This window comes from Mesorhizobium bavaricum, from assembly GCF_056781655.1.
The window spans coordinates 2,122,657-2,176,633 of the sequence record NZ_CM165566.1 but is presented as its reverse complement, the minus strand read 5'-3'; the positions used below and the strand labels follow the sequence as shown (position 1 = coordinate 2,176,633).

At 63.6% G+C, this 53,977-nt stretch carries 62 protein-coding genes (2 of these 62 running past the window's edge); 36 read left to right on the top strand and 26 right to left on the bottom strand.

The window, feature by feature from the left end:
* The 4 genes from AC1RZR_RS10625 to deoA form a co-directional block, all read left to right on the top strand.
* Positions 1-59 carry the 3' portion of an ABC transporter permease gene (locus tag AC1RZR_RS10625; protein WP_481828472.1) on the top strand. It extends 913 nt beyond the left edge of the window, so the window shows 59 of its 972 coding nt (coding positions 914-972); the start codon falls outside the window, past its left edge; the stop codon is at positions 57-59.
* A gap of 164 nt (positions 60-223) precedes the next feature.
* Positions 224-616, top strand: coding sequence for a cytidine deaminase (cdd, locus tag AC1RZR_RS10620; RefSeq protein ID WP_481828471.1), 393 nt, complete (start codon positions 224-226; stop codon positions 614-616).
* Between the two features lie 48 nt (positions 617-664).
* A complete protein-coding gene (locus tag AC1RZR_RS10615) occupies positions 665-1,474 on the top strand; it encodes a purine-nucleoside phosphorylase (RefSeq protein ID WP_481828470.1) in 810 nt (269 codons plus the stop codon).
* A complete protein-coding gene (gene deoA / locus AC1RZR_RS10610) occupies positions 1,474-2,793 on the top strand; it encodes a thymidine phosphorylase (protein ID WP_481828469.1) in 1,320 nt (439 codons plus the stop codon). Before AC1RZR_RS10615 ends, deoA begins: the two co-directional genes overlap by 1 nt.
* Before the next feature lie 23 nt (positions 2,794-2,816).
* Here deoA and AC1RZR_RS10605 read toward each other — a convergent pair whose 3' ends face one another.
* The 3 genes from AC1RZR_RS10605 to AC1RZR_RS10595 all read right to left on the bottom strand — a co-directional run bounded on the left by AC1RZR_RS10605 (position 2,817) and on the right by AC1RZR_RS10595 (position 5,226).
* The gene (locus AC1RZR_RS10605; RefSeq protein ID WP_481828468.1) at positions 2,817-3,380 is read right to left on the bottom strand and encodes a TIGR02281 family clan AA aspartic protease; all 564 of its coding nucleotides are present in this window, start codon (positions 3,378-3,380) and stop codon (positions 2,817-2,819) included.
* Between the two features lie 95 nt (positions 3,381-3,475).
* Positions 3,476-4,105 carry a uracil phosphoribosyltransferase gene (gene upp / locus AC1RZR_RS10600; RefSeq protein WP_023671129.1) on the bottom strand — a complete coding sequence of 210 codons (630 nt, stop codon included), beginning with the start codon at positions 4,103-4,105 and terminating at the stop codon, positions 3,476-3,478.
* A 146-nt stretch (positions 4,106-4,251) separates the two neighbouring features.
* Complete coding sequence (locus tag AC1RZR_RS10595; protein ID WP_379102898.1) at positions 4,252-5,226, bottom strand: adenosine deaminase; 975 nt, start codon at positions 5,224-5,226, stop codon at positions 4,252-4,254.
* A gap of 131 nt (positions 5,227-5,357) precedes the next feature.
* On the opposite strand from AC1RZR_RS10595, the gene ubiE reads away from it, so the two are divergent.
* The 3 genes from ubiE (at position 5,358) to coaBC (ending at position 9,347) form a co-directional block, all read left to right on the top strand.
* The gene (ubiE, locus tag AC1RZR_RS10590; protein ID WP_477277852.1) at positions 5,358-6,134 is read left to right on the top strand and encodes a bifunctional demethylmenaquinone methyltransferase/2-methoxy-6-polyprenyl-1,4-benzoquinol methylase UbiE; all 777 of its coding nucleotides are present in this window, start codon (positions 5,358-5,360) and stop codon (positions 6,132-6,134) included.
* 70 nt (positions 6,135-6,204) lie between these two features.
* On the top strand, positions 6,205-7,779 hold the full coding sequence (ubiB, locus tag AC1RZR_RS10585) for a 2-polyprenylphenol 6-hydroxylase (RefSeq protein WP_481828467.1): 1,575 nt from the start codon (positions 6,205-6,207) through the stop codon (positions 7,777-7,779).
* A gap of 95 nt (positions 7,780-7,874) precedes the next feature.
* On the top strand, positions 7,875-9,347 hold the full coding sequence (gene coaBC, locus AC1RZR_RS10580) for a bifunctional phosphopantothenoylcysteine decarboxylase/phosphopantothenate--cysteine ligase CoaBC (RefSeq protein ID WP_481828466.1): 1,473 nt from the start codon (positions 7,875-7,877) through the stop codon (positions 9,345-9,347).
* 108 nt (positions 9,348-9,455) lie between these two features.
* On the opposite strand, the gene AC1RZR_RS10575 is transcribed toward coaBC, so the two are convergent.
* Positions 9,456-10,031, bottom strand: a complete 576-nt coding sequence (locus tag AC1RZR_RS10575; protein WP_477277858.1) for an invasion associated locus B family protein — start codon at positions 10,029-10,031, stop codon at positions 9,456-9,458.
* Positions 10,032-10,056: 25 nt separating this feature from the next.
* Positions 10,057-10,221 carry a hypothetical protein gene (locus tag AC1RZR_RS10570; protein ID WP_477277860.1) on the bottom strand — a complete coding sequence of 55 codons (165 nt, stop codon included), beginning with the start codon at positions 10,219-10,221 and terminating at the stop codon, positions 10,057-10,059.
* A 156-nt stretch (positions 10,222-10,377) separates the two neighbouring features.
* Here AC1RZR_RS10570 and AC1RZR_RS10565 point away from each other — a divergent pair, with 156 nt between their 5' ends.
* Together AC1RZR_RS10565 and AC1RZR_RS10560 are read left to right on the top strand one after the other, a co-directional pair.
* Positions 10,378-10,686: a hypothetical protein gene (locus AC1RZR_RS10565; RefSeq protein WP_481828465.1), complete on the top strand. Its 309-nt coding sequence runs from the start codon at positions 10,378-10,380 to the stop codon at positions 10,684-10,686.
* Positions 10,687-10,812: 126 nt separating this feature from the next.
* A complete protein-coding gene (locus AC1RZR_RS10560; RefSeq protein ID WP_481828464.1) occupies positions 10,813-11,289 on the top strand; it encodes an NUDIX hydrolase in 477 nt (158 codons plus the stop codon).
* Positions 11,290-11,298: 9 nt separating this feature from the next.
* On the opposite strand, the gene AC1RZR_RS10555 is transcribed toward AC1RZR_RS10560, so the two are convergent.
* The 5 genes from AC1RZR_RS10555 to AC1RZR_RS10535 all read right to left on the bottom strand — a co-directional run bounded on the left by AC1RZR_RS10555 (position 11,299) and on the right by AC1RZR_RS10535 (position 16,514).
* A complete protein-coding gene (locus AC1RZR_RS10555) occupies positions 11,299-12,150 on the bottom strand; it encodes a citryl-CoA lyase (protein WP_481828463.1) in 852 nt (283 codons plus the stop codon).
* Entirely contained in the window at positions 12,147-13,331 is a 1,185-nt protein-coding gene (locus tag AC1RZR_RS10550) for a CaiB/BaiF CoA transferase family protein (RefSeq protein ID WP_481828462.1), read from the bottom strand. The genes AC1RZR_RS10555 and AC1RZR_RS10550 overlap by 4 nt, the downstream gene beginning before the upstream one ends.
* A gap of 15 nt (positions 13,332-13,346) precedes the next feature.
* Positions 13,347-14,870 (bottom strand): tripartite tricarboxylate transporter permease, encoded by a 1,524-nt coding sequence (locus AC1RZR_RS10545; protein WP_481828461.1) that lies wholly within the window; start codon positions 14,868-14,870, stop codon positions 13,347-13,349.
* A gap of 4 nt (positions 14,871-14,874) precedes the next feature.
* Positions 14,875-15,411 (bottom strand): tripartite tricarboxylate transporter TctB family protein, encoded by a 537-nt coding sequence (locus AC1RZR_RS10540; RefSeq protein ID WP_481828460.1) that lies wholly within the window; start codon positions 15,409-15,411, stop codon positions 14,875-14,877.
* Positions 15,412-15,536: 125 nt separating this feature from the next.
* Entirely contained in the window at positions 15,537-16,514 is a 978-nt protein-coding gene (locus tag AC1RZR_RS10535) for a Bug family tripartite tricarboxylate transporter substrate binding protein (RefSeq protein WP_481828459.1), read from the bottom strand.
* 287 nt (positions 16,515-16,801) lie between these two features.
* Between AC1RZR_RS10535 and AC1RZR_RS10530 the strand changes: the two genes are divergently transcribed.
* Together AC1RZR_RS10530 and AC1RZR_RS10525 are read left to right on the top strand one after the other, a co-directional pair.
* Positions 16,802-17,569 (top strand): IclR family transcriptional regulator, encoded by a 768-nt coding sequence (locus AC1RZR_RS10530; protein ID WP_481828458.1) that lies wholly within the window; start codon positions 16,802-16,804, stop codon positions 17,567-17,569.
* Between the two features lie 328 nt (positions 17,570-17,897).
* On the top strand, positions 17,898-20,390 hold the full coding sequence (locus AC1RZR_RS10525) for an EAL domain-containing protein (RefSeq protein WP_481828457.1): 2,493 nt from the start codon (positions 17,898-17,900) through the stop codon (positions 20,388-20,390).
* A 7-nt stretch (positions 20,391-20,397) separates the two neighbouring features.
* Here AC1RZR_RS10525 and AC1RZR_RS10520 read toward each other — a convergent pair whose 3' ends face one another.
* Entirely contained in the window at positions 20,398-20,937 is a 540-nt protein-coding gene (locus tag AC1RZR_RS10520) for a GNAT family N-acetyltransferase (RefSeq protein WP_477277881.1), read from the bottom strand.
* 158 nt (positions 20,938-21,095) lie between these two features.
* Entirely contained in the window at positions 21,096-21,254 is a 159-nt protein-coding gene (locus AC1RZR_RS10515; RefSeq protein WP_481828456.1) for a hypothetical protein, read from the bottom strand.
* Between the two features lie 157 nt (positions 21,255-21,411).
* Here AC1RZR_RS10515 and AC1RZR_RS10510 point away from each other — a divergent pair, with 157 nt between their 5' ends.
* From AC1RZR_RS10510 to AC1RZR_RS10495, 4 genes are all read left to right on the top strand, one after another.
* Entirely contained in the window at positions 21,412-21,873 is a 462-nt protein-coding gene (locus AC1RZR_RS10510; protein WP_481828455.1) for a DUF2214 family protein, read from the top strand.
* A 143-nt stretch (positions 21,874-22,016) separates the two neighbouring features.
* Positions 22,017-22,994 carry a tripartite tricarboxylate transporter substrate-binding protein gene (locus tag AC1RZR_RS10505; protein ID WP_477277885.1) on the top strand — a complete coding sequence of 326 codons (978 nt, stop codon included), beginning with the start codon at positions 22,017-22,019 and terminating at the stop codon, positions 22,992-22,994.
* Positions 22,995-23,090: 96 nt separating this feature from the next.
* Positions 23,091-23,555, top strand: a complete 465-nt coding sequence (locus tag AC1RZR_RS10500; protein WP_477277887.1) for a tripartite tricarboxylate transporter TctB family protein — start codon at positions 23,091-23,093, stop codon at positions 23,553-23,555.
* 10 nt (positions 23,556-23,565) lie between these two features.
* A complete protein-coding gene (locus tag AC1RZR_RS10495; RefSeq protein WP_481828454.1) occupies positions 23,566-25,074 on the top strand; it encodes a tripartite tricarboxylate transporter permease in 1,509 nt (502 codons plus the stop codon).
* Here AC1RZR_RS10495 and nth read toward each other — a convergent pair.
* Complete coding sequence (gene nth / locus AC1RZR_RS10490; protein ID WP_481828453.1) at positions 25,071-25,865, bottom strand: endonuclease III; 795 nt, start codon at positions 25,863-25,865, stop codon at positions 25,071-25,073. The genes AC1RZR_RS10495 and nth overlap by 4 nt on opposite strands.
* Positions 25,866-25,887: 22 nt before the next feature.
* Between nth and AC1RZR_RS10485 the strand changes: the two genes are divergently transcribed.
* Complete coding sequence (locus tag AC1RZR_RS10485; RefSeq protein WP_481828452.1) at positions 25,888-26,382, top strand: DUF2244 domain-containing protein; 495 nt, start codon at positions 25,888-25,890, stop codon at positions 26,380-26,382.
* 9 nt (positions 26,383-26,391) lie between these two features.
* Here the strand turns inward: AC1RZR_RS10485 and AC1RZR_RS10480 are convergent, their stop codons facing one another.
* On the bottom strand, positions 26,392-27,207 hold the full coding sequence (locus tag AC1RZR_RS10480) for a class I SAM-dependent methyltransferase (RefSeq protein ID WP_481828451.1): 816 nt from the start codon (positions 27,205-27,207) through the stop codon (positions 26,392-26,394).
* A gap of 167 nt (positions 27,208-27,374) precedes the next feature.
* Between AC1RZR_RS10480 and AC1RZR_RS10475 the strand changes: the two genes are divergently transcribed.
* From AC1RZR_RS10475 to AC1RZR_RS10440, 8 genes are all read left to right on the top strand, one after another.
* Positions 27,375-28,253 carry a methylated-DNA--[protein]-cysteine S-methyltransferase gene (locus AC1RZR_RS10475; RefSeq protein WP_481828450.1) on the top strand — a complete coding sequence of 293 codons (879 nt, stop codon included), beginning with the start codon at positions 27,375-27,377 and terminating at the stop codon, positions 28,251-28,253.
* A gap of 220 nt (positions 28,254-28,473) precedes the next feature.
* Complete coding sequence (locus AC1RZR_RS10470) at positions 28,474-28,944, top strand: hypothetical protein (RefSeq protein ID WP_477277899.1); 471 nt, start codon at positions 28,474-28,476, stop codon at positions 28,942-28,944.
* A 19-nt stretch (positions 28,945-28,963) separates the two neighbouring features.
* Positions 28,964-29,356, top strand: a complete 393-nt coding sequence (locus tag AC1RZR_RS10465; protein ID WP_481828449.1) for a hypothetical protein — start codon at positions 28,964-28,966, stop codon at positions 29,354-29,356.
* Positions 29,323-29,838, top strand: a complete 516-nt coding sequence (locus AC1RZR_RS10460; RefSeq protein ID WP_481828448.1) for a hypothetical protein — start codon at positions 29,323-29,325, stop codon at positions 29,836-29,838. Before AC1RZR_RS10465 ends, AC1RZR_RS10460 begins: the two co-directional genes overlap by 34 nt.
* Positions 29,810-30,295, top strand: a complete 486-nt coding sequence (locus tag AC1RZR_RS10455; protein ID WP_477277905.1) for a hypothetical protein — start codon at positions 29,810-29,812, stop codon at positions 30,293-30,295. The genes AC1RZR_RS10460 and AC1RZR_RS10455 overlap by 29 nt, the downstream gene beginning before the upstream one ends.
* Before the next feature lie 144 nt (positions 30,296-30,439).
* Positions 30,440-31,345: a ribokinase gene (locus AC1RZR_RS10450; protein ID WP_481828447.1), complete on the top strand. Its 906-nt coding sequence runs from the start codon at positions 30,440-30,442 to the stop codon at positions 31,343-31,345.
* Between the two features lies 1 nt (position 31,346).
* The gene (locus tag AC1RZR_RS10445; RefSeq protein ID WP_481828446.1) at positions 31,347-32,798 is read left to right on the top strand and encodes an amidase; all 1,452 of its coding nucleotides are present in this window, start codon (positions 31,347-31,349) and stop codon (positions 32,796-32,798) included.
* 113 nt (positions 32,799-32,911) lie between these two features.
* The gene (locus AC1RZR_RS10440; RefSeq protein WP_095084705.1) at positions 32,912-33,526 is read left to right on the top strand and encodes a LysE family translocator; all 615 of its coding nucleotides are present in this window, start codon (positions 32,912-32,914) and stop codon (positions 33,524-33,526) included.
* Between the two features lie 152 nt (positions 33,527-33,678).
* On the opposite strand, the gene AC1RZR_RS10435 is transcribed toward AC1RZR_RS10440, so the two are convergent.
* On the bottom strand, positions 33,679-34,620 hold the full coding sequence (locus AC1RZR_RS10435; protein WP_481828445.1) for a nucleoside hydrolase: 942 nt from the start codon (positions 34,618-34,620) through the stop codon (positions 33,679-33,681).
* A 304-nt stretch (positions 34,621-34,924) separates the two neighbouring features.
* Between AC1RZR_RS10435 and AC1RZR_RS10430 the strand changes: the two genes are divergently transcribed.
* Together AC1RZR_RS10430 and AC1RZR_RS10425 are read left to right on the top strand one after the other, a co-directional pair.
* Complete coding sequence (locus AC1RZR_RS10430) at positions 34,925-35,350, top strand: Hsp20 family protein (RefSeq protein ID WP_023760739.1); 426 nt, start codon at positions 34,925-34,927, stop codon at positions 35,348-35,350.
* Positions 35,351-35,415: 65 nt separating this feature from the next.
* Positions 35,416-35,673 carry a BQ00720 family protein gene (locus tag AC1RZR_RS10425; protein WP_095084707.1) on the top strand — a complete coding sequence of 86 codons (258 nt, stop codon included), beginning with the start codon at positions 35,416-35,418 and terminating at the stop codon, positions 35,671-35,673.
* Positions 35,674-35,758: 85 nt separating this feature from the next.
* Here the strand turns inward: AC1RZR_RS10425 and ptsN are convergent, their stop codons facing one another.
* The 6 genes from ptsN to lptC all read right to left on the bottom strand — a co-directional run bounded on the left by ptsN (position 35,759) and on the right by lptC (position 40,958).
* The gene (gene ptsN, locus AC1RZR_RS10420; protein ID WP_013529589.1) at positions 35,759-36,223 is read right to left on the bottom strand and encodes a PTS IIA-like nitrogen regulatory protein PtsN; all 465 of its coding nucleotides are present in this window, start codon (positions 36,221-36,223) and stop codon (positions 35,759-35,761) included.
* 59 nt (positions 36,224-36,282) lie between these two features.
* Positions 36,283-36,867 carry a ribosome hibernation-promoting factor, HPF/YfiA family gene (gene hpf / locus AC1RZR_RS10415; protein ID WP_379102963.1) on the bottom strand — a complete coding sequence of 195 codons (585 nt, stop codon included), beginning with the start codon at positions 36,865-36,867 and terminating at the stop codon, positions 36,283-36,285.
* 265 nt (positions 36,868-37,132) lie between these two features.
* Positions 37,133-38,659 (bottom strand): RNA polymerase factor sigma-54, encoded by a 1,527-nt coding sequence (rpoN, locus tag AC1RZR_RS10410; RefSeq protein WP_481828444.1) that lies wholly within the window; start codon positions 38,657-38,659, stop codon positions 37,133-37,135.
* A gap of 199 nt (positions 38,660-38,858) precedes the next feature.
* Complete coding sequence (gene lptB, locus AC1RZR_RS10405) at positions 38,859-39,677, bottom strand: LPS export ABC transporter ATP-binding protein (protein WP_477277920.1); 819 nt, start codon at positions 39,675-39,677, stop codon at positions 38,859-38,861.
* Positions 39,677-40,258: an LptA/OstA family protein gene (locus tag AC1RZR_RS10400; protein WP_379102969.1), complete on the bottom strand. Its 582-nt coding sequence runs from the start codon at positions 40,256-40,258 to the stop codon at positions 39,677-39,679. The genes lptB and AC1RZR_RS10400 overlap by 1 nt, the downstream gene beginning before the upstream one ends.
* Positions 40,245-40,958: an LPS export ABC transporter periplasmic protein LptC gene (lptC, locus tag AC1RZR_RS10395; RefSeq protein ID WP_477277922.1), complete on the bottom strand. Its 714-nt coding sequence runs from the start codon at positions 40,956-40,958 to the stop codon at positions 40,245-40,247. The genes AC1RZR_RS10400 and lptC overlap by 14 nt, the downstream gene beginning before the upstream one ends.
* A 416-nt stretch (positions 40,959-41,374) precedes the next feature.
* Between lptC and sppA the strand changes: the two genes are divergently transcribed.
* The 4 genes from sppA to lhpI all read left to right on the top strand — a co-directional run bounded on the left by sppA (position 41,375) and on the right by lhpI (position 44,110).
* Positions 41,375-42,331 (top strand): signal peptide peptidase SppA, encoded by a 957-nt coding sequence (sppA, locus tag AC1RZR_RS10390; RefSeq protein ID WP_477277924.1) that lies wholly within the window; start codon positions 41,375-41,377, stop codon positions 42,329-42,331.
* Between the two features lie 82 nt (positions 42,332-42,413).
* Positions 42,414-42,698 carry an integration host factor subunit beta gene (locus tag AC1RZR_RS10385; RefSeq protein WP_006200394.1) on the top strand — a complete coding sequence of 95 codons (285 nt, stop codon included), beginning with the start codon at positions 42,414-42,416 and terminating at the stop codon, positions 42,696-42,698.
* A 52-nt stretch (positions 42,699-42,750) separates the two neighbouring features.
* Positions 42,751-43,107, top strand: coding sequence for a DUF1049 domain-containing protein (locus AC1RZR_RS10380; protein WP_481828443.1), 357 nt, complete (start codon positions 42,751-42,753; stop codon positions 43,105-43,107).
* Positions 43,108-43,144: 37 nt separating this feature from the next.
* Positions 43,145-44,110 (top strand): bifunctional Delta(1)-pyrroline-2-carboxylate/Delta(1)-piperideine-2-carboxylate reductase, encoded by a 966-nt coding sequence (lhpI, locus tag AC1RZR_RS10375; protein ID WP_477277928.1) that lies wholly within the window; start codon positions 43,145-43,147, stop codon positions 44,108-44,110.
* Here the strand turns inward: lhpI and AC1RZR_RS10370 are convergent.
* The 4 genes from AC1RZR_RS10370 to AC1RZR_RS10355 form a co-directional block, all read right to left on the bottom strand.
* Positions 44,107-44,544, bottom strand: a complete 438-nt coding sequence (locus AC1RZR_RS10370) for an EVE domain-containing protein (RefSeq protein ID WP_477277930.1) — start codon at positions 44,542-44,544, stop codon at positions 44,107-44,109. The genes lhpI and AC1RZR_RS10370 overlap by 4 nt on opposite strands.
* The gene (locus AC1RZR_RS10365) at positions 44,541-44,936 is read right to left on the bottom strand and encodes a VOC family protein (protein WP_481828442.1); all 396 of its coding nucleotides are present in this window, start codon (positions 44,934-44,936) and stop codon (positions 44,541-44,543) included. The genes AC1RZR_RS10370 and AC1RZR_RS10365 overlap by 4 nt, the downstream gene beginning before the upstream one ends.
* Before the next feature lie 438 nt (positions 44,937-45,374).
* The gene (locus tag AC1RZR_RS10360) at positions 45,375-45,587 is read right to left on the bottom strand and encodes a hypothetical protein (RefSeq protein WP_481828441.1); all 213 of its coding nucleotides are present in this window, start codon (positions 45,585-45,587) and stop codon (positions 45,375-45,377) included.
* A gap of 41 nt (positions 45,588-45,628) precedes the next feature.
* Positions 45,629-45,871, bottom strand: a complete 243-nt coding sequence (locus AC1RZR_RS10355) for a hypothetical protein (RefSeq protein WP_477277936.1) — start codon at positions 45,869-45,871, stop codon at positions 45,629-45,631.
* A 227-nt stretch (positions 45,872-46,098) separates the two neighbouring features.
* Here AC1RZR_RS10355 and AC1RZR_RS10350 point away from each other — a divergent pair, with 227 nt between their 5' ends.
* The gene (locus tag AC1RZR_RS10350; RefSeq protein WP_481828440.1) at positions 46,099-47,055 is read left to right on the top strand and encodes a LysR family transcriptional regulator; all 957 of its coding nucleotides are present in this window, start codon (positions 46,099-46,101) and stop codon (positions 47,053-47,055) included.
* A gap of 417 nt (positions 47,056-47,472) precedes the next feature.
* Here AC1RZR_RS10350 and AC1RZR_RS10345 read toward each other — a convergent pair whose 3' ends face one another.
* A complete protein-coding gene (locus AC1RZR_RS10345) occupies positions 47,473-48,162 on the bottom strand; it encodes a helix-turn-helix transcriptional regulator (RefSeq protein ID WP_481828439.1) in 690 nt (229 codons plus the stop codon).
* A 136-nt stretch (positions 48,163-48,298) separates the two neighbouring features.
* On the opposite strand from AC1RZR_RS10345, the gene AC1RZR_RS10340 reads away from it, so the two are divergent.
* The 5 genes from AC1RZR_RS10340 to AC1RZR_RS10320 all read left to right on the top strand — a co-directional run.
* Positions 48,299-49,384, top strand: a complete 1,086-nt coding sequence (locus tag AC1RZR_RS10340) for an RsmD family RNA methyltransferase (protein ID WP_481828438.1) — start codon at positions 48,299-48,301, stop codon at positions 49,382-49,384.
* Positions 49,385-50,242: a TrmH family RNA methyltransferase gene (locus AC1RZR_RS10335; RefSeq protein ID WP_477277944.1), complete on the top strand. Its 858-nt coding sequence runs from the start codon at positions 49,385-49,387 to the stop codon at positions 50,240-50,242.
* 13 nt (positions 50,243-50,255) lie between these two features.
* Positions 50,256-50,738 (top strand): signal peptidase II, encoded by a 483-nt coding sequence (lspA, locus tag AC1RZR_RS10330; RefSeq protein WP_477277946.1) that lies wholly within the window; start codon positions 50,256-50,258, stop codon positions 50,736-50,738.
* A gap of 57 nt (positions 50,739-50,795) precedes the next feature.
* On the top strand, positions 50,796-51,785 hold the full coding sequence (acuI, locus tag AC1RZR_RS10325; RefSeq protein ID WP_481828437.1) for an acrylyl-CoA reductase (NADPH): 990 nt from the start codon (positions 50,796-50,798) through the stop codon (positions 51,783-51,785).
* A gap of 142 nt (positions 51,786-51,927) precedes the next feature.
* A protein-coding gene (locus AC1RZR_RS10320; protein WP_481828436.1) for a PAS domain-containing hybrid sensor histidine kinase/response regulator crosses the window boundary here: on the top strand, positions 51,928-53,977 show its 5' portion. 239 nt of this gene lie beyond the right edge of the window; only the first 2,050 of its 2,289 coding nucleotides appear in the window; it begins with the start codon at positions 51,928-51,930; its stop codon lies off the right edge, out of view.

Sequence of the window (53,977 nt, the reverse complement as noted above, 5' to 3'; positions counted from 1 at the left end):
TCATCGGCAAGGCGATCCCGCCGCGCGCCGGCGGCGTGCCTTACGTCAAGGAACGCTGAACTCGGCTCAGGCCAAGGCATGTCGCTCAAAAGTGGTCCCGGTTTTGAGACAACGGAATGCATAGAAAATAGACTTAAAGCGCGTCGCATCACTCCATTTCGACGCGACGCGCTTTAAGCGGGAGTGCCGGGTTTTGGACACGATCATCGGAGAGAACAACTGAATGTCGCATGATCTGTTCGAGGCCGCCAAGGCTGCCATGGCCAAGGCCTATGCGCCCTATTCGAAGTTTCCCGTGGGCGCCGCCTTGCGCACAGAGGACGGGCGCGTCTTTGCCGGCGCCAACATAGAGATCGCCTCCTATCCGGAAGGCTGGTGCGCCGAGACCACAGCGCTTGGCCACTACATCATGGGCGGCGGCGGCAAGATCGTGGAGATTGCCGTCCTTGCCGAACGCATGGCGAAATGCTCGCCCTGTGGCGGCTGCCGGCAGCGGCTGGCCGAATTCTGCCGGCCGGAAGCAAAACTCTATCTCTGCGACAATACCGGTGTTGCGGAGACCGTGACCATGGGCGAGATGCTGCCCTACGGCTTCCGCGGCGACATTTTGAAATGAAGACCTGGTTGAAATGAAAGAACTGGCTGCAATGAAGAGTTGGCTGCGATGACGGAAAAGGCGCTCGACCATCTCGTCGAAAGGCTGGACGGCCTGGCGCCGTCGACCGCACTGGTGCTGGGTTCGGGCCTGGGCGGGCTGGTCGACCAGATCGAGGATCCGATCCGCATTTCCTATGCCGCCCTGCCTGGTTTTCCCAGAAGCGGCGTCACCGGCCATGCCGGCGAAGTGGTGGCGGGGTTGTTTGCCGGCGTGCCGGTGCTGATGCTGTCCGGCCGCGCCCACTACTACGAGCACGGCAACGCGGCTGCGATGCGGCCGGTGCTGGAAGTGCTTGCCGGCATCGGCATCACGAAACTGATCCTCACCAATGCTGCCGGCTCGGTCGATCCGGACATGCCGCCGGGCTCGGTGATGCTGATATCGGACCACATCAATTTTTCGGGCACCAATCCGCTGATCGGCGAGCCCAGCGACCGCCGCTTCGTCGGCCTGACCGAAGCCTATGATGCAGGCATCCGCAAGGCGCTCGAGCGGGCGGCGGAGGCGACCGGCACCGCGCTTCACAAGGGCGTCTACATGTGGTTCTCCGGCCCCTGCTTCGAAACGCCCGCCGAAATCCGCATGGCGCGCATCATGGGCGCCAACGCGGTCGGCATGTCGACCGTGCCGGAGGTCATTCTTGCCCGCTTCCTCGGACTTCGGGTCGCCGCCTGCTCGGTCATCACCAATTTGGCCGCCGGCATGACCGGGGCCGAGCTTTCGCACCAGGAGACCAAGGACATGGCGCCGGTCGGGGGCGCGCGGCTGGCAACGATCCTGCAGCGTGTGTTCCGCGACGGGCTGCTGGAGAGCTGATGCTTCCCCAGGAACTCATCCGACGCAAGCGCGATGGCCTGAAACTGTCGGCGCAGGAGATCGCCGGCTTCGTCGAGGGCGTGACTGACGGGGCCGTTTCTGACGGCCAGGTCGGCGCCTTCGCGATGGCGGTGTTCTTCAACGGCATGAGCCGCGACGAGGCGGTTGCGCTGACGCTGGCGATGCGCGATTCGGGTGACGTGCTCGACTGGTCGGACCTGCCCGGCCCGGTCACCGACAAGCATTCGACAGGTGGCGTCGGCGACAATGTCTCGCTGATGCTGGCGCCGATCGTTGCCGCTTGCGGCGCCTATGTGCCGATGATTTCCGGCCGCGGCCTTGGCCATACCGGCGGCACGCTGGACAAGATGGATGCGATCCCGGGCTATGCCAGCCAGCCCGATATCGCGCTGTTTCGCAAGGCGGTGCTCGAAACCGGTTGCGCCATCATCGGCCAGACCGCCAATCTCGCGCCCGCCGATCGCCGGCTCTACGCGATCCGCGATGTCACCGGCACGGTCGAATCGGTGCCGCTGATCACCGCTTCGATCCTGTCGAAGAAGCTGGCGGCCGGGCTGCAGTCGCTGGTGCTCGACGTCAAGGTCGGCAATGGCGCCTTCATGGAAAAGTCGCGTGACGCGACCGCGCTCGCCAACAGCCTGGTCGAGATCGCCAATGGTGCCGGGTTGAAGGCCTCGGCGTTGATCACCGGCATGAACGAGCCGCTGGCGTCGGCCGCCGGCAATGCGGTCGAGGTGCGCAATGCCGTCGATTTCCTGACCGGGCGTCTTCGTGATCATCGGCTGGAGGACGTGACGCTGGCGCTCGCCGCCGAGATGCTGCAATCGGCGGGGCTGGTGTCGTCCAACCAGGATGGCATGCGGCGCGCCACTGAGACGCTTGCCAGCGGCCGCGCCGCCGCCACTTTCGCGCGCATGGTCGCCGCACTCGGCGGCCCCGTCGATTTCATCGAGAAGCCGGAAAAATACCTGCCGAAAGCGGCGATCGAATTTGCCGTCAAGGCAGCCGCAAACGGCTTCGTCACCGGCATGGCGACCCGCGACATCGGGCTCGCCGTGGTTGGCCTGGGAGGCGGACGCACGCGGCCGGATGACAAGGTCGATCCCGCGGTCGGCATCACCAGGCTGTTGCCGGTCGGTGCGGAAGTGAGGATCGGCGAGCCGCTGGCGCTGGTCCATGCCCGTTCATTGGCCGATGCCGAGGTGGCCGCCGACGCCGTGCTTTCGGCCTATGCGACCGGAGCTTCGAAGCCGGCCGCCGACAAGTCGGTCATCCGGCGGATTCTTCCGCGCGGCTGATTGCGGATTTTCCGCGCGGCTGATTATTGAACGAGCAGCAGCGTGCCATTCTCGGCCTGGAATTTGCCAAGCCGATTGAGGAAGCTCATGCCGATCAGATTGGTGTGCAGCGCCCTGTCGTCGAGCACGATGGTCTGGACGTCATTGACCGTGATGCTGCCGATCTGCAGGCGGTCGATCATTGCCACGGCAGCCTTGATCGAGCCATTGGCGGTGCTGACCTCGTGACTGAAGTCGGAAGGGTTCAGCGACAGGCCAATCCTGCGTGCTGTCGAGGTGTTGATGGCGACCAGCGTGGCACCGGTGTCGATCATGCCGTCGACCTGACGTCCGTTGAGCTTGAAGGCCGACGAGAAGTGTCCGCGCTCGTCTGCCGTAACGACGACCTTTCGGCCAAGCGGCAGCGGCGCCGCCGGCCTGTCGGGCACCGAGGCCAGATTGACATCCGGCTGGGCTTCGACAGCGGCCTTGCCCGTCATCGGCGATCTCAGCAGGTTTTCGATGATTTGCGGATTCGACTGATACACAATCGGTATCGATGCCGATGTACCGGCAAAAACGCCAAGGATAAGAAGTTTGCGCAGCATGGATCGGCCTTCGTGAAAGGCGATCCTTAAGCCCGGATGGTGTTTGCCGCTTTAACGCACGCCAAAACCACGCCTTTGCGTAAACATTTGGTAAATTATTTGGTCCCGTACATGCGGTCGCCGGCGTCGCCGAGGCCGGGCATGATGTAGCCCTTCTCGTTGAGCTGGCGGTCGATCGAAGCGGTGAAGACGGGAACGTCCGGGTGCGCCTTGGTGAAGCGCTCGATACCTTCGGGCGCCGCCAGCAGGCAGAGGAAGCGGATGTTGGTGGCGCCGCGCTCTTTTAGCTTGTCGATCGCCGCGATCGCCGAATTGGCGGTTGCCAGCATCGGATCGACGACGATCACCAACCGGTCGGCGAGGTCGCTCGGCGCCTTGAAGAAATACTCGACCGCCTCCAGAGTTTCATGATCGCGGTAGAGACCGACATGGGCGACGCGGGCCGCCGGCACCAGGTCGAGCAGGCCTTCGAGCAGGCCGTTGCCGGCGCGCAGCACCGAGGCGAAGACCAGCTTCTTGCCCTCCAGCGTCGGCGCTTCCATGGTCTCCATCGGAGTCTCGATCGTTGTCGTCGTCAGTTCAAGGTTGCGGGTGACCTCGTAGCCGAGCAGCAGCGAGATCTCGCGCAGCAGCCGCCGGAAGCCGGCTGTCGAGGTCTCCTTCTTGCGCATGATGGTCAGCTTGTGCTGGACAAGCGGATGGTCGACGACGGTGACGCCCTGCATGATGTTCTCCTGATGTCTGCGCCCGAAAGTGCGCGCATGGTCCTTTCGGACGCGCCGCGCTTCAAGCTGCTTGAGCGAACCCTAGCGACAATGCGCCGGCCAAGGAACCGCTTGGCCAGCACCGACCACAGTTTTGTCGGAAGAAATCAGCGAGAGGCGCCGTTGAGGCGGGCAAGAAGCGCGGTCTTGGTCTTTCTGTCGACGAAAGCGGCCTCGATGGCCGTTCTGGTGACGGCGGTCAGCGCCTTTTCGTTCATCGAGAAATGCTCGGCGGCAATGTCGTATTCGCGCTTCAGCGAGGTCCAGAAATAGGGCGGATCGTCGGAATTGAGCGTTACCTTGCAGCCGGCCGCCTGCAGGGCCGGAAAGGGGTGGCCGGCAAAACTGTCGAACACCTTGAGCGCGATGTTGGAGCCCGGGCAGCATTCCAGCACGACGCCCTCATCGGCGATGCGCCGGACAAGGTCCGGATTCTCGATGGCACGCACGCCGTGGCCGATGCGGGAGGGACGGATGTGATCGAGTGCCGCCTTGACGGTCTCCCAGCCTGTCAGTTCGCCGGCATGGATGGTGATGCCGAGCCCGGCCTCGCGGGCGATCTCGAAGGCCCTGACATAGTCCTCCATGTCACCTATGCGTTCGTCGCCGGCGACGCCGAAGCCGGTGACCAGCGGATGACCGCAGCGCGCCGCGAAGCGCGCCGCCTTTTCGATCGACTCGACGCCGACATGGCGCACGCCGGTGACGATCATGCGGCCCTCGATGCCGGTCTTGGCCTTGGCCCGGGCCATGCCTTCGCCAAGTGCGTCGGTATAGGCCTTGGGCGACAGCCCGGCCTTCGTGGCATGGTCGGGCGACGTGAACACCTCGGAATAGATGGCGCCGTCGCGAGCGAGGCTGGTCAAATAATGGTCGGCCAGCCGCGCATAATCCTCTTCGGTCCGGAACAGATCGGAGGAGAAATCGTAGGCCGCGAGGAAAGAGGTGAAATCGTGCCAGACGAAGGAACCGTTCTGGATATAGGGCGAGGTATCCTTGCCGTATTTCTGCGCCTGGCGAATGACGAGTTCGGGCGCCGCTGCCCCTTCAATGTGGCAGTGCAGTTCCGCTTTCAAAAGCATTCACACATCCCGTCGGTCGTCCAGGTCTTGAAACCACCACCTGGAAGCGCGGCTGAACACCGCGCCTTAAACAATAGCGCCCGCACCATCGATCGGCTATGGTCCCGCCGGTTTTATGACGGATCAAAAAAATGTCAGTTGAGAGAACCACGGCCGCGGGCGGCATGGAAACCTCCTATGGTTTCAAGCGTGTAGGGGCTGGCGACAAGCAGTCCCTGGTCAACGATGTTTTCCACAAGGTCGCCAACCGCTACGACCTGATGAATGATCTGATGTCGGCCGGCCTGCACCGGCTGTGGAAGGATGCCATGGTCACCTGGCTCAATCCTCCAAAAAGGATGGGCTGGCGGGTGCTCGACGTTGCCGGCGGCACCGGCGACATCGCCTTCCGCATCGTCGCTGCCAGCCAAGGCAATGCCCATGCCACCGTGCTCGATATCAATGGCTCGATGCTCGCCGTCGGCCGCGATAGGGCACAGAAGAAAGGCCTCTCCGGCAACACCGACTTCGTCGAGGCCAATGCCGAGGAACTGCCCTTTGCCGACGCCACGTTCGACGCCTACACCATCGCTTTCGGCATTCGCAACGTGCCGCGCATTGATGTCGCGCTCAGCGAAGCGTTCCGCGTGCTGAAGCCGGGCGGGCGCTTCCTGTGCCTCGAATTTTCCGAAGTCGAGATGCCGCTGCTCGACACTGTCTACGAAGCCTGGTCGTTCAACGCCATTCCAAAGATCGGCAAGATGGTCACCGGCGACGGTGAACCCTATTCCTACCTGGTCGAATCGATCGCCAGGTTCCCCAACCAGCAGAATTTCGCGACGATGATTTCCCGCGCCGGCTTCGATCGCGTCTCCTTCCGCAACTATTCCGGCGGCATCGCGGCACTTCATTCGGGCTGGAAGCTTTGAGGCTGGACCGCATTTCTCACAGTCGATATGCGCTGAGCCGGTTCGAAGAGCCGGCAGGACGGCCGCTCCCATGAGCACGGCCAGCGCAGGATTTCGGCTCGTACGGGCCGGCTGGGTGCTGGTGCGCGAGGGCGTCGTCGCCGCCTTGCCGGGCGAGGAACTGTCCGGCCTGCCGAAGTTCGGCTGGCGGCTGGCGCGACTGTTCACCCGCCGCCGCGCGCTGGCCTATGAGCGCAGCGACCGGCTTGCCAAGGCGGTGGTCCGGCTCGGGCCTTCCTATGTCAAGCTCGGCCAGTTCCTGGCGACACGGCCCGACGTCGTCGGCAACGACATGGCGCTCGATCTCGCCATGTTGCAGGACAAGATGCACACCTTTCCGAAGGCCGAGGCGATCGCGGCTATCGAGGCTTCGCTCGGGCGCAAGGTCGACGATCTCTACGCGCAATTTGGCGATCCGGTCGCCGCTGCCTCGATAGCCCAGGTCCATGCCGCCGACGCCGTCCATGACGGCATAGCCACCAAGGTGGCGGTGAAGGTGATCCGGCCGGGCGTACGCCGCCGCTTCTTCCATGATCTCGAAAGCTATTTCCTCGCCGCCCGCCTGCAGGAGAAATACATCCCGTCGTCGCGCCGGCTGCGGCCGGTCGAGGTGACCGAGACGCTGGCGCAAACCACCAAGATCGAGATGGACCTCCGCCTCGAGGCGGCCGCGCTCTCGGAACTCGGTGAGAACACCAAGGACGATCCGGGCTTTCGCGTGCCTTCCGTGGACTGGGAACGCACCGGCCGTGACGTGCTGACCATGGAATGGGTCGACGGCGTCAAGATGAACGACATTGCCGGCCTTGCCGCTGCCGGCCATGACCTGAAAATCATCGCCGCCAACCTGATCCAGTCGTTTCTGCGCCACACGCTGCGCGACGGCTTCTTCCACGCCGACATGCATCCGGGCAACCTGTTCGTCGAGGCGGATGGCACCATCGTTGCCGTCGATCTCGGCATTGCCGGCAGGCTCGGCAAGAAGGAGCGCCGCTTCCTCGCCGAAATCCTCTACGGCTTCATCACCCGCGACTATCTGCGTGTCGCCGAAGTGCATTTCGAGGCCGGCTACGTGCCGCGCCAGCACAATGTCGCGGCCTTCGCGCAAGCGATCCGGGCGATCGGCGAGCCGATCCACGGCCAGCCGGCCGAGACCATTTCGATGGCCAAGCTTTTGACGCTGCTGTTCGAAGTGACCGAACTCTTCGACATGGCAACGCGGCCCGAACTGATCCTGCTGCAGAAGACCATGGTGGTGGTCGAGGGCGTGGCGCGCACGCTCGACCCGGCCTTCAACATGTGGAAGACGGCCGAACCGGTTGTCGGCGGCTGGATCGCCGGCAATCTTGGACCGCGTGGCATGCTGATCGATGCGCGCGATGGCGCCAAGGCGCTGCTGACGCTGGCCCGCCAGGCGCCCGAGCTTGCGGCGCGCACCGATCGGCTGTCGCGCGAGATCGACCTGATGGCAGAGCACGGCCTGCGCTTCGACGAGACCACCGCCCGCGCTATCGGCAAGGCCGAGGCGCGCTACAGCCGCTCCGGCCGCCTGGCGCTGTGGGTAATCGCGTTGACGCTGGTCTATATCGCCTGGAAGCTCATGTAGCGTCGGATCCACACCAGGGTTCGTTTCCGCAACTTGCACCCGATTGATTGCATTGCTATCATTGCCATCGGCAAACTGCGGCAGAGTGCAATCAAATGGCCAGCATCACCATCCGCAACCTTGACGATGAGGTCAAGGAACTGCTGCGCCGCCTGGCGGCGGAAAACGACCGCTCCATGGAAGAGCAGGCGCGGGTGATGATCCGGGCCGCTGTTGACGGGCAGATCGGTCCTGTGGGCCGCATCGACCAGATCGAGAGAACCCTCCGCGACCTGACCAGCTCGCACACCGCAGCCGCCACAGTCGCAGCTCCGGCACGCAAGGTCTTGCCGCGCGGCAGCCTTTCCAGCAAGCGCATCCTGCTCATCATCGGCGGCGGCATTGCCGCCTACAAGGCGCTGGATCTGATCCGCCGGCTGCGCGAGCGCGGTGCCTCGGTGCGGGTGGTCATGACATCAGCCGCGCAGGAATTCGTCACCACGCTGTCGGTGGGCGCGCTCTCCGCCGACCATGTCTTCACCGAGCTGTTCGACCGCCAGGACGAGCACGATGTCGGCCACATCAGGTTGTCGCGCGAGGCCGACCTTCTGGTGGTGGCGCCCGCCACCGCCGACCTGATGGCCAAGCTTGCCAACGGCCACGCCAACGATCTTGCCTCCACCGTGCTCCTCGCCACCGACAAGCCGGTTCTGATGGCGCCGGCCATGAACCCCAGAATGTGGGCGCATCCGGCCACCCGCCGCAACCGCGCGATGCTGCAAAAAGATGGCATTGCCTTCATCGGTCCGGCCAAGGGCGAGATGGCCGAAAGCAATGAGGCGGGCGAAGGCCGCATGGCGGAGCCGCTGGAGATCGCCGCGGCCATCGAAGCGTTGCTCGATGTCAGCCCAAGGCCGCTGTCGGGGCGCAAGATCATCGTCACCTCCGGCCCGACGCATGAGCCGATCGACCCGGTGCGCTACATCGCCAACCGTTCGTCCGGCAAGCAGGGACACGCCATTGCGGCAGCACTGGCCAGGCTTGGCGCCGATGTGCGCCTCGTCTCCGGCCCCGTCGGCATCGCCGATCCCACCGGCGTGAAGACCATCCATGTCGAACGGGCTGAAGAGATGCGCGATGCGGTGGAACAGCTTCTGCCTGCCGACGCGGCGGTGTTCGTCGCCGCCGTTGCCGACTGGCGCAGCGAGAATTCAGCCGGCGAGAAGATCAAGAAGGTCGCAGGCGAAGGACCGCCGGTGCTGCGCATGGTCGAGAATCCCGACATTCTCGCCGGGGTTGGCCATCACAGCCAGCGACCCGGCCTTGTGATTGGCTTCGCCGCCGAGACACAGGATCTCCTGCGCAACGCCGAGGCCAAGCTCAGGAAGAAGGGCGCCGATCTCATCGTTGCCAACGACGTGTCGCACGAAAGCGGCATCGGTCCTGCGGGCGTGATGGGCGGCGATCGCAATCGGGTGCGCATCGTGTCGAAGGCCGGCGTCGACGAATGGCCCGAGATGAGCAAGGACGAGGTGGCGGCGCGGCTCGCCGCCCTGATCGCCGAACGGCTGAAATCGATCGTCGTTTGAACGGTGGCGCCGGAACGAAATCCGGCCGCCAACATCCTGCTGTTTGCTACATGCCTGCCGCTAAAACGACATTGAGGCGGCGCGCGCCTCCGGTCCTACACTGCGCGGTCAATTGGCCAAAAGCGCCGCGGTTCGGGCAAGCGCGCCGGCGAAGCCGTTGAGCGGAATGGAAAAGCTCACCGCTTGTCCGGTGTCGGCGGCGAAGGCGTCGATCTTCAGGGTGGTGCCTGATTTCAGCAGCGGCGTGACGGTCGCATCGAACGCCACAGGCACCAGGCAGCCGACGACCTGGCAGGTGTTGAATGGCAGGCTGCCATCCAGCTTCTGATCGTCGATGGTCAGGCTGACGCCCTTGGCCAGCGCCAGGCCGAACGGCAGAGCCAGCGTACCCGTGGCATCCTCGCCGGTCTTGCCCGACAACTCGATAGCCAGCAGGCGCTGGTTGCTTTGCTTGTTGAATTGCTGATGCGACAGGCTGCAGGCTTTGGTCGCGCCTGATATCTGGCAATTGACCGTCCAGTCGCCATGGGTTTCGGACAGCGCCGAGGCGCCGCCAGGCAGTTGCGGCGCATCGGCGGCGGGCGGCGCTGCCGCCTTGTCGGTCTTGGTTTGCGCAGCCACGGCCGGCATACCGACGACGCAGGCAACACCCAGCAGGGCCACGAAATACGCGTGCTTCCTCATCAAGACCCTCCCGCCCGGCTCCGCCTTAGGCCAGCTGGTAGCTGACCTTGAAAGACGCGCCGATGGCGTTCTGTTTAACCGTTTCGCCGAAGGCACCGTCATCCCTGACAGACATGCCGGCACCGTTGACGCCATTCCGCTCAAGGCCGGCACCGACCCGATAGAGCGGCGAATCGACGGCTTCCGTCAAGTGCAATGCGGGGTTGCGAGGCAGGTTCTCCGCCACCGCAAAGCAACCTTCGGTGATCGATGACCCCGATTTCGCTTCGATCTGCTCCGAGATATGGCACGGCCGGTCAGACGCCCTATATTAAGGTCAGGATTTCTTTCATGCGGGAATGAGCGGATGTCGGCGCTTCGGCCATCTACGGTTTTCACATCGGCAATACTGGTCGCAGCAATGCTGGTCGGCGCTTGCCTGCCCGCTTCGGCGCAAGCGCTCAATTCCGCCGCCGGCAACAACGCACTGATCCGGCAGAACGACCTGCAAATCCTGCAGAACAGGGTGCAGCGGCAGCAATACCAGCAGCAACAGCAGCAGTATCGCGCCCAGGACCGCCAGAGTGTCCAGCAGCCGCGGCCGGTGGTGCCGCAACTCAAGCCAAGCTGCTCGACGCAGATAATCGGCGCCACCGCCGTGAGCAATTGCCGCTGACAAGCCGGCGTTTTTCGTTTATTTAGCCGACTTATGTATTCGGGTGCCTTTCAGCACACGCGGAAGTTTTGGTTTTGCAACGATGCCTTGTCGCGCTATGCGGCATTGCATCGACTGGATTCACGAATGGCAGCCACCAAGAAAAAGGCCGTACGCAAGGCAAAGAAGGGCGAGAGCATCCGTCAGGTGGCGGCGATTCCATTTCGGCTGAACGCGGGCGGTGATATCGAGGTGATGCTGGTCACGTCGCGAACCACAAGACGCTTCATCGTCCCCAAGGGTTGGCCGATGAAGGGCAAGAGCGGACGCAAGGCGGCCACCATCGAGGCGCAGGAGGAAGCCGGCGTGCTCGGCAAGACGCTGAAGGAACCGGCGGGCACCTATTCCTACTGGAAGCGTCTGGCCAACCGCTTCGTTCGCGTCGACGTCATCGTCTATCTGATGGAGGTGACCGAGGAACTCGCCGACTGGCAGGAAGCGAAACGACGACAGCGGGCCTGGCTGCCACCGGCCGATGCGGCCTTGCTCATCGATGAGCCCGACCTCTCGACGCTGGTGAAAACCTTGACGATTGCCCGGCCTGCGCCGGTCGACCTCACCTGAGATCAGGCCTCACTCACTCGTGTCGTCCCCTTGGGGAAAGCGGCGCATAGGTGTGCCGGTATAGGCCCACAACCATTCGCGCGGCAGCGGCCCCTTGTTTCGCTCGGCTTGCTGCGACTGTTCCCAGGCATGCGCCAGGATGCCGACCGAGCGCGACAACACGAAAAGCCCGCGCGTCAGCGGAGGCGGAAAGCCGAGTTCGCCATAGATGACGGCGGTGGCGCCATCGATGTTGAGCGGTATCTTTTTCCCCTTGCGCCGCGCGACTTCCGCCTCGATCGCCTCGGCGATATCGGCGAAGCGTCCATTGACGACACCCCGCGCGGCAAACTCACGCGTCAGTCCCAGCAGGCGTGGCGCGCGCGGATCGACGGGATGGAAGCGATGTCCGAGCCCCGGCACATAACCCTTCTCCTCGGCGAAGAACCGGTCGAGCCGTGCCGAGACGGCTGTATCCAGAGTCATGCCACCATCGAGCGCCACGGCGATGTCCCCGTAGAAGGACAGCGCCTGTTCGCCGGCGCCGCCATGGACGTCGCCGAGCACATTGATGGCCGAGGCCATGGCGCTGTTGATGCCGACGCCGCAGGTTGCAGCCATCCGCGCGATGGCGATCGACGGCGCCTGCGGCCCATGGTCGACGGCGGCACCCAGCGCAATGCCGAGCAGCGCTGCCTGGTCCTTGCTGGGCAATTCGCCACGCAGCATCAGCCAGATCATCGCCGGAAAGCTGACGCGGCCGATCAGATCCTGGATCTCATAGCCGCGCAGCCGGATGATACCGGGCCGCATCTCGATGATATCGGTCTGCCACCATTCCTCGCCGCGCTCACGGCCGGTGTTTTTCTCCGTGCCGCTCATGCCCGTGCCTTCGTCTTGGCGCGCGGCGGCAGGCTGGCGAAGACCTCGTCCATATGCTCGCCAAGCATCGGCGGCGGCTTCGTCGGCAGCGGCGCCGTGCCATCGACCATGAACCCGCCGCGCAGAACCGTCAGTGGCCTGTCCATACCCGGCACGTCCTCAAAACTTGCTGTCACCTGGCGCTCGAGCACTTGCGGCTCGTCCAGCACTTGCGGGATCGTCAGCACCCTGCCCGCCGGCACGCCGGCACGATTGAGCGTCTCTTCCCAGACCGCCGCCGGCGCCCCCGCCAGGGTGTCCTCGATCTCAATTTTAAGCGCTGCCCGGTTGCGCTTGCGCGTCTCGCGCTCGGCAAAGCGAGGATCCAACGCCAGCTCCGGCCGCCCGATCAGCCGGCACAGCGTCACGAACTGCTCCTGCTTGTTGGCGGCGATGTTGAGCAGTCCGTCGCCGGTGCGAAAGGCGCCGGACGGCGCAGCGGTCATGTTCTCATTGCCCATTGGCTGCGGATCGACGGCGGCGGTCAGGTAGTTGGAGACCGGCCAGCCGAGCGCCGACAGCGTGCATTCGAGCATCGAAACGTCGAGAAAGGCGCCCTCGCCGCTTGTCTTCTGCCGCACCAGCGCGGCGGCAATGGCGAACGCCCCGACCAGTCCGCCAAGCGTGTCGGCAACGGGGTAGCCGACCCGCAGCGGCGCCGTTTCCGGCGTGCCGGTGATGCTCATGATCCCCGACAGGCCCTGGATGATCTGGTCATAAGCCGGGTTGTCGCGCATCGGCCCGGTCTGGCCGAAGCCGGATATCGCACAATAGACAAGGCCGGGACGGACCGCCTTCAGCGCCTCGTAGCCAAGGCCGAGCCGATCCATCACGCCGGGACGGAAATTCTCCACCAGTGCATCGGCGCTGGCGGCCAGATCGAGGAAGCGCTCGCGATCGGCCGGCTTTTTGAGGTCGAGCACCACCGATCGTTTGCCAGCGTTCTGCGCCAGGAACGAGGCGCCCATGCCGGCGCTGTTGAGCTGTGGCGAGCCACCGAGCTGGCGTGCCAGGTCACCGCCTTGCGGGACCTCGACCTTGATCACGTCGGCCCCGAGCAGCGCCAGCTGATAGGCACAATAGGGGCCGGCCAGGACGTTGGTCAGGTCGAGGACGCGGATACCGGAAAGCAGTTCTGTCATGACATCAGGGATCGATCAGGCATCGCCGGGCACATGCTCCGGTCCGCGCCGCCGGCGGTGCTCGACATAGGCCCAGATATGCGGCCCGACCAGGCCGATGAAGGCGAGCGTCAGCAGCGTCAGCGACAGCGGATGCTTGTAGAACACCGACCAGTCGCCATTCGAGATGGTCATCGCCCGGCGGAACTGGGTTTCGGCGAGTGGCCCCAGGATCATGCCGATGATGACCGGCGCGGTCGGGAAATCGAAACGCCGCATCAGGAAGCCGGCCCCTCCCAGGAGATAGAGGATGACGAGGTCAATAGGCGATTGCGAGATGCCATAGGTGCCGACGGTGGCGAACACCAGGATGCCGGCATAGAGCTGCGGCGCCGGGATTTTCAGCAGCCGCACCCAAAGACCGATCAGCGGCAGGTTGAGGATGACGAGGATGACATTGGCGATGAACAGGCTGGCGATCAGCCCCCAGACGAGGTCGCCCTGCGTTGTCAAAAGCAGCGGACCGGGGTTGATGCCATAGCTCTGGAACGCCGACAGCATGATCGCCGCCGTTGCCGAGGTCGGCAGGCCGAGCGTCAGCATCGGCACCAGCACGCCGGCGGCGGACGCATTGTTGGCGGCTTCGGGGCCGGCAACGCCCTCGATCGCGCCGACCGTGCCGAACTCCTCCTTGTGCTTCGACAGCTTCTTTTCGATGGCGTAGGACAGGAAGGTCGGGATTTCGGCGCCGCCGGCCGGCATGGCGCCGATCGGAAAGCCGATCGCCGCACCGCGCAGCCAGGGTTTCCACGAGCGCCCCCACTCGGCAGCGGTCATGTAGAGCGAGCCCTTGAGCGGCACGATCTCATCCTTGCCGGCATAGCGGCGCGAAGCCATGTAGAGCGTCTCGCCGACGGCGAACAGGCCAACAGCGGCGATGATGACGTCGACGCCATCGAGCAGTTCGGTCATGCCGAAGGTGAAGCGCGGCTGGCCGGTCTGCAGGTCGACGCCGATCATGCCTATGACGAAGCCGGCGAACAGGCTGGTCAGGCCGCGCACCGAGGACGAGCCGAGCACCGCCGAAACCGTGATGAAGGCCAGCACCATCAGCGAGAAATATTCGGCCGGACCGAAGGCGAGTGCGAATTTGACCACCACCGGCGCCAGGAAGGCGACGCCCAGCGTGCCTATGGTGCCGGCGACGAAGGAGCCGATCGCCGAGGTGGCAAGCGCCGCACCGCCACGGCCGGATCGCGCCATCTTGTTGCCTTCGAGCGCGGTGACGATGGTGGCGCTTTCGCCGGGCGTGTTGAGCAGGATCGACGTCGTCGAGCCACCATACATGGCGCCGTAGTAGATGCCGGCGAACAGGATGAAGGAGGCTTCCGGCGCCACCTGATAGGTGATCGGCAAAAGCAGCGCGATGGTCAGCGCCGGCCCGAGACCGGGCAGCACGCCGATAGCGGTGCCGAGCGTGGTGCCGAGCAGGCACCACAGAAGGTTGACCGGGGTGAAGGCAACCGAGAAGCCGTGAGCGAGATGGCCGAGCGTTTCCATGGCGTCAGGCTCCAAACGTGCCGATGATCGCATCGATCACCGTGTTCAGCTGGTTCTCGATGAAGCCGGCGCCGATGTTGACGCCGAGCGCCCTGGCGAAGCCGAAATAGGCGGCCAGCGCCAGGATCAGGCCGAGCCCTGTGTCGCGCAGCGTACGCTTGCTGCCGAAGCCGTAGCAGACGAGAACGAACATGATGACGGATGCCGCCGTGAAGCCCAGCGGCTGGATGAGCAGCAGATTGGCGAGCAGGCCGATAACGACGAAACCCATCGCCTTCCAGTCGGTCGGCGTTTCCCTTTCCTCTTCAGGCTGCCAGCCGCCGCGCAGCGCCGCGAGGATGAGCAACAGGGAAAGCACCACCAGACCAACCATGGTGAGGTAGGGAAAGACGGTCGGGCCGACCTTGGAGTAGAGCGGCGACACCGGGATCGCCAGCGTCTGCCAGGCCACGGCGCCGGCGCAGGCCAGAAGCCCGACGCCGATCAACAATTCCGGCACGGCAAGGCGCGACGGCGCCGCCTGCTGGTCGCTGCTGCTCATGATTGTCCTCCCCAGGATAGCTGGCCAAGATGCCGGCGCCGCACGGCCGGATCCTCACCGCAGTTTCACGCCGGCTTTGCATTCCATGCGAGAAGGGGCGGCATGCGCCGCCCCTTTAGGGAAGATCAGGCAAGCCCGAGATCCTTGAGGATCGCCTCGATGCGGGCCGTATCCTCGGTGACGAATTTTGCATAATCGTCGCCGGTGAGCAGGATCGGCGTCCAGTTGCGGTTCTTGCATTCGGTCGCCCAGGCCTCGCTCTTGGCCATGCTCTCGACCATCGTGATCATCGCCGCCTTGTCGGCATCGGAAACGCCGGGAGGTGCGAAGACCCCACGCCAGTTGAACAGCTCGACATCGATCCCGGCTTCCTTCAGCGTCGGCGCGTCGATGCCGTCCTGGCGCTTGTCGGCCGAGATGGCAAGCAGCCGCAGCGCGCCCGCCTTGACCTGTTCGGAGAACTCGCCAAAGCCGGAGATACCGGCCGCGACCTGGTTGCCGAGCAGCGCCGACAGGGCCTCGCCACCACCGGCGAACGGGACGTAGGACAGGTTTGTCGCCGGCACGCCGACGGTCTTGGCGATCAGTCCGAACAGGATGTGGTCCGAACCGCCGGCCGAGCCGCCAGCCACAGGAACCTTTGTCGGATCGGCCTTGAGTGCGGCGACGAAATCGGCGGCCGTCTTGAACGGCGATTCCGCCGGGACCACCAAGGCCTCGAACTCGCCGGTGAGGCGGGCGATCGGGGTGACCTGCGTCAAATTGTTGGCAGCCTTGTTGGCGATGATGGCGCCAACCATGACCATGCCGGCAACCATCAGCGAGTTGCCCTTGCCGTTCCATTGGTTGATGAACTGCGGCAGTCCGACCGTGCCGCCGGCGCCGCCGACATTGGTGATCTGCGAGCCGGAGATGAGCTTCTCACTGCGCAGCACCTGGTCCATCGTGCGCCCTGTCTGATCCCAGCCGCCGCCAGGTGCTGCCGGCACGAAAATCTGGATCTGCGGTGCGCCTTCGGCGAAAGCGGGTGAAAGATGAAGTCCTGCAAGGCCAGCAGCGCCAGCCGCCGCCGCGCTCATCAAAAATCTGCGTCTGTTCAGCATGGGGATTCCTCCAGATCACGACACCTCCTCCGGTGCCTGCCAAAACGCGCCTGAATCCAGACCCGTAATCGAGTTCAAGCAGATGTTACCAAGTTCTGTCAACGGGAACGATATTCTACTAGACAGAACGCGTCGGCGGCGCGACACATTGGCTCCGCTGAGCAGGTTCCGCAAAAGTGTCCGCGGTTTTGCGACAAGAACCTGCGGCAAACAAAAAACCTAAGCAGACGACGCGTTGGCGAAGCCAGCGGAGTCTGCTTAGGGCCTTCTCCGAGTTGGGAACCGCAATGGACTCACCAGGCAAATCGGCTGATCCAGACATCCGGCCCGCGACCGAGGGGGTTGCCGCGCTTGATCGGGCGATCACCATCCTCGATGCCTTCACCACGGCGGACAGGTCGCTCAGCCTGGCCGAAATCGCGGCGCGGACCGGCCTCTACAAGAGCACCATCCTGCGGCTTGCGAATTCCCTTCTACGCGGGCAGTTGCTCGAGCGTCTGGACGATGGCCGTTATCGCGTCGGACCCGCGACCTTCCGGCTCGGCGCACTCTATCAGCGTTCGGTGGTGGCGGTCGACATCCTGCTGCCGATCATGCGCGACCTTTCCGAGCGAAGCTGGGAGAGCGTTGCCTTCTATGTTCGTTCGGGCGACGTCCGCACCTGTCTCTACCGCGTCGAATCCAAGCACCCGATCCGCTACACGATACGCGAAGGCGACGTGCTGCCGCTGCTGGTCGGCTCGGGCGGCCGCGTGCTTGCGGCGTTTTCCGGCCAGCAGGGCGAGCCGTACGAGACCATCCGCAAGACCTGCAACTGTCTCGCCGTCGGCGACCGCGACCCCGAGACGGCGGGCGTGTCGGCGCCGGTGTTCGGGCCGGGCCGCGCCCTGCTCGGCGCCTTGACGCTGGCCGGCCCCAGCACGCGCGTCGACGCGGCATTTCTCCAGCGCATGAAACGCCCACTACTCGAGGCGGCTGCACGCGCCACCCGCGCCTTCGGCGAGGACGCCTCCATGCTCGAGCAGGCGAGCCTCGCGGCGGACGTTGCGTCGTAGCGTCGATCGGCCAGTCGGCCGAAGCAAAGCGCGATGCGTGTCCACGCAACACTGCCCGCGCATGCAATTCCGGGAAGAAGCTCCAGAGAGACGAATACAATCTGATTCAACTTTAAGTAGTTGCATGGCGCAGCGTAATATTCGGTCACCCGAAACAAGAATCGCTCATATAAATAGTTGAAGTCTTTATTCGCTGTTAAGCCCCCTCGTGATACCCGGACTGTTGTCGCCAGATGAGCGACACTAGGGAAGAACGTCGTCTCCACCGACGGATGAAACAGTCGGACAGACGGCCTGACAAGGATCATGGCAAGTCCATGGATATTCGATGAAGCTGTCATCGATGGACCCGAAACCCCGTCTTCTCGGGCTCGTCTGGCCTTTCATCGCCGTCGTTCTTGTTCAGGCGCTGGTTGCCAGCCTCAGCCTCCACACGCTGTCGGCGGTCCGCGCCTATGTCGGCGGCGAGAGCCAGTGGTCCAAGGGTCAGAAGCACGCCATCTATTTTCTCAGCCTCTATGCCGACACAGGCAAAGTGGAATTCTTCCGCGAATACAGCGGGGCAATCGCCGTTCCGCTGGCTGATCGTTCGGCCCGCCTCGCACTTGAGCAGCCCGAGCCCGACACCAATGCCGCACGTACCGGCTTCCTGCAGGGCAGGAATCACGCCGACGACGTAGCCGGGATGGTCTGGCTGTTCCAGAATTTCCGCGGCTTCAGCTATCTCGATGCCGCCATCCGGCACTGGATGGCCGCCGACACGATGATCCTCGCCATCCAGCGGCTCGGTGACGCCATGCACGAGAGGCTGGGCAAGGGGCCGGCATCGGCGGCTGAGATCAGCGCCTGGAAAGCGGAGATCCATCGGCTCGATCATCAGGTCAGCCCACTTTCCAAAGCCTTCTCGGACAGCCTCGGCGAGGGATCGCGCTTCATCAAGATATTGCTCACATCAGCCAATCTGGTCACCGCCGCCTTGCTGATCCTGCTTGCCGTATGGCGCACGCGCAAACTCCTGGCGCAGCGTCAGGCATTCCAGATGGCGCTCAATGCCGAGCGTGAGCGCGCCCAGATCACCCTGGCTTCGATCGGACAGGCCGTGATCAGCACCGGCGCAGACGGGCGGCTGGATTACATGAATGCCGTCGCCGAAAGATTGCTGGCATGTCCGCTCAGTGCCGCCAGGGGCAAGCCGATCGCGTCGCTGTTTCGCCTTGTGGACAAGGACACCAGCGCCGAAGACATCGGCCTGGTCGAGCGCCTGCTGGCCGGTGAGCCGCACCTTTCGAGCGCGCGTCCGCAATTGCTGCAGCGGCCGGATGGCTCCGTTGTGCCCGTCGCGCTGACCGGCGCCCCGCTGCTCGTTTCCGGTCACGTCGCCGGCGCGGTGCTGGCGTTCCACGACATGACGCGCGAAGAGGACTATATCGAGCGGCTGTCGTGGCAAGCATCGCATGATGCGTTGACCGGACTGGCCAACCGACGCGACTTCGAGAGCCGGCTGGAAAGAACGATCGCGGACCTCCAGGACCGGCCTCGCCAGCTCGCACTCATGTATCTCGACCTCGATCAGTTTAAGCTGGTCAACGATACCTGTGGTCATGCCGCGGGCGACCAGCTGCTGCGCCGGATTTCGGCGCTGCTGACCCACGAATTGCGACCGGGCGATGTGCTGGCCCGGCTGGGCGGCGACGAGTTCGGCGTGCTGCTCGTCGATTGCGATGGCGACAGCGCGGCCGACATCGCCGAACGGCTGCGCGCGGCGGTGCAGGATCTGCATTTCGCCTGGGATGACAGGCCTTTCAACTCCAGTGTCAGCATCGGCATGGTGCAGATCGCCAATGCCGAAGTGACGATCGAGGAAACGCTCAGGGCCGCCGACGTCGCCTGTTACTTGGCCAAGGAAAAAGGCCGCAACCGCGTCCAGATCCACAGCGATGGCGATGTGTTCATGCGGGAGCGCTTCGGCGAGATGGCCTGGGTGCAGCGCCTGCACGTCGCCCTCGAAGAAAACCGCTTCAGGCTTCATGCCCAGGAAATCTGGCCGCTCAACGACGACATCGCCGAGGCGGGCGCGCATATCGAGATCCTGTTGCGGCTGACCGACGAAGACGGCAGCTTCGTCACCCCGCAGAGCTTCATTCCCGCGGCCGAACGCTACGGCCTGATGCCGTCGATCGATCGCTGGGTGGTCCGCAACACCTTCGCCATTCTGGCGGCGCGGCAAGCCGATCCGCGCTCGGCTCCGATTGCCACATGCGCCATCAATCTTTCCGGAGCGAGTTTCGGCGACGAGACATTCCTCGACTTCCTGCGCGAGCAATTCCTCGTCCATGGCATTTCGCCCGCCATGATCTGCCTGGAGATCACCGAAACCAGCGCCATCGCCAATCTGACCAGTGCCATGCGCTTCATTGCCGACCTGCGCGGGCTGGGCTGCCGCTTCGCGCTCGACGATTTCGGCTCCGGCATGTCGTCCTTCGCCTATCTGAAGCACCTGCCGGTCGACTACCTCAAGATCGACGGCAGCTTCGTCAAGGACATGCTGGAAGATCGCATCGACCACGCCATGGTCGAGATGATCCATCACATCGGCAAGGTCATGGGCAAGCGCACCATCGCCGAGTTCGTCGAAAGCGACGGCATCATCGCCGCCTTGAAAAAAATCGGCGTCGACTATGCCCAGGGCTATGCGATCGCCAAGCCGCAGCCTTTCGATGTTTCGACGGTGCTGCTCAGCCGGAAATTCGCACCGGCTGCCAAAAACGCTGCCGATCCATGGGTCGATCTGGCGCGGAAGCTCAGCCGCAAGGCCGGCTAGAACCGTTTCAGGCGAGCCGTTCCAGCAGGATGGTCGGAGCGTCGTGGTAGGTGGTCCGCACCACTTCCCGGTAACCGCATTTCGTCGCAACGTTCAGCGAGGCGGCGTTTTCAGGGTCGATGATGCAGACGGTCTTCGCCGGCCCGAACGTCTCTTCGCCCCATGCCAGGATGCGGCCAACCACCTCGGTGGCAAAGCCTGCGCCATGAACGGCCGGAGCGAGCGCCCACCCGGCCTCGGGAATGCCTTCAATCGACGGCTCCATATCGCGCTTCAGATCGTGAAAACCGGCCTCGCCGATGAAACGGCCCGTCGCCTTCTCCTCGATCGCCCAAAAACCGTAGCCGAGCAGCGACCACAGGCCGGCATGACGCAGGAAGCGCATCCAGCTTTCTTCGCGCGTGCGCGGCTTGCCACCGATAAAGCGGGTGACGACGGGATCGGTCCACATCGTCGCATAGGCGTCGAAATCTCCCAGCCGGTGTGCCCGCAGGATGGTTCGCTGCGTCTCGATGACAGGGGCGCTGGTTGCTTGCGGATTGTTCATGGGATCTGCCTTGCTTGTCTCCCGGCGCGTAGCAAATTGCCCGGGCCTGGCAAGGGCCAAGGCAGGGCATGTCATCTTCCAGACGAGAAATTGTTCTCAGCCGCGCCAGGCCATGTTCATGGAGACGCCGCCTGCAGCTCGTCCAGCATCTGGTCGAGTCACTTCCTGCCTGGTACCCGGCCTTTGGCGCGGCCGATCCAGCCGAGATTCTTCTGGTAATCCGGCCGTGCCTGATAAGCCGTCATCAAACCGCGCTTTGTCAGGACAGCGCGGCCATCATCGGGCATCGGGTTTAGGGCGCGTTTCAATGCGGTCATCCGCGGAACTTTCAGGTTGTCAGGAACTGTCGTCAATGACGCTCACGGCCAGGTCGAAAGCGAGCTCGCGAGTGGGAATTTTGCGGAACGATGCTACCCTTCGCAAGGTGACTGGTTCAGCTTGGCCGGTCTCAGTGCCTGCCAACAAGGAAAATGCATGGACACCACCGATCTCGTGCTTGCCATCATCCACCATCTGCTGGTGTTTTCCCTGGCAGGGATCATCGGCGCCGAATTCGTGCTGATCCGCGGCGATCTGGCCGCCGCCACGCTCAAGCGGCTCGCCGGCATCGACCGTCACTATGGCATCATCGCAACGCTGATCATCATCGTCGGCATCGGCCGTGTCTTCTATGGCCTCAAGGGTTGGGAATTCTACGTCTACAACTGGGTGTTCTGGGCCAAGATGGCGGCGTTTGGCATCGTTGGCCTGCTGTCGATCATCCCGACCATACGTTTCATTTCCTGGAACCGGCAGGCAGGCGCCGACCCCTCGTTCCTGGTGCCGGCGGCTGAGCTTGCTTCGGTGAAGACCTATATCCGTGCCGAGGCGTTCATCTTCCTGCTGATCCCGGTCTTCGCGGCGGCGATGGCAAGGGGCTACGGCTACCTAGAATAGAGCGGAGGAACGGCAGAGAATCGCAGTTTGCCATTCGAGGCCGATTGCAATCTGCTAGCTTGCGCTAGTTGTTGCTCTATCCGCAGCCGGTGTTGGGAGAACGCCGCGCGCGGTTGGAGATTATGCCCTGGGAGGAGATCACGATGAGAAAACTAGTCGCCGCTCTGGCTGCCGCTGCGGCCATCACGCTTTATCCGTTCGCAGCGGGCGCACAGACCTATCCTGAACGAACCATCACCGTTGTGGTACCGTTTGCCGCCGGCGGCCCGACCGACACCGTCACGCGCCTTGTCGCGGAAGCCATGTCGAAGGATCTCGGTCAGCAGGTCATCGTCGAGAATGTCGGCGGCGCCGGCGGCACGCTTGGCGCGGGCCGCGTCGCCAACGCCGAGCCGGACGGCTACACGCTGCTCCTCCACCACATCGGCATGGCGACAAGCGCAACGCTATACAGAAAGCTCGCCTACGACACGCTGAACGCCTTCGACTATGTCGGCCTCGTCACCGAGGTGCCGATGACCATCGTCGGCCGCAAGGACCTCGAGCCGACCGATTTGAAGGGGCTGGTCGACTATGCCAAGGCCAACAAGGATAGCCTCACCGTCGCCAATGCCGGGATAGGTGCGGCCTCGCATCTGTGCGGCATGCTGTTCATGAGCGCCATCGGCACACCGCTGGTCACCGTGCCCTACAAGGGCACCGGCCCGGCCATGACCGATCTTCTTGGCGGTCAGGTCGACATCATGTGCGACCAGACGACCAACACCACCAAGCAGATCCAGGGCGGCACGATCAAGGCCTATGCCGTCACCTCGCCGGAACGCCTCGATGTCCTGAAGGACGTCCCGACGGCGACGGAAGCGGGCCTTCCTCAGGTGCAGGTCGGCATCTGGCACGGCGTCTATGCACCCAAGGGCACACCGACCGAGATCACCGAACGCCTGTCGAAATCGCTTCAGGTCGCGCTGAAGGACCAGAACGTCGTGGCCCGCTTCGCCGAACTTGGCACCAAGCCGTCACCCGAAGCCGACGCGACGCCAGCGGCGCTGAAGGCCAAGCTGGAAGGTGAGATCACGCGTTGGAAGCCGATCATCGAAGCCGCCGGTCAGTACGCCGATTGAGGGCTTCAAACGGGGCGCTGCCAGCGCTCCGTTGTTGCTTCGGCGCCCGTTTTCGCATGCAACGGCGCGCCCGCGGCGCGGGCCTGGGAGGATGTCATGAAACCGTTCGCAATCGACAGGACCAACGCCACATGCGCCGCACTGTTCATCGGCTTCGGCGCGTGTTTCGCGCTGCAGTCGCTCGGCCTCGAAATCGGCACCGCCTTTCGCATGGGACCAGGATATTTTCCCCTGGTCCTGGCGATCGTGCTGATCCTGCTGGGCGCCATCATCCTCATCCAGGCAGTTCGCTTCGATAGCAGCGAGCCAATCGGGCACATTGCGTGGCGCGGCATGCTGCTCATCCTCCCTGCTCCGATCTTCTTCGGCCTGACGGTGCGCGGCCTCGGCTTTATTCCGTCGATCTTCCTGACGGCGCTGATCGCGTCGTTTGCCAGCAGTCGCATGAAGCCGCTGACCGCGCTCGCGCTGTCGGCCGGCCTGACGTTGTTTGCATTCCTCGTCTTCAGCTACGCGCTCGGCCTGCCGTTCCGGCGCTTCGGGCCATGGTTGCCATTATGAGGAGATGAACATGGAACTCCTCGGCAACCTCGCGCTCGGCTTTTCGACGGCCACATCGTTGGCAAACCTCGGTTTCTGCCTGATCGGCGTCCTTCTCGGCACGCTGATCGGCGTCTTGCCCGGCATCGGCGCCACCGCAACCATCGCCATGCTGTTGCCGATAACCTTCCAGATTGGCGACCCGGTTTCCTCCCTCATAATGCTCGCCGGCATCTATTACGGCGCGCAATATGGCGGCTCGACCACCGCCATTCTCATCAACATGCCCGGCGAATCCTCGTCGGCCGTCACCGCAATCGACGGCTACCAGATGGCTAAGAACGGCCGCGCCGGGGCGGCACTCGCGATCGCGGCCATCGGCTCGTTCTTTGCCGGCACGGTGTCTACCTTCCTCGTCGCCATCTTTGCCCCGCCACTGACGGCGATGGCGCTGAAATTCGGTGCGGCCGAATATTTTTCGCTGATGATCGTCGGCCTCGTCTCGTCCGTCGCGCTCGCCCACGGCTCGATTGTCAAGGCGCTGGCGATGGTCGTGCTCGGCCTGCTGCTCGGCATTGTCGGCACCGACATCTACACCGGCACGCCGCGCTTCACGCTCGGCATCCGCGAGTATGCCGACGGGCTGAATTTCGTTGCGGTGGCGGTCGGCGTCTTTGGCGTGGCCGAGATACTGCGCAACCTCGAAAACGAGGACGAGCGCTCGGTGCTGATCCGAAAGGTCACCGGCCTTATGCCGACCCGCGAGGACTTTCGGCGCATGGCAGCGCCCATCGTGCGCGGAACGATCATCGGTTCGGCGCTCGGCATCCTGCCGGGAGGCGGTGCGATCCTTGCAGCCTTTGCCTCCTACACAGTCGAAAAGCGCATCTCGAAAAATCCGGGGGAGTTCGGCAAGGGCGCCATCGAAGGCGTCGCCGGACCGGAATCGGCCAACAATGCCGGCGCGCAGACCTCTTTCATCCCGATGCTGACGCTCGGCATTCCGGCCAACCCGGTGATGGCGCTGATGATCGGCGCGATGATCATCCAGGGCATCGTGCCCGGCCCCAATGTCGCGACCGAACAGCGGGCGCTGTTTTGGGGCATTATCGCCTCAATGTGGATCGGCAATCTGATGCTGATCATCCTGAACCTGCCGCTGATCGGGCTTTGGGTGAAGCTGCTGACGATCCCCTATTACGTGCTCTTCCCGATCATCATGGCGTTCTGCTCGATCGGCGTCTACAGCGTCAACAGCAACGTCTACGACCTCTACGCCGTCGCCTTCTTCGGTTTCCTCGGCTACCTCCTGACCAAGTTGCGCTGCGAACCGGCCCCGCTGCTGCTCGGCTTCGTGCTCGGCCCGCTGCTCGAGGAAAACCTCCGCCGCGCCATGATCCTCGCGCGCGGCGACCCGAGCACCTTCGTGACGAGACCGATCAGCGCCAGCCTGCTGCTCATCGCGCTCGCCGTGCTCGTCATCGTCTTCCTGCCCGCGGTCAAGAAGAAGCGCGAGGAGGTGTTTGTGGAGGAGAATTAAGGTGTTGAATCGAGCGGCGCGAGCGCAACCAGCGGTGCCGGCACATCGATCGTCTTCTCCTCGGCCTTGCAGATATCGGCGATGACGCAGGCCGGGCAATCCGGCTTGCGCGCCTTGCAGACATAGCGGCCATGCAGGATCAGCCAGTGATGCGCGTGGCGCATGTATTCGTCCGGGATGATCTTCAACAACCCTTGCTCGACCTGCTCCGGCGTCTTGCCGGGCGCCAGCCCGAGCCGGTTGCCGATGCGGAAAATGTGGGTGTCGACCGCCATCGTGTGCTGGCCGAAGGCCATGTTGAGCACGACATTGGCGGTCTTGCGCCCGACACCCGGCAGCTTGACCAACTGATCGCGGTCGTCGGGCACGTCGCCGCCGTGGTCGCGGATCAGCGCCTCCGACAGCGCAATGACGTTCTTGGCCTTGTTGCGCCAGAGCCCGATGGTTCTGATATGGTCGCCGACCTTGGCTTCACCCAGCGCCAGCATCTTTTGCGGCGTGTCGGCCACCTTGAACAGCGCTCGCGTCGCCTTGTTGACGCCGGCATCGGTCGCTTGCGCCGACAGCACCACCGCCACCAGCAGCGTGAAGGCGTTGACATGTTCGAGCTCGCCCTTCGGTTCGGGCCGCTGGACGGAAAAGCGCCGGAATATCTCGTGCACTTCGGCAGCACTGTAGCGCGAACCGGACCTCACCGGCCGCGGGCGCGGCTTGGCGTTCGAGCCGTCGCGCCGGCCAGGCAAAAGTTCATTTTTGGGTGCGCTGGATTTTTTTGACTTGGGGCTCGCCATTCCCTTCCTATAATATCCCGCCATGAGCGACACAAACGCCTCATTTCAGGCCGACGAGCCATTTTTTCACGCATTGCTGACCCCGCACCGGTCGCTGGGCAGGACAGGCTTCTTCATCCTGATGGGCGCGCTGCTGTTCGGCTGGCTGGTGACGGGCGCATTTTTCCTGTCGCGCGGCGCCTGGCCGGTGTTCGGCTTCTTCGGCCTTGACGTGATCGCCGTCTACATAGCCTTCCGCGCCAACTACCGTGCCGCCCGCGCCCGCGAGGAAGTGTCGGTTTCGCGCACCTGCCTCGACATTCGCAAGACTGCCCCCTCGGGAAAATCGGAAGCGCATCGCTTCAACCCGTTCTGGGCACGGTTTTCGGTCGCCCGTCATGCCGAGATCGGCATCACCAAGATGACGGTGGAAGGACAGGGCCAGAACGTGCCGATCGGCGGCTTCCTCAATCCCGACGACCGCGAGAGTTTTGCGACAGCCTTTTCGCACGCTTTGGCGACCGCCAAGGCGCGCTGAACCAGCGCTTCAGAAGCGGTAGCGCAACAGCCTGCCAACCTTGCGCAGCGCCGGAATGTGTATCCACAGGCGGATGAACAGTTTTGCGAACCAGCCCATGCGGGCGGCATGCTCGGGCTTGTAGGCCGAGATGTCCTCGATGAACCGCAACTTCGGAACAGCCAACTCCAAATCGTGCGGATCCTCGATGTTCCAGTAGACCTTCGCGCCCGTCGCCTTGAAGGACGGGTTGAGGCGCAGCAGCTTCAGGCCGAAACGGCTGTAGGCGTCGAACATCAACTCGCCGCTGGCAAGATGCGAGACAAGCCGCGCAAACAGGCGCGGCCCCTCGTTGGCGGGGAGATAGGGCGTCAGTCCCTCCGCCACCACTATGGCCGGGCGATTGCGGGGCACTTCAGCCAGCCAATCCGGCTGGATCACCGACGAAGCGACCAGATGGTAACTGTCGCGGGACGGGTAAAGCTTGCGCCTGAGTTCGATGACTTCCGGGTAGTCGACATCGAACCAGTCAACGCCTTGTGGCGGGTCGACACGGAAGATGCGCGTATCGAGCCCGCAACCCAGATGCAGCACGATGGCGTCGGGATTTCTGGCGAGAAAGTCCTGAACGCGGACGTCCAGCGTCTTTGCCCTGATCGCCAGGCCGACGCCGAGATTGTCGTCGACCTTGAGCCTGGAGAAATCATAGTCGATGTTGCGAACCGCCTCGGCGGCGAAGTGATCCCTGAGCAGCGAGTCCGGCAACTTGCTCTCCAACGCCTTGCCGTAGAGCGCCAACAGCAAGGTCTCCTTTTCGCCGGTCAGATGCACTTTCTCGCCAGCCATGCGCGACACCTTGCTCAAACACCGAGGTAGAGCCCCATCCCGATCGCATCGGGATGGGACAGGCTCTCGAAATCCCGAGTCTATCTGGGTATGCGCCGCAAGAAGGCAAGTTTCGGGTGGCGATCGACGCCCCATGGGGCGATATTCCAGCTCAAGGAGACAATTCCATGAGCACACAGACAGCGGTCCTCAAGAAGGACATCACGCCCGAAGGCAGTGACTACGAAATCGTGCGCCGCGCCATCGAGAAGATCAGCCTCGACTATCGCGACCAGCCATCGCTGGAAGAACTGGCCGAGGAGGTCGGCGAGACGCCGACGGGCCTGCAGAAGCTTTTCACCCGCTGGGCTGGCCTGTCGCCAAAGGCCTTCCTGCAGGCGGTGACACTGGACCATGCCCGCAGACTGCTCGATTCCGGCATGCCGCTGCTCGAAACCTCGTTCGAGCTGGGCATGTCCGGCCCGGGCCGGCTGCATGATCTCTTCGTCACCCATGAGGCGATGTCGCCGGGCGACTACAAGACCCGCGGCGCCGGGCTGACCATCCGTTACGGCTACCATCCCTCGCCGTTCGGCACCGCCCTAATCATGGTCACCGACCGCGGGCTTGCCGGCCTCGCCTTCAATGATCCGGGCGAGGAACCTGCCGCCTTCGCCGACATGTCCAGCCGCTGGCCGAACGCCATCTATGTCGAGGACATGGCCGCGACGGGGCCCTATGCCGCGCGCATCTTCGACCCGACGCTGTGGCGCCCGGACCAGCCGCTGCATGTCGTCATGATCGGCACCGACTTCCAGGTTCGCGTCTGGGAGGCGCTGCTCAAGATTCCGATGGGCAAGGCCAGCACCTATTCATCGATCGCCGCCAGCATCGGCGCACCGAGCGCCAGCCGCGCCGTTGGTGCCGCCAACGGCGCCAACCCGCTCTCTTTCGTGGTTCCCTGCCACCGCGCCATCGGCAAGTCGGGCGACCTCACAGGCTATCACTGGGGCCTGACCCGCAAGCGGGCCATCCTGGGCTGGGAGGCAGGGCAAGTGTCGTCGTGAATGTCGATTTTCCAGTTGTCCCTGGAAGAATCTATGAATATCAGACTTACTAAGTATAAGTGCGATTATTGTATCGTATTTTCTTAATTGCAACCAAAGGCAACCTCTGGTTTGTCCAATTGTTATTTTCATCAATTATTTAAGTTAACCCTAAATTAACTACGATAAAGTGATGATGACCCATATTAATTCGGGCGATCCGACTTGATAGGAGGTCTCGATGATGTTGTTTCGCGCCACCTTTGGCGCAGCTCTGCTGGTCACCTGTCTTGACCAGACCGCATTGGCCACAACGCAAAATGTCATTTTCAATGGCACGATCACCGCAACCTGCACGCTTTTGATCGCCACCAACGGCACGATGACGGTGAGCCCCGATCTCCAGTCGCTAAGCTCACACAACAGTGGTGGCTTGGCCGGAACGGTCACGCTGACGACGACCGGAGGTGTGTCGCTCAGCGTAGATCCGGTCACCACCACCACGGCGCCGGCTGCCGATGTGACGGCCACCACCTGGACGCCGACCTATTCCGCCAGCGGCGCCCACACGGTCGCCGAGACGGGCTCAGCCACAAGCCTGACCGCTCCCGGCGCGTCGCTTATCTCGGTCAACCTCGCCGGCACCAAGGGGGGCAGCAACCGCTTCGCCTCCGGAAACTATCAGGCAACGGTGACGGTGCGCTGCGAATAGCTCTCGGAAGGAGGGGTCCTTGACACATGCTCGAACCTTGGCGACGGCGCTGGCCGTCGGCCTGATGCCTATAGCCGCCGTGGCCCAGTCGATGTCGCCGATGCGAGGCGAGGTCAACAGCTTCACCGACGTCTTCGCGGTCCGTGTTTTTCCGGCCAATCCCTACGACCAGAAGATCAGGGTCGAAATCCACGTCTACGATCAGGATTTTCAGCCCGTGGAAGCCAGGATTTCTCCGAGTGTCTTCCAACTGGCTTCCCAGGCCTCCCGTCCTGTCCTTGTGGTCGTGCCGTTTGCCGGCGCCGCCGAGCGTAAAGTGCGTATCTGTACCGAAAGCATCCCCTTTCCCAATCAGCAGACCCAGATAAAGGCACAGATATGCGGAAAGTTTTTTGGGCACCGCAAGTCCTGACAGTCGCGCTCGCGGCGATGTCGACGGGGATCTCGCCGGTTCTGGCCGAGGATGTCTACAATCTCAATCAAAATGAGAGCGGCTTCAACCTGCCCGGCGTGACCTTGCCGCAGGGGCAGGATGAGGTCCACGCTTCCGACGGCACCACCTGCCGTTCCGCCGTATCGGGCACCGGCGCCTATGTCGACCTCGGCGTCATCAGAGGCAACAACCAGTCGAACAATGACGTCGCCACCTACGGCCGCGTGGTGATTCCGATCGGGCGTTCGCCGAAACGCGTCGACTGCAGCCGCCTCTACGAGCTTGAGGTCGAGCGCCTGCAGCTGGAGCTGAAACTCCTCAAAATGGGGCTCGGTGCCGACGGCCAGACGGCGAGCGTGGCCGCCAGCACTCCCGCTCCTGCGGCCGCATCACCCGGATGGGCCAACGAAGGCTGGAGCATCAGGACCGGAAATGGCAATGGCAAGAAAAAGAAGAAATAACCGCGCGCTGCTTGCGACGGCAGCACTTGCCGGGTTCTGCCTTCCGGTGCAAGCGGCGATCATCGGCACCTGCACCATCATGGTGGGAGCGTCGGGAACGATGAAGGCAAATCCCGCCATCAGCATACTGGGCTCCAAACAGGCAGGCGGATCGAGCGCCAGCGCCACCATCGTGGCAAGCTCCCTGCTGTGCTCCGTGCTCAACTTGCTGGACTGCTATTCCGTTTCGGCGCCAGCGCCTGCCGCGTTCTCGTCCGCGCCGAGCGGCGGCGGCACCAACGTGACCTTCGCCTCGGTCTTCCGTCTCGATGGCTCGGGAGTCGACATCAACGGAAGTGTGCCGCAGAGGGTTATCAATGGTACCCATCCCATGCAAGTCGACCTGACCGCCACCAAGTCGAGCGGTCTCTTTCCCGCCGGCAACTATCAAGGCACGGTCACCGTGCGCTGTGAATAAGCACAAATCGATCTGGACCATTCGCGTGGTCTGGCAAGCCGCGGCCTTACGGGTTAGCTTCCCGCGCGATTGGAACGACCCGCGTTCGCCCGGACGCTTAGAGGACGCTCCAACATTTGGATCTGTCCTAGCAGGAGGCCTTGCTTGATTATTGTTGTCGGCTCGATCAACCTCGATCTGATCGCCAATGTCGATCGCTTGCCGAGCCCCGGCGAAACGGTAGGCGGCTCGAGCTTTGTCACGGCGCCCGGCGGCAAAGGCGCCAACCAAGCGCTGGCGGCGGCACGCGCCGGCGCCCCGGTGCGCATGGTCGGCGCCGTTGGCAAGGACAGCTTCGCGGCCGAAGCGCTGGCATTGTTGCGCGACGGCATGGTCGACCTGTCCGGGGTCGCCGAAACTTTTGCGTCGACGGGGACGGCGCTGATCATGGTTGGCGACGACGGCGAGAACATCATCGCGGTGGTGCCGGGCGCCAACGCTTCCGTGTTGCCCGGCGATCTCTCGAAAGCCTTCCTGAAAAAGGGCGATGTCGTACTCCTGCAGCATGAGATTCCGCTGGCGACCGTCGAAGCCGCACTCGACCAGGCAAGAGGGGCCGGCGCCATCACGGTGCTCAACACCGCTCCTTTCCAGGGCGAAGCAGCGGCCTTTCTCGGCAAGGCCGACTATGCCGTCGCCAACGAAACCGAGTTCGACCTCTATGGCGAGGCGCTGTCGCTGAAAGGCCGCGACCGGGCGGCGCGCATGCGCGACTATGCCGGGAAAACCGGCCGAACCATCGTCGTCACGCTCGGCGGCGACGGCGTTATGGCGGCGACCCCAAGCGATTTCCTGACCGTTCCGGCAATGAAGATCACCCCTGTCGACACAGTCGGCGCCGGCGACACGTTCTGCGGTTATTTCGCCGCCGGCTTGTCGTCAGGCCTCGCGCTCGACAAGGCGCTGGCACGCGCCGGCGCGGCCGGCTCGCTCGCCTGCCTGAAGCCGGGCGCCCAGCCGGCGATTCCGCTGGCCAAGGATGTCGACCAGGCGTTGCAGGAAATCCGTTGAGATGCAGCGCCCCCGGACGAAACATGCCGTGGCGCCGGCCGGCGACATCTGCCGCCTGTCCGCGGTCGCACTGGCCGACGCGATTCGCCAAAAGAAACTTTCCGTCCGCGAGGTGGTGACGGCATTCCTCGACCGCATCGAGGCGGTCAACCCGCTGGTCAATGCCATCGTCTCCTTGCGCGACCGCGGCGACATCCTGCGTGAGGCCGACGCTGCCGATGCCCGGCGGCAGGCAGGTGTCGAAACCGGTCCGCTCTTCGGCCTGCCGATCGCCATCAAGGACCTCGCCTCGACGAAGGGTCTCAGGACCTCGCTAGGCTCGCCGATCTTCGCCGATTTCGTGCCGCAGGACGACGATTTCTTCGTCGAGCGTATCCGCGACGCCGGCGCCATCATCATCGGCAAGACCAATGTCCCCGAATTCGGTCTTGGTTCCAACACCTACAACACCGTGTTCGGACCGACGCTGAACGCCTTCGACCCGGCCCTCACCGCAGGCGGCTCGAGCGGCGGCGCGGCGGTGGCGCTGGCGCTCGACATGCTGCCTGTCGCCGATGGCAGCGACTTCGGCGGCTCGCTGCGCAATCCGGCAGCCTGGAACAATGTTTTTGGCTTCCGCCCGTCGCAAGGGCTTGTCCCCGGCGGACCGGACGTTGAAGTCTTTCATGCACAGATGGGCGTCGACGGGCCGATGGGCCGCAACGTCCGCGACATGGCATTGCTGCTCGATGTGCAGGCGGGCTATCACCCGCACGCGCCATTGTCCTATGAGAAACCGGGCTCGTTCCTCGAAGGGCTTGCAACAGCAGCGGCTGGCGGCCGCATCGCCTGGTTCGGCGATCTCGGCGGTCATCTGCCGGTCGAAGCCGGTATCCTCGACCTCTGCGAGGCCGCGCTCGGCCGGTTCGCGGATGCATCCTTCCCCAGCGAACCGCTGTTGCCAGATTTCGATTTCGAAGCGCTGTGGCAAGCTTTCGTGACGCTGCGCCAGGCCAGCAGCGGCTGTGCGCTAAAGATCCACTACGACGATCCCTCGAGGCGCGGCCTGCTGAAGCCGGAAGCCATCTGGGAAGTGGAGAACGCGATGCTGCTGACGGCACCGCAGATCCGTGCGGCTTCGGTCATCCGCACGTCCTGGCATCGCGCGCTGCTGTCAATCTTCGACCGCTTCGACCTCATCGCGCTGCCGACCGCGCAGGTCTTCCCTTTCGATGTCGGCACCCACTGGCCGCGCGAGGTCGCGGGACGCGCGATGGACAGCTATCACCGCTGGATGCAGGTTTCCGCATTTGCCACTCTGGGCGGCTGTCCGGCGGTCAACGTCCCGGTTGGCTTCGACGACAAGGGCCGACCAATGGGCATGCAGCTGATCGGGAGGCCGCGCGACGACCTCGCCGTGGTGAAGGCGGCGGCAGCCTATGAGGCGACGCTACCCTGGCAGGCCGGCGCCTAGACCGGATGCATTGGCGTATCGAGACGCTTCGCGTACCGGCTTGCACCGGCGGCGCTGCCATGCATTGATTATCGCCAGTTGCGCCGCATCGACGGCATTCCAAGGGAAAAATCATGTCGCTGGAACTCTACGCCGCCTATGTCCTCGCTTGCATCGTCATCATCCTGGTGCCGGGCCCAACGGTCACGCTGATCATCGCCAACAGCATCCGCCATGGCTCCCGCGCCGGTCTTGCCAATGTCGCCGGTACGCAGGCCGGACTCGCCGTCATGATCGCCATCGTCGGCATCGGCCTCAACACGCTGATCTCGGGCATGGGCCACTGGTTCGAGTGGGTGCGGCTGATCGGCGCCGCCTATCTGATCTGGATGGGCGTGCAGATGTTCCGTTCCAAGGGAACGCTGAACGCCGACGGAACGGCCAGGAAACCGCGCGGCGGCTTCTTCCTCCAGGGCCTGCTGGTGGCGCTCAGCAATCCCAAGACGCTGGTGTTCTTCGGCGCCTTCTTCCCGCAGTTCATCGCGCCTCAAGGCAACTACTCGCTGCAGATCGTGGTCATGGGCCTCACCGCCATGATCTTCGCGGCCATCTCGGATTCGACCTATGCACTCGCCGCCGGCCGGGCCGGGCGTCTGTTGTCGGCCAGCCGTATCAAGCTCATGTCCAGGATCAGCGGCAGCTTCCTGGTTGGCGGCGGCCTGTGGCTGGCATTTTCGCGGTCGAAGTAGGACCCCTTCCCTCGCCCCGTTTACGGGGAGAGGGTGGTCGCGAAGCGATCGGGTGAGGGGCGGCGCCGGAGCTGCAAGCAGAATGTCAACGCCTGCGCCGCCCCTCATCCGCCTGCCGGCACCTTCTCCCCGTAAACGGGGAGAAGGAAGCTTTAAAGCCGCCCCAACCTCTCCACCAGCAGCGCGAAGAAGCCATCATGGTCGATGTCGCGCATCACCATGGCGTTCTTCGGCCGCTTGGTCACGCCCCACCAGTCGATCACGGTCATTCCCATGGTCAGTTCCGAGGTGGTTTCCACGCTGACATTGCAGTTGCGGCCCTGGAACAGGTCCGGCTTCAACAGATAGGCGATGACACAGGGGTCATGCAGCGGTCCGCCATCGGTGCCGTACTTCTCCTCGTCGAAGCGCTCGAAGAATTCCAGCATGTCGGCGGTCGCGGTGCCGACCTTGGTGCCGAGCTCGCGGAAGGCCTGCGTGCGCTTGGCGGTGGTCAGCGCCTTGTGGGTGACGTCGAGCGGCATCATCACGATCGGAATGCCGGATTTGAGCACGACATCGGCCGCTTGCGGATCGACATAGATGTTGAACTCGGCTGACGGCGTGACATTGCCGCCTTCGAAGAAGCCGCCGCCCATCAGCACGATTTCCTTGATGCGCGGGGCGATGCGCGGTTCGCGGATCAGCGCCAGCGCAATGTTGGTGAGGGGCCCGAGCGGGCAAAGCGTGATGGTGCCGCTGTCTTCCGTCATCAGCGTCTCGACGATGAAATCGACCGCGTACTGGTCCTGCAACTTCATCGTCGGCTCCGGCAGTTGCGGTCCGTTGAGACCGGTCTTGCCATGCACTTCCTCGGCGGTGACCAGTTCGCGCATCAACGGCCGGATGGCGCCGGCATAGACCTTGATGTCCGGCCGGCCGGCCAGCTCGCAGATCTTGCGGGCGTTCTTTTCGGTAAGCTTCAGCGGCACGTTGCCGGCAACGGCGGTAATGCCGACGATCTCCAGTTCGGAGCTGCCGAGCGCCAGCAAAATGGCGACGGCGTCATCCTGGCCGGGATCCGTGTCGATGATGATCTTGCGTGATTGAGGCATTTCAATTCCTTGTTTGGCGAGGCCATGGACTTGGATGAATCATCCGAGGGCGCCGAAACGGCGGCGAGCTGCCATGTCGAACCGCTCCGCCAGGGAAGACAATCCCGACCTGCGCGCTTCTCCTTGCATCCGCTCGCCGTTTCAAGCGCCATGTCGATCATTCCTGTGAGTCCACGACCTGGTCTTTTTGGGCGGGTCTTTTGACGGCTTGAACTTGGTCGCGGGGCGGACCATATCAAGACCACCGGGAAAAATGCCATCTGGGTTTTTCCACTTTATGTCGCTCTTGAGAGGACAGTGTAACATGAGCCGAATGACGCCCTTTTCCAGCCCGCTTCTCCTTGGTTTCGACGCCATGGAAAAGACCCTGGAACGCCTGGCGAAGTCCGGTGACAGCTACCCTCCCTACAACATCGAACGCCTCAGCGGCGCCGACGGCAAGACCGAAAGGTTGCGCATAACATTGGCGGTCGCCGGTTTCGCCGAAAGCGATCTCGATGTCACCACGGAGGAAAACCAGCTGGTCGTGCGCGGCCGTCAGACCGACGATACCGAGCGCGAATTTCTTCATCGCGGCATCGCCGCGCGCCAGTTCCAGCGCTGTTTCGTGCTGGCCGACGGCATGCGGGTGATCGCCGCGGAACTGAAGAATGGCCTTTTGTCGATCGATCTCGATCGGCCGGAGTCCGAACGGCTGGTACGGAAAATAAACATATCGGTGAAAGACTGATCTTTACTGATGGCTCTCATGCGGGATGGCCTTGAGCGGCGTCCTCGCGCCAAGGAGGCTTTGAAATGACCAGAACTGACGAAAATCTCACCATGACCAGCGGCGAATTCGCCCATCTCGGCGAGGGCTCGGTCGCCTATCTGCGCAAGGTCTCGAGCGACGAATTGCTCGGCCGTTTCCCGAACCTCGGTGAAATCGCTCCCGGTATGGAACTGTGGGCGCTGTTTGCTGCCAATGGCCAGCCGATCCTGCTTTCGGATGCGCGCGACCGCGCGCTGGCCGGCGCCATGGAAAACGACCTGACCACGGTCGCCATTCACTGAGCCCGGCACCGCCCGGCGAACGGCTGGGCTCAAACGCACAGGGCCGCCCACGGCGGCCCTTGAGTGTCGTCCAATCCAGAAAATGTCAGGCCGCGTGCGAGGCTTGCGTATCCGACAAAAGCGCGTGGATTGCCGCGGCGTCGCGCGTACCCCTGATCTTGGCCACCGTGTCGGCGTCGCGCAGCACCCGCGCGATGCGCGACAAGGCCTTGAGATGGTCGGCGCCCGCCCCTTCCGGCGCCAGCAGCAGAAACACCAGATCGACCGGCTGATCGTCCAGCGACTCGAAATCGACCGGCGTCTCCAGCCGCGCGAAAACCCCGGCGATGCGTTTCACGCCGGCCAGCTTGCCATGCGGAATGGCGATGCCGTTGCCGACGCCGGTCGAGCCCAGCCGTTCACGCTGCAGGATGGTGTCGAACACTTCCCGTTCCGGAATGCCGGAAATCGCCGCTGCCCGTTCGGACAGCAATTGCAACAGCTGCTTCTTGGAGTTCGCCTTCAACGCCGGCAGTATCGCCGGAACGTTGATAAGATCGCTCAGATCCATGCTTGAAAATCCCTTGTTCGCCTGCCGTCACCAGCCCTCACCCCTCGTGCGGCCGGCTTTTATCCCTGTGCGACCTTGGTCGTGGACGGGTCGATCCAGCCGATGTTTCCATCGGGCCGGCGATAGACGATGTTGAGATGGTCGTTTCCGGCGTTGCGGAAGACGAAGACCGGGCTGTCCTTGGTGTCGAGCTCGATGACCGCCGACGCCACCGACATGGTCTTCAGCGTCATGGTTGATTCGGCGACGATGGCCGGAGCGAAATTCTCCGGAATGTCCTCGTCGTCATCGGCCAGCGGCGCCATCACCGTGTAGGCGATGTCGGTCAGATCGCCGTTGGCGCTGCCCGAATTGTGCGATTTCAGCCGGCGCTTGTAGCGCCTCAGCCGGGTTTCCAGACGATCCGCCGCGGCCTCGAAGGCCAATGTCGGATCCTGGGCATCGCCGGTGGCCTGCAGCGAAGCGCCGGAATCGAGCCGGATCATGCAATCCGCCGAATAGCGCGAACCTGATTTGATGACCGTGACGTGTCCGGCAAAGCCGCGATCGAAATATTTGCCGATCGCTTCGCCGACGCGATCGTTGATGCGTGTGCGGAACGCATCGCCGATATCCATGTGTTTTCCCGATATGCGCAGATTCATCTGAAAACTGACCTTCCTTGCTCAGGCTTCAAACTGGCCCGAGTTTATACTCGTGGTCCGTGCGCACAAGCTTTGCGGCGTCACTCGCGCCGATTTTAAATCCGAACTTTCCGGTTGATCACAAGCCGCCCTTTGACCGTCCCGAGGCCAACGTCGTGACGGACCATCCGCATGCAGGCATCTAGCCCGTCTCATGCGGGCGGGCTTCTAGCCACTTCACCGCGGCTTGTCAATGAAGTGCTGGCCTGTGGAAAATCGAACCGTGTCAGCGCCCGGCGCTGGCCAGTGCCCGTTTCTCGCGCCGGCGCTGCACCGAGGAGGGAATATTCATGCCTTCCCGGTACTTGGCGACGGTGCGCCTGGCAATGTCGACGCCACTCTCCCGCAGCATGTCGACGATCGCATCGTCGGAAAGCACGTCGGCTGGCTTTTCCTCGTCGATCAGCTGCTTGATGCGGTCACGCACGGATTCCGAGGAATGCGCATCGCCGCCACCCGACGCGGCGATCGAGGCGGTAAAAAAGTAACGCAGCTCGAACACGCCGCGCGGCGTAAGCATGTATTTGTTCGCTGTGACCCGGCTGACCGTCGATTCGTGCATGCCGATGGCGTCGGCGACCGTGCGCAGGTTGAGCGGCTTCAGCTGGCGCACGCCATGGACGAGGAAGGCATCCTGCTGGCGAACGATTTCCGAGGCGACCTTGAGGATGGTCTTTGCCCGCTGGTCGAGGCTGCGCGTCAGCCAGTTGGCGTTTTGCAGGCATTCGGCCAGGAAATCCTTTTCCGCCTGGTTCTTCGCCTGCGGCGAGACCTGGGCGAAATAGATATGGTCGACCAGCACGCGCGGCAGCGTTTCGGCGTTGAGCTCGACTGTCCAGCTGCCGTCATTGGCGGCACGCACCTCGACATCGGCAACGATCGCGTCGCTGGCGCCGCCTGAAAACGCCATGCCGGGCCGAGGATCGAGTGCCCGGATCTCGGCCAGCATGTCGAGCAGATCCTCCTCGTCGACACCGCAGATCCGTTTCAGCGCATGGAAATCACGCCGTGCCAGCAGTTCGAGATTGGCGACCAGCGCCTTCATCGCCGGATCGAGCCGATCCCGCACGGCGAGCTGCAGCGACAGGCATTCGGCAAGGTCGCGCGCAAACAGGCCGGCCGGCTCGAAAGTCTGGCACACCGCCAGCGCCTTTCGTACCGCGGCAACCTCCGTGCCGAGACGGGCGGCGATCTCGGCCAGGTCGGCGCGCAAATAGCCGGCCTCGTCGAGGCCGTCGGCCAGGTCGGCGGCGATCAGCCGTGCCGCCGGATCGGCGAAGGCGAGCGCAACCTGTTCACCGACATGGTCGCGCAGCGTGATCGCCGCGGCCGCCATGTCGCCGGCGTCAAAACCCTCGGATGAGGAACTCGCGCCATTGCCGGACGCCGACTTCCATTGCGCCGTCAGGTCGGGACCGAGACGCTCGCTGGTCCCCGGATCGTCGGGAAACAGGTTTTCCAGCGACGTATCGAGCTTGTCCGAGATCGCCTCGGCGCTCCACTGCGTCTCGTTTTCGAACCAGTCGCCGTCGGCGGCGGCTTGCGGCTCCGCCTCGATCTTCTGCGCCTGGTCGCTGGCGGCATCCTCCTGCGGTTCGGCACGCTCCAGCAGCGGGTTGCGCTCGATCTCCTCGTCGATGAAATGCTCGAGCTCGCCATGGGTGAACTGCAGCAGCCGAATCGACTGCATCAGCTGCGGCGTCATCACCAGCGACTGCGATTGTCGTAGCTGTAGTTTCGCCGCCAACGCCATTGTCTGGTTTCAAACGCCTCGTCTACGCATCCGGGCTTCCGGACAGGAATTTTTGCAGCCGGTCATAGAAACTGGCCCAGCTTTTGCTTGTCAAGGCAAAAGCTAGCAAAACTCGCTTACCGGAGCGTTATCGGGCAACAAAATCGGAGAAATGGGTGGGCCGAGCCCCAAAAATCGTGTCAGGAAACAAATTTCACGCTCAGAGCGTAAAACCCTCGCCGAGGTAGAGCCGCCGGACATCCGGATTTGCCACCACTTCGTCGGCCCGGCCATGGGTCAGCACCTGACCGGCATGGATGATGTAGGCGCGGTCGATCAGGCCGAGCGTTTCGCGCACATTGTGATCGGTGATGAGGACGCCGATGCCGCGCGCCGTCAGATGGCGCACCAATTGCTGGATATCGGCGACCGCGATCGGATCGATGCCGGCAAAAGGCTCGTCGAGCAGCATGTAGGCCGGACGCGTCGCCAGCGCACGCGCGATTTCCAGGCGCCGCCGCTCGCCGCCGGAAAGCGACATGGACGGCGCCTTGCGCAGATGGCTGATGTGGAATTCCTCGAGCAGTTCGTCGAGATTGCGCTCGCGCTCCTTGCGGCTCTTTTCGACCACTTCGAGCACGGCGCGGATGTTCTGCTCGACGCTCAGGCCGCGAAAGATCGAGGCCTCCTGCGGCAGGTAGCCGATGCCGAGACGCGCACGGCGGTACATCGGCATCGAGGTGACGTCGAAGCCGTCGATCTCGATCGTGCCCTCATCCACCGGCACCAGGCCGGTGACCATGTAGAAGCAGGTCGTCTTGCCGGCGCCGTTGGGGCCGAGCAGCCCGACGGCCTCGCCGGCGCGCACGCCGATGGTGACGCCGCTGACGACCTTGCGGCCCTTGTAGCTCTTGGTCAGACCCTTGGCGATCAGGGTCCCCTTGAACTTTCCCTTATCGGCGGTCACCGTGGCCGGCGCCGAAAGCTTGCCGGCGGCCCGTCCCGGAAGACGCGCCGTCAGCGACGACAGGCTGACCATCAGGGGTTCGCCGCTCCCGATTTCGGCGGCGGGGTGATCGACATCTGGACACGTTGCCCAGCGCATGGATCAACCTGGGCCAACCCGGTTTTCATCTGCACGACGAGCTTGCAGCCGACCAGGACGTTGTCGTTTTGCGACAGAACGACCTTTTTGCCTGACAGCACCAGAACCTGGCTCTTCATGTCGAAGCTGCCTTGATCGCCGGTCGCGACCTGCGCATCCGACTTGATGTAAACCTTGTCGGAGATTTCCAAATGATCGATGTTGGCCGAGCCGGTCATTGCCGCACCCGCGGCTTCCGTGCCTTTGGCGGCGGCGTTTGGATCCTTGACATAATAGACCGTCATCTTGCCGGCCTTCATCAACGTCGGCCCCTGGACGACGCTGACATTGCCGGTGAAGATGGCGACATTGTCGGCCTGGCGGACCTCCAACTTGTCGCTTTCGATCTGGATCGGCTTGTCGCCCGACAGTTTGAGACCTGACTGGCTGGTCGACTGCGCCAATGACGGCACCAGTCCGAGCAGCAGCAACGCCGAAGTTGCAGCCGCGAGCCGCGTCGAACTACTGAGCCGCATTGGTTTCTCCGCTGTTTCCCTCTGCCGTTTTCAAGGCGGCGGAATCGATGTTGACGCGCACTTTGTTCTCGAAAACCAGAACCCTGCCATTGTCCTGGACCGACATCGAATCCGCCGTGATCCGCGACCCTTCACGGCTGACATCGACGGGATCTCCCGTCTTCATAGTGCCTTTGCCCATGTCGAGGAAGACCGATTTGAACTTGGCCTGCATGCCGTCGGTTGTGGTGATGGTAACGTCGCTGGTCAGGTTCATCGTGTTGCCGTTGCGATCGTAGGTGCCGCGCGAGGCCTTGATCGCCGCCACATTGTCGGGCCCGACCGGAACCTTGGCGTCGATGCCTTCCAGTTCGATGATCCCTTGCGTGCTGACATCCTGGATGGCGCGCAGCGCCGTCATCGAATAGGGCTGCTTCTGCTTGGTGAACCCGTTGAGCTTGGGATTGGCCATCACCAGCTTGCCGTTGGAAAAGGCAGTGCCTTCCGCCTGAACCGTCACGGAGACGGGCGCGGCGAGATAGGAATAGACCGGGAAAGCAATGGCGATCAGTGCCGCAGCCAGCGGCACGGCAAACTTGAGAACGCGCACGCGGCGCGAGTGACGTTGCGCGCGGTCGAAAGCATCGCCACGCATACGGCCGTCCGCCGGTGGGACCAACTCCGTCTCGTCGTTGGTCGATTCAATCGGTCGCGCTAACATTCACTGCTTTCTTCTAAACCCCTACCCACCCTGGAAACACCGCCTATAGGTGGGACGCCCGCGCCTTCAAGCAAGCACAAGCCCATGAAAACTGCAAAAATGTGACGGCCGCTTTTGTACAGATGAAAACGAGATCTGCACAACTGCACGTTCTTCATTAGCAGAAACAGCCATGCGGCGTAAGATTTGTCATCTGTCGATCCCGCCGCCGAACCTCGTGGCGATTGCACAAATGCGTGAAGAGACCTGTGCCTGGAGAGGGGCGGATGTCCGCCGGGGCCCCCATCAACCGTGGATCCGGCACGGCCATTTCGATCCGCCGCGCGGATTGTCTCGTCGCGCCGGAAAGAGAATTGCTTCCAGATGGGCGGATCATGGTCTAGAAGCGTGTCTTCCCGCCGACTGAAAGGCTGACCATGGCACTGAGAGCCGACGACCTGATCGACCGCCGCCGACTGCGGCGCAAGCTGACGTTCTGGCGCGTTGCCGCCATCGGCATCGTGGCACTCGGGGTGATTGCGCTTTCAGCCTGGTTCTACGGCGACGACTTCACCGGCTCGGCCGTCGACCACATCGCCAAGGTCAGGATCGAAGGCACCATCACCGAGGACGAGGAACTGATCAAGCGGCTGGAAACCATTCGCCAGTCGTCGAAGGTGAAAGGCGTGATCCTGTCGATCGATTCGCCAGGCGGCACCACGGTCGGCGGTGAATCGATCTATGAAGAGGTGCGCAAGCTGGCCGCCGACAAGCCGGTGGTCGCCGAAGTCGGCACGCTCGCCGCGTCGGCGGGCTACATGATCGCCAGTGCCGCCGATCACATCGTTGCCCGCAAGACCTCGATCGTCGGTTCGATCGGCGTGCTGATCCAGTATCCGGATGTCAGCGGCCTCATGGACAAGCTCGGAGTCAAGCTGGAGGAAGTGAAATCCTCGCCGCTGAAAGCCTCGCCGTCTCCTTTCAAGCCGACCAATGACGACGAACGCGCCATGGTCCGCAAGCTCATCCTCGACAGCTACGACTGGTTCGTCGGCATCGTTGCCGAACGCCGCAAGATGACCCGCGAGCAAGCGCTGGCGCTCGCCGACGGCTCGATCTTCACCGGCCGCCAGGGCGTCGCCAACGGGCTGATCGACGCTGTCGGCGGCGAGACCGAAGCGGTCGGCTGGCTGGCGACCAAGGGGGTCGATGCCAAGCTCAAGGTGATCGAATGGAAAGACACGGAACGGCGCGGCGGCTTCTTGTTCTCGAAAGCGATGGCGCAAACGATCGGCAGCGCCCTCGGCCTGCCGGCCTACAGTGGCGATGTAATTCATGAACTGGGCGCCGACCGCTTGTTTCTTGACGGTCTCGTTTCCGTCTGGCACCCTTGAGATGCCGTTTGGGGCAAGTGAAAAAAGCAAATAAAATCATCCTCATAATTTTGACCACACTGCTTTCACGGGGACCCGTCTCATGATCAAGTCCGAACTTGTGCAGATTATTGCCACGCGTAATCCGCATCTTTTCCTGCGCGACGTCGAAAACATCGTCGGCGCGATCTTCGATGAGATCACCGACGCACTTGCCGAAGGCAATCGGGTCGAGCTGCGTGGCTTCGGCGCTTTTTCGGTGAAAAACCGTCCCGCCCGCACCGGCCGCAATCCGCGCACCGGTGAATCCGTCGAGGTCGAGGAAAAATGGGTGCCGTTCTTCAAGACCGGCAAGGAGCTGCGTGAAAGGCTGAACGGCGGCAAGTAGGCGCGGCGTCAGCGCCAGACGGCCTTTCGGCCAGCTTCCGACGGAAAACATCATGTTCAATCGCTTCATGCTCATCGTGGTCTTCGTGCCCCTGGCGGTCATCCTGATCGCGCTCGCCGTCGCCAACCGCGAACTGGTCGCCTTCACGCTGGACCCGTTCAATCCCGGCAATCCAAAGCTGACGCTGACCTTGCCGCTGTTCATCTTCCTGTTCCTGGCTCTCGCCGTCGGCATGGTCGTCGGCAGCCTGGCAACCTGGGTCAAGCAGGCCCGCTACCGCAAGCTGGCGCGCCAGCGCGGCGTCGAGGCCGAGAACCTGCGCCAGGCGGTCAGCCGCGCGCCGGCGGCGCCGCAAGGCACGGTCCCAGGGTCGGCCCAAGGATCAGCCTTGCCGAAACCGACCACTTGAACCGCCGGTCGGCGGTTTTTGCTCCACGGAGTTTTCCATGCTGACCATTTCGGCCGCCGAGGTCGATCATGCGCTGACCTTTCCCGGACTGGTCGAGACACTGCGCACGGCGTTTCGTGACGGTGCGGTACAGCCGGTAAGGCATCACCATACGGTCGAACGGCCCGACGGCGCCGCCTCGACACTGCTTTTGATGCCGGCCTGGACCGACTTCAACGCCGCCGGCACGTCGGCCAGCGGTCACATCGGCGTCAAGATCGTCACCGTCTCGCCCGACAACAACACCATCGGCAAGCCCGCGGTGATGGGGCTCTATCTCCTGCTCAACGGCGCCACCGGAGAACCTGAAGCCTTGATCGACGGCCAGCGGCTGACGCAATGGCGCACCGCCTGCGCTTCGGCGCTGGCGGCCTCCTACCTCGCCCGCGACGATGCCGCGCGGCTGCTGGTGGTCGGCGCCGGCGCGCTGTCGCCGTTCCTCGCCAAGGCGCACTGCGCCGTGCGGCCGATCAAGACCATCCGCATCTGGAACCGCACAGCCGCCAATGCCGAGAAGGTTGCGGCCGATCTGCGCGCCGAAGGCTTCGCGGCCAGCGCCGCAAGTGATCTCGATGCCGAACTCGGGCAGGCCGACATCGTTTCCTCGGCGACAATCACCACAACGCCACTGATCAAGGGCGCACTGCTGCGGCCGGGAACCCATGTCGACCTGGTCGGCGGCTTCACCCCGACGATGCGCGAAAGCGACGATGACGCGATCGCGATTGCCCGCGTCTATGTCGACACCCGCGCCGGCGCCACCAAGGAGGCTGGCGACATCGTCCAGCCGCTGACCTCCGGCGTGCTGAAGCCAGACGCCATCGTCGCCGATCTGCACGAACTGTCGCGCGGTGAGAAAAAGGGCCGCGAGAGCGCCGGTGAGATAACACTGTTCAAGTCGGTCGGCGCGGCACTCGAGGATCTTGCCGCCGGCATTGCCGTCTACAAAGCGCTCGTGGCTTAGTTTTCTGCCAGGGCCATTTTTGCGCCCATCGCCCCGGCGATCAGCGAAAAATCATGCGCGCTGAGTTCGAAAAGGCCAAAGCGAAGCTGATAACCCCAGTTCGACTTGCCGGCTGTGAAGTCCAGCCTGTCGAGCAGCGGTTTGATCGCTGCTTCCTCGGCCATTGCCCACGCGACGTCGCGCCGGAACGGCGTGAAGCCGCCACCCATGTCACCCTGATAGGGTTCGCCTTGCCGCACCGTGCCGATCGCCGTGAAGGCCTGCAGGCCGTCCTTTTCGCCGAGTATGGTGGTCGGCGAATAATAGACGATGCCATCACCGGGCTTGATGCGGCGCAACGGTGCCGCCTTGCCGTGATTGACCTGCATGAAGCCGCCCTGCCGCCCGCGCCGGACATGTTCGGCCGACGCCACTGCGATCCAATGCGCGCTCATTTGTGTTCCCCTGTGGCCTGTTCCCCGTCGGATAGCCAGTAGACGCGCAGGCGATGGTTGTCGGGATCGAGCGCAACGAAGGTACGGCCGAAATCCATGTCGGTCGGCGTCTGCAGGATTTTCAGCCCGCGCCCAGCCCAATCGGCGTGGGTAGCGTCGACCGCGTCCGGCGTATCCAGCGCAAAGACGATTTCGGCGCCGCCGCCTGCCGCGGCCGCGGCCGGCTCCACCGTATGGCGCGACCAGAGGCCGAGCTTGAAGCCCGCATCGAGCACGAACAGCACGAAGGTCGGCGAACTTTCGACCGGCTCGCGACCGAGCAGCGCACTGTAGAAGGCGCCGCTCTGCTGGGGCTGGTCGACATAGAGGATGACGAAGTTCGGGGCGGCCATGTCTGCTCTCCAAGGTTCAGCGTTTCGACTTGCCGACCATAGGATGAGCTGCTGTCAGATTCTGGCAGTGGGTCAGTTACCCACTGCCAAGCATCGACAGGCCGGTCTCGTCCAGCGTGACATCGTCGCCGACGACGCCGAACGGCACGGCCAGCGAGCCGTCCGGCTCCTGCGCCCCGAGCCCCGAAAATCAAGGCCCGGTCGCCGCGCACATTCACCCAGGAAAAGGGCAGCACCATGCCAGGCGGCAGCTTCAGCGGCCCGGGCAGGACGATACCAAGCTCCGCGAGCCGACGACCGGCGCCGCGTTGGCCCCCGCAACCTCCCGCCGAGCTTTCCTGCTTGCCGCCGCCTCATCAAGCGGGCAATCGCTCCAAGGTCGGCGCCGACCCCCCCGTGGCGCGGAGGTCGTCGACCCCCGCGCCGGCAAGCAACGACCTACTGGAAATTGAAATACAGTGCCGGCGGGTACTGCGACCCGTCGGTGGCCGGCACATTTGCCTGCGCCGCGGGCTTGACCCCGCCTGTGGCCATGTTGTCCAGCGGCGGCTTGGCCTGCTCGGCCTTGGCGGCAACGTCCTGCGTCACCGGGACTTTCTTCTGGGCCTCCGCCGTCTGCGACAGGGCAAGCACGACGAACAGCCCTGACATAACGAATTTCTTGACGGTTTTGCTCTCCTGGCTCTGTGGCCTCATGGCTTGAAACCAGACTCGTCGAGCACGGCGACCTGGTTGCCGTCGATGTAGAAGCGGATCGCGTGCGCCTCGTTGTCGATGTCTATGCGCGTCGGTTGCGCGGCCAGCCCCGCCGGGGCGGTCCTGGCATATTTCGAGGGAAAATCCCCAGCCGGTGCGTAATGGAAGAGTAAAGCCAATGCGATGCATCCGGCGGTAAATACAATGAAGGTAAGTCTGGAAGAGATGGTCGACGTCATCTAGTCGTTCCTTCAGGTTGAAGTTGCATCTACGGTTCGGTTGCTCCAGGATTTCCGATCCTGGCACAATCGAGCCGGCGCTGGCGTGGTCTAGCAGGCAATCGTTTGATCAGTATTTGAAGATCGCAAAAAAGCTCTTGTCGGAGCTGGTTGTGAGCCAAGTCACCGGAGATGAGAGCGCTGCGAATTAATTATCTCGATGACGTGCTGCTGTCTTGTGCTATGTTTTGTTCAGCCTGCTGCAAAAATTGCAGCGGTGGTGCCAGAGGCCGCCGATGCGTTACCTGAACTCCGCTCACTATATCAATGTGGTGGCCAAGACCGGTTCGATCCGCGCCGCCGCGGAATTGCTCGCCATAACCTCGACGGCGCTCAACCGGCGTATATTGGCGATGGAGGCCGAACTCGGCGTTGCGATTTTCGAGCGACTGCCTCACGGCGTGCGATTGTCCAGCGCCGGCGAGCTTCTAGTGCAGCACATGCGCAACCAGTTATCCGATATGGAGCACGTGAAATCGCAGATTGCAGACCTTGCTGGCGCCCGGCGCGGCCATGTGGCGATCGCCTGCAGCCAGGCGCTATTGCCCTACCACCTGCCGACGCAAATCTCACTCTACCGCAAGGAACATCCGAATGTGACCTTCGGAGTGCACCTGCGCGACCGGGAGGAGGCCGAGCGTGCCTTGGTCGATCACACGGCCGACATCGCCATCGTCTACGAGCCAACCCGGCTGGCTGCTTTCATGACGCTGATGCGGGTGCACCAGCCAGTGCATGCGGTTATGCGGCCCGATCATCCGCTGGCTTCTCACGAGACGGTGCGCTTGCGCGCTTGCCTCGACTATCCAATCGCGCTTCCCACATCAAGTTACGGCGTGCGCTACCTGCTCGACATCGGGGCGCAATCGTCATCGCTGCAGCTGGAGCCGGTGATTCAATCGGACAGCTTCGAATTCCTGCGCAACCACGCTATCTCGGAGGATATCATCACTTTCCATTTCCCAATTGGCCTGTCCCACCAGACGATGACTGGTGACATGATCTCCCGGCCGCTCGACCCGCGCGACGTGCCCGCTGGCATGCTCTATGTCGGCCAACTCAAGGGCCGCACCCTACCGGTGGCCGCTGCCCGTTTCGCCGACCAGCTTTCCGCCTCGCTGGCGCAGCAGTATGACGTGTCGTGATGGCACCTGCCACTCAGCTTGATACACCTGGATAAGGCTGTCGGGGTTGCTGTCAAGCGTTGCTGGTGTATGCGCACCCGTCAGGTGCGCAGCGACACTGTCCGGGCCTTTGTCCTAGGCCCGCGAAGCGCCGGCTGTGCACGATGAAGCTGGTCGGCGTCTTGATGGGTGAACGCAGGAGCGCGTCGAGCACTCGTTATAGCAGGCTCGGACATATGCGAAAGGGTGCGACGCCGGCGGCGAGCAATCGATTCTGGCGATTTATAGGGGCCCTATGCATCGTGTAGGTCTCCCCGTGCATTGGCGGCGATCAGAGGCAAGTCCTTGGCGCTCATTCTTTCCGCCATGTTGCAAATTCCGGTAGCGGGTCAGTTTGGATTTCAAACTGACCCACTACCCAGAATCTGGCAGTAGCCATCACGAACCACGTGGCTTGTCGAGTGTCGCCCGCCATTCCTTCAGCAGCGCCTGGCGACGGCGCGGATAGCGCGTGTCTGTTGCTTGGAGCGCTGCGATGCGATCGGCGCGAAAATGCCGGAAGTCCTCGCGCATCTCGCACCACGCCACCACGACCCGCACCTTGTCGAAGAACCCCAGCGCAAACGGCCAGACCACGCGTTCGGAGGCGGCGCCGCCGGCATCGCGGTACAAGAAGCCGAGCTTGCGCTCGTTGCGGATGGCCAGCCGCACCAGGCCGAGGTCGATGCCCTCGACGGCCGCGGCGGGAGGCCCGACGAGCAGCGGGCTCGCGTCGAGATCGTCGCGCAGATCGTCCGGCAGCACGGCAGCGACCTTGGCCAGCGCGTTGGCGGCAGCAGCCGAGAGACGCTGGTCCGGCTGCTTGGCGACCCAGCGCGAGCCGAGCACGATGGCCTCGATCTCCTCGTCGCTGAACATCAACGGCGGCAGCATGAAGCCGGGCTTGAGCACATAGCCCAGTCCCGCCTCACCCTCGATCGGCGCGCCCTGGCCCTGCAGCGTGGCGATGTCGCGGTAGAGCGTGCGTATCGAAATCCCGAGCTCATCGGCCAGCGCCTGCCCGCTCACCGGCCGGCGGTGCCGGCGCAGCGTCTGGATCAGGTCGAGCAGGCGTTCCGAGCGGGACATATCGAAGATTTGCCCGTTTCTTTGACATTGGTCCACCGCCGGCCGACACAAACCGGAGAGGCTTGCGCAGCGGACTTGGTTGCGAAGCAGGTTGGCCTATGCCAAAAGCGGCCACGCCGCTCGGAGATGCTCCTGCTTGAAGTCATTTCGCGACAAACGCCGCGACAACCGCCCGCCCGCGAAGGGCGGAACCGCAGAGGCGCGCCCGCATGAGGGGCGCGGCGTGGCAAGGCCGGACGCCAGGCCGCGCGAGCGGCCTGAGACGAAAGCGGATGACCGCTCCGAGCCGAAATCGGCGCCGCGCATCCTTGCCCGCCGCGACGGCGCCCTGCCCACCGAACATCTTCCTATGATCCTCGAAGTGGCGCCGAATGCCGATTATGCGCTGCTCGACAGCGGCGCCGGGCAGAAGCTCGAACAATACGGGCCCTACCGCATCGTGCGGCCCGAGGGCCAGGCGATCTGGCAAAAGGCCTTGCCGGCAAAAGACTGGGAGCGCGCCGACGCCATCTTCACCGGCGATACCGACGAGGAAGGCATCGGCCGCTGGCGCTTCCCGAAGACGCCGCTCGGCGAGACCTGGCCGATGAAGCATGACGGCATCGACTATCTCGGCCGTTTCACCTCGTTTCGCCATGTCGGCGTCTTTCCCGAACAAGCCTCGCACTGGGACCACATGGCCGGGTTGATTGCGGCCGCGAAACGGCCGATCAAGGTCCTGAATCTGTTCGGCTATACCGGTCTCGCCTCGCTGGTGGCGGCCCGCGCCGGTGCCGAGGTCACCCATGTCGATGCCTCGAAGAAGGCTATCGGCTGGGCTCGCGAAAACCAGGAAATGGCCGGGCTCGGCAGCAAGCCGATCCGCTGGATCGTCGACGACGCGGTGAAATTCGCCGAGCGTGAGGAACGCCGCGGCAGCCGCTACGACATCGTCCTGTTCGACCCACCGGCCTATGGCCGCGGCCCCAAGGGCGAGGTCTGGCAATTGTTCGAGGACTTGCCTGCATTGACCGACCTTTGTCGCGCGATCCTGACGCCGAAGCCGCTTGCCGTGGTGTTGACCGCCTATTCGATCCGCGCCTCGTTCTTCGCCATTCATGCCTTGATGCGCGACACCTTCGCCGGCATGGGCGGCACGGTCGAATCGGGTGAGTTGATCATCCGCGAAAAGTCCGCCGGCCGGGCGCTATCGACCTCATTGTTTTCGCGCTGGGTGGCCTGAGTGAACGAGCGGCATGCAGGCGCACCCGGACTGGTGAAGGAAGTCACCAGCCTCGCCAACCCGCTGGTCAAGGACATCAAGGCGCTCGCCCAGAAGAAATTCCGCGATCAGCAGAACGCCTTCATGGCCGAGGGATTGAAACTGGTCATCGACGCGCTCGATCTTGGCTGGCAGATCAGGACACTGGTTTTCGCCAAGGCCGGACGCGGCAACGCCGCGGTGGAGAAAGTCGCCGCACGCACGGTTGCCGCCGGCGGCACGGTGCTCGAAGTGTCGGAAAAGGTGCTTGTCGCCATCACCCGCCGTGACAACCCGCAAATGGTGGTCGGCGTCTTTTCGCAGAGATTCCTGCCCTTGAAGGATGTCCGCGCCGACAATGGCGACGTTTGGGTGGCGCTCGACCGGGTGCGCGATCCCGGCAATCTCGGCACCGTCATCCGCACCATCGATGCGGTCGGCGCCAAGGGCGTCATCCTGGTCGGCGACACCACCGATCCTTTTTCCGTCGAGACGGTGCGTGCCACCATGGGTTCGATCTTTGCCGTGCCGGTGGCCAGGGCGACGACCGAGGCTTTCCTTGCCTGGCGGGGCGGATTTTCAGGCCTTGTCGCCGGCACCCACCTGAAGGGCGCCGTCGACTACCGCTCGGTCGATTTTTCCCGCGGCCCGGTGCTGCTGATGATGGGCAACGAGCAGCAGGGGCTGCCCGAAAGCCTGGCCGCGAGCTGCGACAGGCTGCTCAGAATCCCGCAGGCAGGCCGCGCCGATTCGCTCAATCTTGCGGTCGCCACCGGCATCATGCTGTTCGAGATCCGGCGCGGCGCGCTGAAGCTCGAAGCAATCGTGGACCAGCAATGAAGGTTGCCCGCCCGTGAAATCATGGTCCCCCTACGCGCTGCTCGTCGTCGCGGCCATAGCGCTCGACCAGTGGATAAAACATCTGGTCGAGACCGGACTGCCGTTTCAGGAAAAGCTCGATCTCGTGCCTTTCCTGGCGCTGTTTCGCACCTACAACACCGGCATCGCCTTCTCGATGTTCTCGTCCTTCGGCGACACCGGGCTGATCGTCATTTCGCTGGCGGTCGTTGCCTTCGTGCTGTTCCTGGCGACGCGGATCGCGCCGTCCCAGATCCTTGCCCGCACCGGCTTTGCGCTGATCGTCGGCGGCGCGCTCGGCAATCTGATCGACCGCGCCGTCTACGGCCATGTCATCGACTACATCCTGTTCCACACGCCGGTCTGGTCCTTCGCCGTCTTCAACCTTGCCGACGCCTTCATCTCCGTCGGCGCGGCACTGGTCGTCTTCGACGAACTGTTCGGTTGGCGGCGCGAGCCCAGACCTTCGAACGATTGACCCCGTGCGGCCATCGCCGCACAGTCCACGTCGCCAAACAAGATCGCGGAGAAAGAGATGTCCGAAACCTTCAAAGCCATCCTCGTTTCGCGTGACGCCGAGAAAAAGCAATCGGTAGCCGTGACCGATCTCACCGAAGCCGACCTGATGGAAGGCGACGTCACCATCGCGGTCGAGGCGACAACGGTGAACTACAAGGACGGCTTGGCGATATCAGGCAAGGCGCCGGTGATCCGCCGCTGGCCGCTGGTGCCGGGCATCGATTTCGCCGGCACCGTCACCTCGTCTTCCCATCCTGACTGGCGCGCCGGCGACAAGGTCATCCTGAACGGCTGGGGCGTCGGCGAGACCCATTTCGGTGCCTATGCCGGCCGCGCCCGCGTCAAGGGCGACTGGCTGGTGCCGCTGCCGCAAGGCATGAGCCCGCATGATGCGATGGCGGTCGGTACCGCCGGCTATACCGCCATGCTTTGCGTGATGGCGCTGGAGCGGCACGGCATCCTGCCCGATCGCGGCCCGGTGGTGGTAACGGGGGCAGCCGGCGGCGTCGGCTCGGTCGCGGTCTCGATCCTGTCCAGCCTCGGCTACCATGTCATCGCGTCGACCGGCCGCAACGCCGAAAGCCCCTATTTGATCAACCTTGGCGCCGCCGAAGTGATATCGCGCGACGAGCTTGCCCAGCCGGCCAAACCGCTGGCCAAGGAGCGCTGGGCCGGCGGCATCGACGCTGTCGGCAGCCACACACTGGCCAACGTCCTGTCGATGACCTCCTATGGCGGTGCGGTTGCTGCTTGCGGCCTGGCCGGCGGCATGGACCTGCCGGCGAGCGTCGCCCCCTTCATCCTGCGTGGCGTCTCGCTGCTCGGCATCGATTCGGTGATGGCACCGAGGGCAGTCCGCCTCGAAGCATGGCGGCGCATCGGCACCGACCTCGATCTGCAGAAGCTCGCCAGCCTGTCGACGACCATAGGTTTCGACGGCATCATCGATGCGGCGCACGACATCGTCGACGGCAAGATCCGCGGCCGCGTCGTCGTGGATATGTAAGCCTGTGCGGCCTCGAAGCAGGCGGATGGAAATGCCCCGCCTGCCGGCAAATCCGTGGCTGCCGGGGCAGAAAACGCTGATCCGCTAAAATTCGAACGATCCGCCGCAATCTTCCATAATCTCTGTCTGGCAAGGGTTTCGCATGATCGCGGAATCCGGCAGCCAACAGGCGGACACAGGCGAAGACGTCGGTGCGGCGACCCCGCCGTCGTCGACGCGGCGCTTTGTCACCGCGCCGCCGCTGGTGCCAGAGTCGCAGTTCTCCACGCGCGAAGGCCTGCCCCTCCTGACGTTTGTCGCCATCGTCGTGCTGGCCGGCCTGGCGCATCTGACCGGGGCGCCGATCTTCATCAGCGTCGGATTGCTGGTAACCGGCCTCGCCGGCCTTGCCACGCATCTGCACGCCAGGCGAAGCGTACACCGTACCGCGGTCCTGCTTGACGAGACCACTGCCCGCAGCCGCGCCGAGATCGAGACGCTGGCCGACCGCATGTGGGAAATGCAGGAGAGCGAGGAACGCTTTCGTGGCCTGATCGACGCACTTGGCGACCTCGTCATTCATCGCGACCGCGATGGCTACATCGTCTATGCCAACAAGGTCTTCGCGGACCTCGTCGAAACCGATCAGCGCGACCTTGCCGGCAAGACCCTGGCGGACCTTGGCATCGATGTCGGCATCGTTCCGGATGCCGCCTTTTCCGACCATGAGTGCCTGAGTTCCACCGACGTCTCCATCCGTACGCCGAGCGGTCCGCGCTGGTTCTCATGGATTGAACTGTCGGTGCGCGACAAGGACAGCGGCGCCGCTTCGCATCGCGCCATCGCCCGCGACATCACCGCCCGCAAACGAGCCGAATCCTCACTGATCACCGCTCGCGAGCGGGCCGAATATGCCAGCCAGGCCAAATCGCGCTTCCTTGCCACCGTCAGCCATGAAATTCGCACGCCGATGAACGGCATCATGGGCATGGCCAGATTGCTGGCCGACACCAGCCTGTCACCGGAACAGCAGACCTATGTCGGCGCCGTCTCGACCTCGGCCAGCGCATTGCTGGCCCTGATCGAGGATCTGCTGGACTACTCCAAGATCGAGGCTGGACGCTTCGACCCGGAGCCGCAGCCGATGTCGGTGCGCGAGATCGCCGACAACATCATCGAACTGCTCGCCGCCCGCGCCTTCGCCAAGGATATCGGGCTCGGCTGCCACGTCGAGCCCGACGTGCCGCAATTGATCACTGCCGATCCGGGCAAGGTCAGGCAGGTGCTGCTCAACCTCATCGGCAATGCCATCAAGTTCACCGACAGCGGCGGCGTTTTGGTGAGCATCGCACGCGCACGCACCGAAACCACCGACCGCATCTGCTTCACCATCGCCGATACCGGTCCGGGTCTGCATGACGAGGACCTGGAGCGCATTTTCGAAGAGTTCGAACAGGCCGACGGCACGTCGACGCGCACGCATGGCGGGGCCGGCCTTGGCCTTGCCATCTCCAAACGCCTGGTGGCGGCCATGGGCGGCACGATTTCAGTATCCAGCCGGCTCGGCCAGGGATCCGAATTCGTCTTCGAAATCCCGGCAATATCGGCCACCGAAGCACCGCAGAGCCGGCAAAACGCGCTCTCGGGCAAACACGCGGTGATCCTGTCGAAAAACGCCGTCGAAGCCGATGCCATCGCCCGCACCATCCGCGCCAATGGCGGCGCGGTCGGCATCGCCACCACCGTCGCGCAGGCGGCGCCCTTCGCCGACGGCTGCGATGTGCTCCTGGTCGACGCGGCCATGGAAGAGAGCGACGGAAGGTTGCTCAAGCGCCTGCGCCAGAGCGGTTTCGCCGACTGCGAGGCCATCACGCTGATCGCGCCGACCGACCGCGGCATGCTCGGCGAGTTCCGCGCCAGCGGCTACGCAACCTTCCTTGCCAGGCCGGTACGGGGCGGAACGCTTCTGCGTGTGCTGTTGAGCAGCCATGCTCCCACCCTAGCCCAGCCGCAGCCGGAAAAGGGTGGCGCCCCCGCGCTTCGTGCCATCGGCAGCCGCCAGCGGGGACTGTCGGTGCTGATCGCCGAGGACAATGACATCAACGCCATGCTTGCCCGCGCCACGCTGCTGAAGGCCGGGCACCGCGTCAAAGTGGTCGGCAACGGCAAGGCCGCCGTCGAGGCTGTCACCGGTGCCGGACACAAGAACCGGT

Bases quoted from the DNA above. Each gene is read 5' to 3' on its own strand.
- cdd (WP_481828471.1), top strand. From the start codon at position 224: ATGTCGCATGATCTGTTCGAGGCCGCCAAGGCTGCCATGGCCAAGGCC.
- AC1RZR_RS10615 (WP_481828470.1), top strand. From the start codon at position 665: ATGACGGAAAAGGCGCTCGACCATCTCGTCGAAAGGCTGGACGGCCTG.
- deoA (WP_481828469.1), top strand. From the start codon at position 1,474: ATGCTTCCCCAGGAACTCATCCGACGCAAGCGCGATGGCCTGAAACTG.
- AC1RZR_RS10605 (WP_481828468.1), bottom strand. From the start codon at position 3,380: ATGCTGCGCAAACTTCTTATCCTTGGCGTTTTTGCCGGTACATCGGCA.
- upp (WP_023671129.1), bottom strand. From the start codon at position 4,105: ATGCAGGGCGTCACCGTCGTCGACCATCCGCTTGTCCAGCACAAGCTG.
- AC1RZR_RS10595 (WP_379102898.1), bottom strand. From the start codon at position 5,226: ATGCTTTTGAAAGCGGAACTGCACTGCCACATTGAAGGGGCAGCGGCG.
- ubiE (WP_477277852.1), top strand. From the start codon at position 5,358: ATGTCAGTTGAGAGAACCACGGCCGCGGGCGGCATGGAAACCTCCTAT.
- ubiB (WP_481828467.1), top strand. From the start codon at position 6,205: ATGAGCACGGCCAGCGCAGGATTTCGGCTCGTACGGGCCGGCTGGGTG.
- coaBC (WP_481828466.1), top strand. From the start codon at position 7,875: ATGGCCAGCATCACCATCCGCAACCTTGACGATGAGGTCAAGGAACTG.
- AC1RZR_RS10575 (WP_477277858.1), bottom strand. From the start codon at position 10,031: ATGAGGAAGCACGCGTATTTCGTGGCCCTGCTGGGTGTTGCCTGCGTC.
- AC1RZR_RS10565 (WP_481828465.1), top strand. From the start codon at position 10,378: ATGTCGGCGCTTCGGCCATCTACGGTTTTCACATCGGCAATACTGGTC.
- AC1RZR_RS10560 (WP_481828464.1), top strand. From the start codon at position 10,813: ATGGCAGCCACCAAGAAAAAGGCCGTACGCAAGGCAAAGAAGGGCGAG.
- AC1RZR_RS10555 (WP_481828463.1), bottom strand. From the start codon at position 12,150: ATGAGCGGCACGGAGAAAAACACCGGCCGTGAGCGCGGCGAGGAATGG.
- AC1RZR_RS10550 (WP_481828462.1), bottom strand. From the start codon at position 13,331: ATGACAGAACTGCTTTCCGGTATCCGCGTCCTCGACCTGACCAACGTC.
- AC1RZR_RS10545 (WP_481828461.1), bottom strand. From the start codon at position 14,870: ATGGAAACGCTCGGCCATCTCGCTCACGGCTTCTCGGTTGCCTTCACC.
- AC1RZR_RS10540 (WP_481828460.1), bottom strand. From the start codon at position 15,411: ATGAGCAGCAGCGACCAGCAGGCGGCGCCGTCGCGCCTTGCCGTGCCG.
- AC1RZR_RS10535 (WP_481828459.1), bottom strand. From the start codon at position 16,514: ATGCTGAACAGACGCAGATTTTTGATGAGCGCGGCGGCGGCTGGCGCT.
- AC1RZR_RS10530 (WP_481828458.1), top strand. From the start codon at position 16,802: ATGGACTCACCAGGCAAATCGGCTGATCCAGACATCCGGCCCGCGACC.
- AC1RZR_RS10525 (WP_481828457.1), top strand. From the start codon at position 17,898: ATGAAGCTGTCATCGATGGACCCGAAACCCCGTCTTCTCGGGCTCGTC.
- AC1RZR_RS10520 (WP_477277881.1), bottom strand. From the start codon at position 20,937: ATGAACAATCCGCAAGCAACCAGCGCCCCTGTCATCGAGACGCAGCGA.
- AC1RZR_RS10515 (WP_481828456.1), bottom strand. From the start codon at position 21,254: ATGACCGCATTGAAACGCGCCCTAAACCCGATGCCCGATGATGGCCGC.
- AC1RZR_RS10510 (WP_481828455.1), top strand. From the start codon at position 21,412: ATGGACACCACCGATCTCGTGCTTGCCATCATCCACCATCTGCTGGTG.
- AC1RZR_RS10505 (WP_477277885.1), top strand. From the start codon at position 22,017: ATGAGAAAACTAGTCGCCGCTCTGGCTGCCGCTGCGGCCATCACGCTT.
- AC1RZR_RS10500 (WP_477277887.1), top strand. From the start codon at position 23,091: ATGAAACCGTTCGCAATCGACAGGACCAACGCCACATGCGCCGCACTG.
- AC1RZR_RS10495 (WP_481828454.1), top strand. From the start codon at position 23,566: ATGGAACTCCTCGGCAACCTCGCGCTCGGCTTTTCGACGGCCACATCG.
- nth (WP_481828453.1), bottom strand. From the start codon at position 25,865: ATGGCGAGCCCCAAGTCAAAAAAATCCAGCGCACCCAAAAATGAACTT.
- AC1RZR_RS10485 (WP_481828452.1), top strand. From the start codon at position 25,888: ATGAGCGACACAAACGCCTCATTTCAGGCCGACGAGCCATTTTTTCAC.
- AC1RZR_RS10480 (WP_481828451.1), bottom strand. From the start codon at position 27,207: ATGGCTGGCGAGAAAGTGCATCTGACCGGCGAAAAGGAGACCTTGCTG.
- AC1RZR_RS10475 (WP_481828450.1), top strand. From the start codon at position 27,375: ATGAGCACACAGACAGCGGTCCTCAAGAAGGACATCACGCCCGAAGGC.
- AC1RZR_RS10470 (WP_477277899.1), top strand. From the start codon at position 28,474: ATGATGTTGTTTCGCGCCACCTTTGGCGCAGCTCTGCTGGTCACCTGT.
- AC1RZR_RS10460 (WP_481828448.1), top strand. From the start codon at position 29,323: ATGCGGAAAGTTTTTTGGGCACCGCAAGTCCTGACAGTCGCGCTCGCG.
- AC1RZR_RS10455 (WP_477277905.1), top strand. From the start codon at position 29,810: ATGGCAATGGCAAGAAAAAGAAGAAATAACCGCGCGCTGCTTGCGACG.
- AC1RZR_RS10445 (WP_481828446.1), top strand. From the start codon at position 31,347: ATGCAGCGCCCCCGGACGAAACATGCCGTGGCGCCGGCCGGCGACATC.
- AC1RZR_RS10440 (WP_095084705.1), top strand. From the start codon at position 32,912: ATGTCGCTGGAACTCTACGCCGCCTATGTCCTCGCTTGCATCGTCATC.
- AC1RZR_RS10435 (WP_481828445.1), bottom strand. From the start codon at position 34,620: ATGCCTCAATCACGCAAGATCATCATCGACACGGATCCCGGCCAGGAT.
- AC1RZR_RS10430 (WP_023760739.1), top strand. From the start codon at position 34,925: ATGAGCCGAATGACGCCCTTTTCCAGCCCGCTTCTCCTTGGTTTCGAC.
- AC1RZR_RS10425 (WP_095084707.1), top strand. From the start codon at position 35,416: ATGACCAGAACTGACGAAAATCTCACCATGACCAGCGGCGAATTCGCC.
- ptsN (WP_013529589.1), bottom strand. From the start codon at position 36,223: ATGGATCTGAGCGATCTTATCAACGTTCCGGCGATACTGCCGGCGTTG.
- hpf (WP_379102963.1), bottom strand. From the start codon at position 36,867: ATGAATCTGCGCATATCGGGAAAACACATGGATATCGGCGATGCGTTC.
- rpoN (WP_481828444.1), bottom strand. From the start codon at position 38,659: ATGGCGTTGGCGGCGAAACTACAGCTACGACAATCGCAGTCGCTGGTG.
- lptB (WP_477277920.1), bottom strand. From the start codon at position 39,677: ATGGTCAGCCTGTCGTCGCTGACGGCGCGTCTTCCGGGACGGGCCGCC.
- AC1RZR_RS10400 (WP_379102969.1), bottom strand. From the start codon at position 40,258: ATGCGGCTCAGTAGTTCGACGCGGCTCGCGGCTGCAACTTCGGCGTTG.
- lptC (WP_477277922.1), bottom strand. From the start codon at position 40,958: ATGTTAGCGCGACCGATTGAATCGACCAACGACGAGACGGAGTTGGTC.
- sppA (WP_477277924.1), top strand. From the start codon at position 41,375: ATGGCACTGAGAGCCGACGACCTGATCGACCGCCGCCGACTGCGGCGC.
- AC1RZR_RS10385 (WP_006200394.1), top strand. From the start codon at position 42,414: ATGATCAAGTCCGAACTTGTGCAGATTATTGCCACGCGTAATCCGCAT.
- AC1RZR_RS10380 (WP_481828443.1), top strand. From the start codon at position 42,751: ATGTTCAATCGCTTCATGCTCATCGTGGTCTTCGTGCCCCTGGCGGTC.
- lhpI (WP_477277928.1), top strand. From the start codon at position 43,145: ATGCTGACCATTTCGGCCGCCGAGGTCGATCATGCGCTGACCTTTCCC.
- AC1RZR_RS10370 (WP_477277930.1), bottom strand. From the start codon at position 44,544: ATGAGCGCGCATTGGATCGCAGTGGCGTCGGCCGAACATGTCCGGCGC.
- AC1RZR_RS10365 (WP_481828442.1), bottom strand. From the start codon at position 44,936: ATGGCCGCCCCGAACTTCGTCATCCTCTATGTCGACCAGCCCCAGCAG.
- AC1RZR_RS10360 (WP_481828441.1), bottom strand. From the start codon at position 45,587: ATGTCAGGGCTGTTCGTCGTGCTTGCCCTGTCGCAGACGGCGGAGGCC.
- AC1RZR_RS10355 (WP_477277936.1), bottom strand. From the start codon at position 45,871: ATGACGTCGACCATCTCTTCCAGACTTACCTTCATTGTATTTACCGCC.
- AC1RZR_RS10345 (WP_481828439.1), bottom strand. From the start codon at position 48,162: ATGTCCCGCTCGGAACGCCTGCTCGACCTGATCCAGACGCTGCGCCGG.
- acuI (WP_481828437.1), top strand. From the start codon at position 50,796: ATGTCCGAAACCTTCAAAGCCATCCTCGTTTCGCGTGACGCCGAGAAA.